Annotated in this window: 54 protein-coding genes, 2 pseudogenes and 1 riboswitch (2 of these 57 cut by a window edge); of the genes and pseudogenes, 25 read left to right on the top strand and 31 right to left on the bottom strand. The window is 59.6% G+C overall.

The window, feature by feature from the left end:
- The 3 genes from dbpA to yccS form a co-directional block, all read left to right on the top strand.
- On the top strand, window positions 1-451 hold the end of the coding sequence (dbpA, locus tag BM132_RS12970) for an ATP-dependent RNA helicase DbpA (protein WP_256244261.1). Its footprint begins 887 nt before the window's first position; 451 of the gene's 1,338 nt are visible here — the last part of the coding sequence; its start codon lies beyond the left edge, outside the window; its stop codon occupies window positions 449-451.
- Between the two features lie 143 nt (window positions 452-594).
- Entirely contained in the window at window positions 595-1,773 is a 1,179-nt protein-coding gene (locus BM132_RS12975) for a BaiN/RdsA family NAD(P)/FAD-dependent oxidoreductase (RefSeq protein WP_092455750.1), read from the top strand.
- A gap of 243 nt (window positions 1,774-2,016) precedes the next feature.
- Window positions 2,017-4,200, top strand: a complete 2,184-nt coding sequence (gene yccS / locus BM132_RS12980; protein WP_092455752.1) for a YccS family putative transporter — start codon at window positions 2,017-2,019, stop codon at window positions 4,198-4,200.
- A 141-nt stretch (window positions 4,201-4,341) separates the two neighbouring features.
- Here yccS and BM132_RS12985 read toward each other — a convergent pair whose 3' ends face one another.
- Window positions 4,342-5,079, bottom strand: coding sequence for a substrate-binding periplasmic protein (locus BM132_RS12985; protein WP_092401639.1), 738 nt, complete (start codon window positions 5,077-5,079; stop codon window positions 4,342-4,344).
- 261 nt (window positions 5,080-5,340) lie between these two features.
- Between BM132_RS12985 and BM132_RS12990 the strand changes: the two genes are divergently transcribed.
- Entirely contained in the window at window positions 5,341-5,793 is a 453-nt protein-coding gene (locus BM132_RS12990) for a GNAT family N-acetyltransferase (RefSeq protein WP_092455754.1), read from the top strand.
- 124 nt (window positions 5,794-5,917) lie between these two features.
- Here BM132_RS12990 and BM132_RS12995 read toward each other — a convergent pair whose 3' ends face one another.
- Genes BM132_RS12995 through BM132_RS13005 form a run of 3 tightly spaced genes read right to left on the bottom strand, consistent with a single transcriptional unit; the run spans window position 5,918 to window position 8,886 of the window.
- Window positions 5,918-6,214: a winged helix-turn-helix domain-containing protein gene (locus BM132_RS12995; RefSeq protein ID WP_092401633.1), complete on the bottom strand. Its 297-nt coding sequence runs from the start codon at window positions 6,212-6,214 to the stop codon at window positions 5,918-5,920.
- 4 nt (window positions 6,215-6,218) lie between these two features.
- The gene (locus BM132_RS13000) at window positions 6,219-6,722 is read right to left on the bottom strand and encodes a M48 metallopeptidase family protein (protein WP_092456035.1); all 504 of its coding nucleotides are present in this window, start codon (window positions 6,720-6,722) and stop codon (window positions 6,219-6,221) included.
- A 40-nt stretch (window positions 6,723-6,762) separates the two neighbouring features.
- On the bottom strand, window positions 6,763-8,886 hold the full coding sequence (locus tag BM132_RS13005) for a putative bifunctional diguanylate cyclase/phosphodiesterase (RefSeq protein WP_092455756.1): 2,124 nt from the start codon (window positions 8,884-8,886) through the stop codon (window positions 6,763-6,765).
- 323 nt (window positions 8,887-9,209) lie between these two features.
- Here BM132_RS13005 and BM132_RS13010 point away from each other — a divergent pair, with 323 nt between their 5' ends.
- Window positions 9,210-9,881 carry a polysaccharide lyase family 7 protein gene (locus BM132_RS13010; RefSeq protein WP_092455758.1) on the top strand — a complete coding sequence of 224 codons (672 nt, stop codon included), beginning with the start codon at window positions 9,210-9,212 and terminating at the stop codon, window positions 9,879-9,881.
- Window positions 9,882-10,174: 293 nt separating this feature from the next.
- Window positions 10,175-10,843: a polysaccharide lyase family 7 protein gene (locus tag BM132_RS13015; RefSeq protein WP_092401621.1), complete on the top strand. Its 669-nt coding sequence runs from the start codon at window positions 10,175-10,177 to the stop codon at window positions 10,841-10,843.
- Between the two features lie 459 nt (window positions 10,844-11,302).
- Here the strand turns inward: BM132_RS13015 and BM132_RS13025 are convergent, their stop codons facing one another.
- The 8 genes from BM132_RS13025 to tkt all read right to left on the bottom strand — a co-directional run bounded on the left by BM132_RS13025 (window position 11,303) and on the right by tkt (window position 19,337).
- Window positions 11,303-12,562 (bottom strand): type II toxin-antitoxin system HipA family toxin, encoded by a 1,260-nt coding sequence (locus BM132_RS13025; protein WP_092455761.1) that lies wholly within the window; start codon window positions 12,560-12,562, stop codon window positions 11,303-11,305.
- Window positions 12,555-12,806: a helix-turn-helix transcriptional regulator gene (locus tag BM132_RS13030; protein WP_092455763.1), complete on the bottom strand. Its 252-nt coding sequence runs from the start codon at window positions 12,804-12,806 to the stop codon at window positions 12,555-12,557. The genes BM132_RS13025 and BM132_RS13030 overlap by 8 nt, the downstream gene beginning before the upstream one ends.
- 149 nt (window positions 12,807-12,955) lie before the next feature.
- Complete coding sequence (gene fba, locus BM132_RS13035; RefSeq protein ID WP_003177554.1) at window positions 12,956-14,020, bottom strand: class II fructose-bisphosphate aldolase; 1,065 nt, start codon at window positions 14,018-14,020, stop codon at window positions 12,956-12,958.
- Window positions 14,021-14,265: 245 nt separating this feature from the next.
- A complete protein-coding gene (locus BM132_RS13040) occupies window positions 14,266-14,601 on the bottom strand; it encodes an MliC family protein (RefSeq protein WP_092455765.1) in 336 nt (111 codons plus the stop codon).
- Window positions 14,602-14,658: 57 nt separating this feature from the next.
- Window positions 14,659-14,883 carry a hypothetical protein gene (locus tag BM132_RS13045; protein WP_092455767.1) on the bottom strand — a complete coding sequence of 75 codons (225 nt, stop codon included), beginning with the start codon at window positions 14,881-14,883 and terminating at the stop codon, window positions 14,659-14,661.
- A gap of 31 nt (window positions 14,884-14,914) precedes the next feature.
- Complete coding sequence (locus BM132_RS13050; RefSeq protein WP_092401602.1) at window positions 14,915-16,078, bottom strand: phosphoglycerate kinase; 1,164 nt, start codon at window positions 16,076-16,078, stop codon at window positions 14,915-14,917.
- 25 nt (window positions 16,079-16,103) lie between these two features.
- Complete coding sequence (epd, locus tag BM132_RS13055; protein ID WP_092455769.1) at window positions 16,104-17,189, bottom strand: erythrose-4-phosphate dehydrogenase; 1,086 nt, start codon at window positions 17,187-17,189, stop codon at window positions 16,104-16,106.
- 150 nt (window positions 17,190-17,339) lie between these two features.
- Window positions 17,340-19,337 (bottom strand): transketolase, encoded by a 1,998-nt coding sequence (gene tkt / locus BM132_RS13060; protein WP_092455771.1) that lies wholly within the window; start codon window positions 19,335-19,337, stop codon window positions 17,340-17,342.
- Between the two features lie 257 nt (window positions 19,338-19,594).
- Between tkt and BM132_RS13065 the strand changes: the two genes are divergently transcribed.
- From BM132_RS13065 to BM132_RS13100, 7 genes and pseudogenes are all read left to right on the top strand, one after another.
- Entirely contained in the window at window positions 19,595-20,590 is a 996-nt protein-coding gene (locus BM132_RS13065) for an ArsR/SmtB family transcription factor (protein ID WP_092401593.1), read from the top strand.
- A gap of 19 nt (window positions 20,591-20,609) precedes the next feature.
- Entirely contained in the window at window positions 20,610-21,800 is a 1,191-nt protein-coding gene (metK, locus tag BM132_RS13070) for a methionine adenosyltransferase (protein ID WP_047230414.1), read from the top strand.
- Window positions 21,801-22,365: 565 nt separating this feature from the next.
- A complete protein-coding gene (gene pseG / locus BM132_RS13080) occupies window positions 22,366-23,463 on the top strand; it encodes a UDP-2,4-diacetamido-2,4,6-trideoxy-beta-L-altropyranose hydrolase (protein WP_092455776.1) in 1,098 nt (365 codons plus the stop codon).
- Window positions 23,464-23,571: 108 nt separating this feature from the next.
- Window positions 23,572-24,834 carry a UDP-4-amino-4,6-dideoxy-N-acetyl-beta-L-altrosamine N-acetyltransferase gene (pseH, locus tag BM132_RS13085; protein ID WP_092455778.1) on the top strand — a complete coding sequence of 421 codons (1,263 nt, stop codon included), beginning with the start codon at window positions 23,572-23,574 and terminating at the stop codon, window positions 24,832-24,834.
- A complete protein-coding gene (pseI, locus tag BM132_RS13090; RefSeq protein WP_076383379.1) occupies window positions 24,831-25,877 on the top strand; it encodes a pseudaminic acid synthase in 1,047 nt (348 codons plus the stop codon). The genes pseH and pseI overlap by 4 nt, the downstream gene beginning before the upstream one ends.
- Entirely contained in the window at window positions 25,870-26,541 is a 672-nt protein-coding gene (locus BM132_RS13095; protein WP_092455780.1) for a PIG-L deacetylase family protein, read from the top strand. The genes pseI and BM132_RS13095 overlap by 8 nt, the downstream gene beginning before the upstream one ends.
- 66 nt (window positions 26,542-26,607) lie before the next feature.
- Window positions 26,608-26,748: pseudogene (locus tag BM132_RS13100) on the top strand (methionine adenosyltransferase domain-containing protein); the annotation flags it as partial.
- A gap of 17 nt (window positions 26,749-26,765) precedes the next feature.
- Here BM132_RS13100 and BM132_RS13105 read toward each other — a convergent pair.
- Window positions 26,766-27,386 (bottom strand): LysE family translocator, encoded by a 621-nt coding sequence (locus BM132_RS13105; protein ID WP_092455782.1) that lies wholly within the window; start codon window positions 27,384-27,386, stop codon window positions 26,766-26,768.
- Window positions 27,387-27,593: 207 nt separating this feature from the next.
- Between BM132_RS13105 and ligB the strand changes: the two genes are divergently transcribed.
- Window positions 27,594-29,267 (top strand): NAD-dependent DNA ligase LigB, encoded by a 1,674-nt coding sequence (ligB, locus tag BM132_RS13110; protein WP_092455784.1) that lies wholly within the window; start codon window positions 27,594-27,596, stop codon window positions 29,265-29,267.
- An 88-nt stretch (window positions 29,268-29,355) separates the two neighbouring features.
- Window positions 29,356-29,751, top strand: a complete 396-nt coding sequence (locus BM132_RS13115; RefSeq protein WP_092455786.1) for a DUF1090 domain-containing protein — start codon at window positions 29,356-29,358, stop codon at window positions 29,749-29,751.
- 59 nt (window positions 29,752-29,810) lie between these two features.
- Here the strand turns inward: BM132_RS13115 and BM132_RS13120 are convergent, their stop codons facing one another.
- The gene (locus BM132_RS13120) at window positions 29,811-30,260 is read right to left on the bottom strand and encodes a c-type cytochrome (RefSeq protein ID WP_092401582.1); all 450 of its coding nucleotides are present in this window, start codon (window positions 30,258-30,260) and stop codon (window positions 29,811-29,813) included.
- Between the two features lie 123 nt (window positions 30,261-30,383).
- On the opposite strand from BM132_RS13120, the gene BM132_RS13125 reads away from it, so the two are divergent.
- The gene (locus BM132_RS13125) at window positions 30,384-31,568 is read left to right on the top strand and encodes a murein transglycosylase A (RefSeq protein ID WP_092455788.1); all 1,185 of its coding nucleotides are present in this window, start codon (window positions 30,384-30,386) and stop codon (window positions 31,566-31,568) included.
- Window positions 31,569-31,834: 266 nt separating this feature from the next.
- Here BM132_RS13125 and BM132_RS13130 read toward each other — a convergent pair whose 3' ends face one another.
- The 3 genes from BM132_RS13130 to BM132_RS13140 form a co-directional block, all read right to left on the bottom strand.
- Window positions 31,835-32,206 carry a DUF6124 family protein gene (locus BM132_RS13130; RefSeq protein WP_092455790.1) on the bottom strand — a complete coding sequence of 124 codons (372 nt, stop codon included), beginning with the start codon at window positions 32,204-32,206 and terminating at the stop codon, window positions 31,835-31,837.
- A 793-nt stretch (window positions 32,207-32,999) separates the two neighbouring features.
- Window positions 33,000-33,383 carry an MAPEG family protein gene (locus BM132_RS13135; RefSeq protein WP_092455791.1) on the bottom strand — a complete coding sequence of 128 codons (384 nt, stop codon included), beginning with the start codon at window positions 33,381-33,383 and terminating at the stop codon, window positions 33,000-33,002.
- Window positions 33,384-33,433: 50 nt separating this feature from the next.
- On the bottom strand, window positions 33,434-34,267 hold the full coding sequence (locus BM132_RS13140) for an EamA family transporter (RefSeq protein ID WP_092455793.1): 834 nt from the start codon (window positions 34,265-34,267) through the stop codon (window positions 33,434-33,436).
- Between the two features lie 197 nt (window positions 34,268-34,464).
- Here BM132_RS13140 and BM132_RS13145 point away from each other — a divergent pair, with 197 nt between their 5' ends.
- Window positions 34,465-35,634 (top strand): MFS transporter, encoded by a 1,170-nt coding sequence (locus tag BM132_RS13145; RefSeq protein WP_092455794.1) that lies wholly within the window; start codon window positions 34,465-34,467, stop codon window positions 35,632-35,634.
- Here the strand turns inward: BM132_RS13145 and BM132_RS13150 are convergent.
- Both BM132_RS13150 and BM132_RS13155 read right to left on the bottom strand, forming a co-directional pair.
- Window positions 35,585-36,466, bottom strand: a complete 882-nt coding sequence (locus tag BM132_RS13150) for a formate/nitrite transporter family protein (RefSeq protein WP_092401564.1) — start codon at window positions 36,464-36,466, stop codon at window positions 35,585-35,587. The genes BM132_RS13145 and BM132_RS13150 overlap by 50 nt on opposite strands.
- A 193-nt stretch (window positions 36,467-36,659) precedes the next feature.
- Window positions 36,660-37,064 carry an acyl-CoA thioesterase gene (locus BM132_RS13155; RefSeq protein WP_092401561.1) on the bottom strand — a complete coding sequence of 135 codons (405 nt, stop codon included), beginning with the start codon at window positions 37,062-37,064 and terminating at the stop codon, window positions 36,660-36,662.
- A 191-nt stretch (window positions 37,065-37,255) separates the two neighbouring features.
- A riboswitch (S-adenosyl-L-homocysteine riboswitch) is annotated at window positions 37,256-37,361 on the top strand.
- A 23-nt stretch (window positions 37,362-37,384) separates the two neighbouring features.
- Here BM132_RS13155 and ahcY point away from each other — a divergent pair.
- The 5 genes and pseudogenes from ahcY (at window position 37,385) to BM132_RS13180 (ending at window position 43,950) form a co-directional block, all read left to right on the top strand.
- Window positions 37,385-38,794: an adenosylhomocysteinase gene (ahcY, locus tag BM132_RS13160; protein WP_076383373.1), complete on the top strand. Its 1,410-nt coding sequence runs from the start codon at window positions 37,385-37,387 to the stop codon at window positions 38,792-38,794.
- 180 nt (window positions 38,795-38,974) lie between these two features.
- A complete protein-coding gene (gene metF, locus BM132_RS13165; RefSeq protein WP_047230426.1) occupies window positions 38,975-39,820 on the top strand; it encodes a methylenetetrahydrofolate reductase [NAD(P)H] in 846 nt (281 codons plus the stop codon).
- 83 nt (window positions 39,821-39,903) lie between these two features.
- Entirely contained in the window at window positions 39,904-40,986 is a 1,083-nt protein-coding gene (locus BM132_RS13170; RefSeq protein ID WP_092455796.1) for a hypothetical protein, read from the top strand.
- A 55-nt stretch (window positions 40,987-41,041) separates the two neighbouring features.
- Window positions 41,042-41,823 (top strand): annotated as a pseudogene (locus BM132_RS13175) (substrate-binding periplasmic protein).
- Window positions 41,824-42,084: 261 nt separating this feature from the next.
- The gene (locus BM132_RS13180; protein WP_092455800.1) at window positions 42,085-43,950 is read left to right on the top strand and encodes an RNA helicase RhlE2; all 1,866 of its coding nucleotides are present in this window, start codon (window positions 42,085-42,087) and stop codon (window positions 43,948-43,950) included.
- Between the two features lie 254 nt (window positions 43,951-44,204).
- Here the strand turns inward: BM132_RS13180 and BM132_RS13185 are convergent, their stop codons facing one another.
- The 3 genes from BM132_RS13185 to BM132_RS13195 all read right to left on the bottom strand — a co-directional run bounded on the left by BM132_RS13185 (window position 44,205) and on the right by BM132_RS13195 (window position 47,457).
- The gene (locus BM132_RS13185; protein WP_092401546.1) at window positions 44,205-44,801 is read right to left on the bottom strand and encodes a YceI family protein; all 597 of its coding nucleotides are present in this window, start codon (window positions 44,799-44,801) and stop codon (window positions 44,205-44,207) included.
- A gap of 32 nt (window positions 44,802-44,833) precedes the next feature.
- Window positions 44,834-45,385: a cytochrome b gene (locus BM132_RS13190; RefSeq protein WP_092455802.1), complete on the bottom strand. Its 552-nt coding sequence runs from the start codon at window positions 45,383-45,385 to the stop codon at window positions 44,834-44,836.
- A 323-nt stretch (window positions 45,386-45,708) separates the two neighbouring features.
- A complete protein-coding gene (locus tag BM132_RS13195; protein WP_092455804.1) occupies window positions 45,709-47,457 on the bottom strand; it encodes a flavin monoamine oxidase family protein in 1,749 nt (582 codons plus the stop codon).
- Between the two features lie 220 nt (window positions 47,458-47,677).
- Here BM132_RS13195 and BM132_RS13200 point away from each other — a divergent pair, with 220 nt between their 5' ends.
- A complete protein-coding gene (locus BM132_RS13200; protein WP_092455806.1) occupies window positions 47,678-49,084 on the top strand; it encodes an adenosylmethionine--8-amino-7-oxononanoate transaminase in 1,407 nt (468 codons plus the stop codon).
- A 186-nt stretch (window positions 49,085-49,270) separates the two neighbouring features.
- Entirely contained in the window at window positions 49,271-49,990 is a 720-nt protein-coding gene (locus BM132_RS13205; RefSeq protein WP_092455808.1) for a 16S rRNA (uracil(1498)-N(3))-methyltransferase, read from the top strand.
- A gap of 127 nt (window positions 49,991-50,117) precedes the next feature.
- Here BM132_RS13205 and BM132_RS13210 read toward each other — a convergent pair whose 3' ends face one another.
- Window positions 50,118-50,735 carry a PAQR family membrane homeostasis protein TrhA gene (locus BM132_RS13210; RefSeq protein WP_047226953.1) on the bottom strand — a complete coding sequence of 206 codons (618 nt, stop codon included), beginning with the start codon at window positions 50,733-50,735 and terminating at the stop codon, window positions 50,118-50,120.
- Between the two features lie 197 nt (window positions 50,736-50,932).
- On the opposite strand from BM132_RS13210, the gene BM132_RS13215 reads away from it, so the two are divergent.
- The gene (locus tag BM132_RS13215; RefSeq protein ID WP_092455810.1) at window positions 50,933-51,847 is read left to right on the top strand and encodes a LysR family transcriptional regulator; all 915 of its coding nucleotides are present in this window, start codon (window positions 50,933-50,935) and stop codon (window positions 51,845-51,847) included.
- A gap of 118 nt (window positions 51,848-51,965) precedes the next feature.
- Here the strand turns inward: BM132_RS13215 and madM are convergent, their stop codons facing one another.
- The 8 genes from madM to BM132_RS13255 form a co-directional block, all read right to left on the bottom strand.
- The gene (gene madM, locus BM132_RS13220) at window positions 51,966-52,730 is read right to left on the bottom strand and encodes a malonate transporter subunit MadM (protein ID WP_092456038.1); all 765 of its coding nucleotides are present in this window, start codon (window positions 52,728-52,730) and stop codon (window positions 51,966-51,968) included.
- A gap of 5 nt (window positions 52,731-52,735) precedes the next feature.
- Entirely contained in the window at window positions 52,736-53,128 is a 393-nt protein-coding gene (gene madL, locus BM132_RS13225) for a malonate transporter subunit MadL (protein WP_092455811.1), read from the bottom strand.
- A gap of 67 nt (window positions 53,129-53,195) precedes the next feature.
- Window positions 53,196-54,116, bottom strand: coding sequence for a malonate decarboxylase subunit epsilon (gene mdcH / locus BM132_RS13230; protein WP_092455813.1), 921 nt, complete (start codon window positions 54,114-54,116; stop codon window positions 53,196-53,198).
- Window positions 54,113-54,733, bottom strand: a complete 621-nt coding sequence (locus BM132_RS13235; protein ID WP_092456041.1) for a malonate decarboxylase holo-ACP synthase — start codon at window positions 54,731-54,733, stop codon at window positions 54,113-54,115. The genes mdcH and BM132_RS13235 overlap by 4 nt, the downstream gene beginning before the upstream one ends.
- The gene (mdcE, locus tag BM132_RS13240; protein ID WP_092455815.1) at window positions 54,730-55,533 is read right to left on the bottom strand and encodes a biotin-independent malonate decarboxylase subunit gamma; all 804 of its coding nucleotides are present in this window, start codon (window positions 55,531-55,533) and stop codon (window positions 54,730-54,732) included. The genes BM132_RS13235 and mdcE overlap by 4 nt, the downstream gene beginning before the upstream one ends.
- Window positions 55,530-56,381, bottom strand: a complete 852-nt coding sequence (locus BM132_RS13245) for a biotin-independent malonate decarboxylase subunit beta (RefSeq protein WP_092455818.1) — start codon at window positions 56,379-56,381, stop codon at window positions 55,530-55,532. The genes mdcE and BM132_RS13245 overlap by 4 nt, the downstream gene beginning before the upstream one ends.
- Window positions 56,374-56,673 (bottom strand): malonate decarboxylase subunit delta, encoded by a 300-nt coding sequence (locus BM132_RS13250; RefSeq protein ID WP_047226946.1) that lies wholly within the window; start codon window positions 56,671-56,673, stop codon window positions 56,374-56,376. The genes BM132_RS13245 and BM132_RS13250 overlap by 8 nt, the downstream gene beginning before the upstream one ends.
- A protein-coding gene (locus BM132_RS13255; protein WP_092401517.1) for a triphosphoribosyl-dephospho-CoA synthase crosses the window boundary here: on the bottom strand, window positions 56,673-56,922 show its 3' end. 626 nt of this gene lie beyond the right edge of the window; the window shows 250 of its 876 coding nt (coding positions 627-876); its start codon lies beyond the right edge, outside the window; the stop codon is at window positions 56,673-56,675. Before BM132_RS13255 ends, BM132_RS13250 begins: the two co-directional genes overlap by 1 nt.

The following is a 56,922-nucleotide window of genomic DNA, read 5'->3' on the forward strand; positions in this document are numbered from 1 at the left end:
ACTGGACATGGTGATCAACGTCGAACTGGCCCGTGACTCGGAAATTCACATTCACCGCGTCGGCCGTACCGGACGCGCGGGGGAAAAAGGCATCGCCATCAGCCTGGTGGCGCCGTCCGAAGCCCACCGCGCCCAAGCGATCGAGCAGTTGCAGAAGTCGCCACTGAGCTGGGACCAGCTGGACAACCTCAAGCCCCAGGGCGGCGGCCCGCTACTGCCGGCCATGAGCACCCTGTGCATTGGTGCCGGGCGCAAAGACAAAGTCCGCCCCGGCGACATCCTCGGCGCCCTCACCGGCGACGCCGGCATCCCCGGCGCCCAGGTCGGCAAGATCGCGATTTTCGACTTCCAGGCCTATGTTGCCGTGGAGCGCGGAATCGCCAAACAGGCCCTGCAACGCCTGAACGATGGCAAGATCAAGGGCCGCTCGTTGCGGGTGCGGATCCTGTAACTCCAACAGAAATCAAACTGTGGGAGCGAGCCTGCTCGCGATGACGGACTGTCAGACAACATCAATGTTGAATGTACCGGCCTCATCGCGAGCAGGCTCGCTCCCACAATGGGTTTTGTGGTGACATTTAGAGGGACACCGTTTTGCGCTCTACCGAAGTCGTGATCATTGGCGCTGGCGCCGCGGGGTTGATGTGCGCGCTGACCGCCGCAGGGCGCGGACGGCAGGTAATGTTGCTGGACCACGCCAACAAGGCCGGCAAGAAAATCCTCATGTCCGGCGGTGGACGCTGCAATTTCACCAACATGTACACCGAACCGGGCAATTTTCTCTCGCAGAACCCGCATTTTTGCAAGTCGGCCCTGGCCCGCTACACCCAGTGGGATTTCATCGCCCTGGTGGCCAAGCACGGCGTGCCGTATCACGAGAAAAAACTCGGCCAGTTGTTCTGTGATAACAAGTCCAGCGACATCCTTGGCCTGCTGCTGGACGAATGCGACCAGGCCGGCGTCAACCTGCACCTGGACACCTCGATCGAGCGCATCGAGAAAACCGAAAGCGGCTACCTGCTGCAAACTACCCTCGGGGCCATCACCTGCCAATCCTTGGTGATTGCAACGGGCGGGATGTCTATCCCGACGTTGGGCGCGACCGGTTTCGGTTATCAGGTGGCCAAACAGTTCGGCCACCAACTGCTGCCAACCCGTGCCGGGCTGGTGCCGTTCACCATCACCGACCAGCTCAAGGCGTTGTGCACCGAACTTTCGGGCACTTCAGTGGATTGCCTGGTGAGCTGCAACGAGCAGAGTTTTCGCGAGAACATCCTGTTTACCCACCGCGGCCTCAGCGGCCCGGCGATCCTGCAGATTTCCTCGTTCTGGGAACCGGGTGACACGGTGCAGATCAACCTGCTGCCCGACCATGACGTGCCGAGCTGGCTGCAACAGCAACAGGCCGAACGCCCCAACAGCGAACTGAAAACCCTGCTGGGCGAATTGTTCACCAAGAAGATGGCCACCCTGCTGGCCGACACCTGGTTCGTCTCCAAACCCATGAAGCAATACACCCACGCCGAACTGGCAGACATTGCCGAGAAACTGGCGAGCTGGAATGTCGTCCCGGCCGGCACCGAAGGCTACCGCACCGCCGAAGTGACCCTGGGCGGCGTCGATACCCGGGAAGTGTCCTCCAAGACCATGGAATCCCTGAAAAGCCCCGGGCTGTATTTCATTGGCGAAGTGCTGGACGTCACCGGACACCTGGGCGGCTTCAACTTCCAATGGGCCTGGGCGTCGGGTTATGCGGCTGCGCAATACATCTGATTGAAGGGATACATAGAATCCAATGGGGATGATGATTCTGTGGGAGCGAGCCTGCTCGCGATGGCGGACTGTCAGACAACACCAATGTTGAATGTACCGGCCTCATCGCGAGCAGGCTCGCTCCCACAGGGGTTTACTGGAGCATCCCGGAACACTTTTTGCTGCCGGATGTGATCGCCGCCATTGCGTCGGCGTCATTACTGCCTCAATTTAGCGTCATTGCCCGTCAGGCCCGTGCACTTCATGTCATCGACCTCGTTTAGTCAGTCTCTGCGTCGCCTTTGGGCGTTGGATAAATTCAGTTATAGCGTGCGGGTGTTCATCGCCCTGACCGGCAGCATGGCGCTGTGTTGGTATCTGGATAAGATGGCGCTGCTGATCCCGCTGTTCCTGGGCATCATCGCCAGCGCCCTGGCCGAGACCGATGACAGCTGGCAGGGCCGCCTCAACGCGCTGGCCGTGACCCTGGTGTGCTTCACGATCGCGGCGCTGTCGGTGGAATTGCTGTTCCCTTATCCGGTCCTGTTCATCGTTGCCCTGGCGCTGGCGAGCTTCGCCCTGACCATGCTCGGTGCGTTGGGCGAGCGCTATGGCGCCATTGCCTACGGCACATTGATTCTCTCGGTCTACACCATGATCGGCGTGGACCAGCGCGGTGGCGCGGTCACCGATTTCTGGCACGAACCTTTGCTGCTGGTGGCCGGTGCAGCTTGGTACGGCCTGCTCTCGGTGCTGTGGCAGGCGCTGTTTTCCAACCAGCCGGTGCAGCAAAGCCTGGCGCGGCTGTTCCGCGAGCTGGGACGCTACCTGAAACTCAAATCATCGCTGTTCGAGCCAATCCGCCAACTGGATGTCGAAGCCCGACGCCTGGAACTGGCCCAGCAGAACGGCCGGGTGGTCGCCGCGCTTAACGCGGCGAAGGAAATCATCCTGCACCGCGTCGGCAACGGGCGACCAGGCTCGAAGGTCAGCCGTTACCTGAAGCTGTACTTCCTCGCCCAGGATATCCACGAGCGCGCCAGCTCTTCCCACTACCCCTACAACGCGCTGGCCGAGGCGTTCTTTCACAGCGACGTGCTGTTCCGCTGCCAACGCCTGCTGCGCCAGCAAGGTAAAGCCTGCCAAGCGTTGGCCGAGTCGATCCAACTGCGCCAGCCATTCGTCTATGACGCCAGCTTCGCCGAGGCCTTGAATGACCTGCACGCCTCCCTCGAACACCTGCGGATCCAGAGCAACCCGGCCTGGCGCGGGTTGCTGCGTTCACTGCGGGCCTTGTCGGCGAACCTTGGCACCATGGACCGCCTGCTCAGCGACGCGAGCAACCCCGACGCCCTGGCCGACGCCACCGATAGCAGCCTGCTGGATCGCTCACCGCGCAACCTGAAGGACGTCTGGGTCCGCTTGCGCACACAGCTCACGCCCACCTCGCTGCTGTTCCGGCATGCCCTGCGCCTGCCCCTGGCGCTGAGTGTGGGTTATGCCATGGTGCATCTGATCCACCCGTCCCAGGGCTACTGGATCATTCTCACCACGCTGTTCGTGTGCCAACCCAACTACGGCGCCACCCGGCGCAAGCTCGGCCAACGGATCATCGGCACCGCCATCGGCCTGACGGTGGCCTGGGCGCTGTTCGATCTGTTCCCCAACCCGCTGGTGCAATCGTGTTTCGCCATCGCCGCCGGGGTGGTGTTCTTTACCAATCGCACGACCCGCTACACCCTGGCGACCGCCGCGATCACGATCATGGTGCTGTTCTGTTTCAACCAGGTGGGCGACGGCTATGGACTGCTGCTGCCCCGACTGTTCGATACGCTGCTCGGCAGCCTGATCGCCGGCCTTGCGGTATTCCTGTTCCTGCCGGACTGGCAAGGCCGCCGGTTGAACAAGGTGCTGGCCAACACGCTGACCTGCAACAGCATTTACCTGCGCCAGATCATGCAGCAATACGCTGCCGGCAAAAGCGATGACCTGGCCTATCGCCTGGCCCGACGCAACGCCCACAACGCCGACGCCGCATTGTCCACCACCCTGGCAAACATGCTGATGGAACCGGGGCATTTCCGTAAGGAAGCCGATGTCGGGTTCCGCTTTCTAGTGCTGTCCCACACCCTGCTCAGCTACTTGTCAGGCCTGGGCGCCCATCGGGACACCCAGTTGCCTGCAGACGTGCGCGAACACCTGATAGACGGCGCGGGGGTGAAACTGGCCGCGAGCATCGACGAAATCGCCCAGGGCCTGGCGAGCAAACAACCGATAGCGGTCCAAAGCGACGAGGAAGAAGCCTTGGCCAATGAGCTTGAGCAGATGCCCGATGAAATCGACGAGGGCCAGCGGCTGGTGCAGACCCAACTGGGGTTGATCTGCCGTCAGTTGGGGCCGCTGCGCACATTGGCAGCCCATCTGGTCAAGGACACCAGCGAGGCTTGAGCAATGTGGTGCTCACACCACCGCCATCGCGAGCGGGCTCGCTCCCACAATGAACCTCAGCCGTACAAATTCAAGTGTGCGCTATAGATCAACTGTGGGAGCGAGCCTGCTCGCGATAGCGTCAGTCCAGGCACCGCAAGATCACATCCCGTGCGCCTTCAATAACCGCGCATAACTACCATCGGCCTTCATCGCCGCAATCTCCCGATCGAATCCCGCGACAATCTGCTCGTGCTGCGGGTTCTTCAGGCTGACCAGGATGTGCAGGCTGTTTTCACTCAGTGGCTTGGGCATGAACTCCACGGCGTTGCGCACCTTGGCCGATTCACGAGCCAGGTAATAACGGGCGACGAACTCATCTTCCAGGGTCAGCTTCACCCGACCGGCAGCGAGCATGCGCACGGCCATTGCAAAGTTATGCACAGGGACTTTCTGCAATTGCCGATCCTCATCGAACGCCTTGGCGTAGGCGTATCCGCGGACCACGGCGATGGGATAGGCATACAGCTGCTGCAGGTTCTCGTACTGGATGGGTGCGTCCTTGCGCTTGATGAAGCGCACGCGGTTGAGCAGGTACTCAGCCGAGAAACGGCCCACATGGGTACGTTCTTCGCTGTACCAGGCGTTGATCAGCACGTCATAGCGCCCCTCGCCGATGCCCAGCATCGCCCGGGCCCAAGGCACCTGCTCAAAGTCACTGGCATAACCGGCCCGCGCCAGGGCGGTACTGACGATATCGGTCGCCAGGCCCCCATTGACCAGCGTGGTGTCGGTAAAGGGTGGCCAGCCATCTGCCACCAGACGCAACTTTTGCGCGCAGGCGTTGTGGCTCAGCAACAGCAACCCGACCAAAGCAAGAGCTCGATGCAATCGCGGCATGCCAAACATCCTTGACGGGTTCAAAGCCCGGTTTGTTTTTAGCCGAATCTCAAGAGATGTCGTCAGACATCCGGTCCTAACATTAGCTCAGTGGAACCGCTGCGCAGCGCTGGATTGAAGATTACACAAAGAAGGCCACACCGCGACAATTCGATGATGGCATTTTGGCCTTTGTCACAGATTTTTACAGTTGTGCAAGAAAGAGACTTCCGCAGCCAGCCCGCTTAATATCGGCATCAGGTTCTTCAGGAAATTCAAAAAATGGATATCGACTGGGTCTGCAAACATCACAGTGACCTGAGCAAGGAACAGCTGTACGCCATCCTCAAATTGCGCGCCGAAGTCTTCGTCGTCGAGCAGAACTGCCCCTACCTGGACGTCGACGGCCTGGACCTGGAGGGCGATACCTGCCACCTGATGGCCTGGCAGGACAATCATCTGGTGGCTTACCTTCGCTTGCTCGATCCGCACTCGCAAAACAGTGACGTGGTCATCGGGCGCGTGGTCATCGCCCCCCAGGCACGGGGACAGGGGATGGGTCATAAGCTGATGGAACAGGGCCTCAAGCAGGCCGAGAAGCACTGGCCCGGTACATCGATCTCACTGTCGGCACAGGCACATCTGCAGGGGTATTACTCTCGGTATGGGTTTGGAGTGGTGGGTATCGAGTATATGGAAGACGGGATTCCACACATTGGCATGCATCGGCCCTGAAAACGCATCGCGAGCAGGCTCGCTCCCACATTGATCTGCAGTGGACATTTGATTTTATGCACGACTGGGGTCCACTGTGGGAGCGAGCCTGCTCGCGATAGCGCCAACCCAGACACCGCCGATGTCAGGGATACTCCAACACCGCTTTAATCCGCTGCAAATTCCCCTCGATCCACCGCCGATCAATCGCCCCCCAATCACGGATCCGATAATGCCCGGCATGGTTACGGGCGCCCTCTAGCTGCTCGAATTCACACACGATATCCAGGTCCGCCAGCGCTGCCACGGTGTCCTGGGCGGTGCGTCGCGGCATGCCGGTGACCTCGGTGAGCGCGGGAATGTTGCTGGCCACGCCGCTATCAATCAGGTACGCCACATACAAGCGACGATAGAAGCTGCTTTTGGTCTTGCTGACGTCCATTCGGTCATTCCTTGGAGGGTTGCAGATCGCGCCATGTCAGGTACACCCGCAAGTCGAATTCCAACTGGTGATACCCCGGCTGCATGTGCTCGCAGAGTTGGTAGAACGCTTTGTTGTGGTCCGACTCCTTGAAGTGGGCCAGTTCGTGCACCACGATCATTTTCAAAAACTCAGGTGCCGCGTCCTTGAACAGCGAAGCAATACGAATTTCTTTCTTGGCCTTGAGCTTACCGCCCTGCACGCGTGAAATCGCAGTGTGCAGGCCGAGTGCGCGGTGGGTCAGGTCCAGGCGATTGTCGAACAGCACCTTGTCGATAGCGGGCGCGTTACGCAGGTATTGTTGCTTGAGGTCCAGCGCATAACCGTACAGGGCCTTGTCGCTCTGGACCGAGTGCCGGTCGGGATAGCGCTGCTGCAAGTAGTCGCCCAGCCGATCCTGGGCAATCAGTTGCTGCACTTGGGCTTGCAGGGCGGCGGGGTAAGCCTGGAGGTATTTGAGCGCGATCATCGGCGGCAACACAGTCACAAAAGGCGCCAGTGTAGCGAATTCAGACCTGTATCGCGCTCCAGTCAAATGGCCGGGCAAAGGCATCGGTGTCTTCGGCCATCAAGGGCCGCGCTACCAGGAACCCCTGCACATACTCGCAGCCGTGGGCCTTGAGCCAGTGATATTGCTCAGGCGTCTCTACGCCCTCGGCGATCACCCGCAAACCCAATTGCTTGCACAAATCGATGACCGACGCCGCCAGTGCCGCATCCCGGGGTGAGCCTGGCAAACGGGCGATCAGGTGTCGATCAAGCTTGAGGGTGTCGAGTTCCAGATCCCGCAGATGCGCCAGCGAGCAAGGCCCGGACCCGAAATCATCAAGCGCCACCCGCACCCCCAGGTTATGCAGCAGCCGCAGTTGTTTATGGGTTTCGTCGGGGTTGCGCATCAGTGCATCTTCAGTCACCTCGACCTCAAGTTGCCGGGGTTTGAGGGCATGTCGCTCCAGGACCTGGCGCAGTTCGGTCACCAGGTTAGGCAAACCGAACTGGGTGCTGCTCAGGCTCACCCCCAGTACCAGATCATCCGCGAACAAGCGCTCCCAGACTTTACGCTGGGCCGCGCTGCGATGATAAATCCAGCTCCCCAGCCGACTGATCAATCGGGCCTCTTCCAACAATGGCAAGAACAAGCCCGGCGGTACATCCCCCACGCTGGGGTGCTGCCAGCGCAACAGCGCCTCGAACCCGCGAATCCGTCCGTCGGCGACAGCTACCTGAGGCTGGTAGACCATATTGAAATCACGGTTTTCGATGGCCGAGCGCACACTCTCCTCAAGCATCAGCCGCGAACGAGCTCGACCGTTCATTTCGTGATCATAAAAACGGTATTGCTGACGGCCAGCGCGCTTGGCCTCGTACATGGCGATGTCGGACGCGCGCAGCAGACCGTCGAGATTGGCGCCGCAGTCGGGGTACGTCGCGATGCCGATGCTGGCCCCCAGCGTTACGTCCATACCCTCGATCTGTTGGCAGATAGACACCCGTTCGATAAGTTTCTCGGCAATCTTGGCCGCTTGCTCGGGTACTTCCAGATCCAGCAGGGCCGTGAACTCATCACCGCCAAGACGGGCCAGAATGTCGAACGGGCGCAGGCACGCCTTCAGTTGTTCCGAAACCCAGCGCAGCACGCGGTCACCGGCATCATGGCCCAACGAATCATTGACCCGTTTGAAGCCATCCAGGTCCAGGTACAACAGCACCCAGTTGCTTTCCAGTCGCTCGCTGCGCATCAGCAGGTTTTCGGCTGTCTGATAAAACCCCCTGCGGTTGAGCAGACCGGTCAGTGGGTCAGTGACGGCCTGGTATTCGAGTTGCTGGTGCAAGTGACGCACCACCGACATGTCCTGAAGCGTTACCACCATTGCCTTCTGCTCCGCAGGCAGAGGCGCACAAGACAAGGCCACCGACACCTGCTGGCCGGGCGCGGTGCGCAGGACCGCATCGTGCAGGCGCCAGGTCTGCCCCCGGCAGTAGGCGACATGGATATCGGAGCCGATCCACTCGGGAATATGGGGTTTTTGCAGGAAATCCAGGAGCGGCATTCCCTGCAACTGCTCGGCGGTGGCATTAAGCAGCCGGCAGGTAGACGGATTGGCGAAGCGAATACACCCGCTTTCATCCACCACGAGGATGCCTTCGGCGGCGTTATCCAGCACCGAGGCGTTGAAAGCCCTGGCCGCTTCCAGATCCTGGCTCAGGCGCTGCAAGGCCCGGCGATTGCGCTGGTGTTCAAGCAGGGCATGAACCTTGGGTTTGAGAATCTGCGGATCGAATGGTTTGAACAGGTAATCCACGGCACCGCTGGCATAGCCCTTGATCACCGCATCCTGGGATTGCTCGTTGGCGGTCAGGAAAATGATCGGGGTCAGCCGTGTGCGCTGGCTGCCGCGCATCAGACGCGCCACCTCAAAACCGTCCATGTCGGGCATCTGCACATCCAGCAGGACGAGGTCGATGTCATGTTCGAGTAGAAGGTTAAGGGCCTCGACACCCGAGGATGCGGTCATCACCTTCCAATCCTGACGCTGCAACAACGCTCGCATGCTGAGCAGGTTTTCAGGGTAATCATCAACTATCAAAAGGACGGAACTGTCTTCGCCAAGCGGTGGTTGCACGCATTCCATGCTGCTTCTCTTATCGGGCGTCACGTCCGTCCTGACGTAGCAAGGCGGACAAATACTGTGTCCTCACTCTAGACCGTGATTCTGAAAAGCAGTAGGTGTCATCGCGCCATCATCCAGACAAAGCCCAAAATAGCCGACTAACGGTCACCCTCCCCGGGCACAAAACCTGCAATGACACCTTCGACGGACAATTGACGTCAATCATCCGCCGGACGGTCATCCATAAAGATCCATCCTGCGTGAACAACCCGTCCAGAACGCGCGGAGCAGAGCCTCGCGTGATGGCGTTCAGCACTTTTACTTTCGTTACGCAGGATCCGACCATGATCGATCTCACCACCTGGAATCTGAGCATTCCTGAAGGCAGCCCCACCATCACCATCGAAACACCCCGGTTGGCGCAGGGCTTCAAGGATCAATATTTCCACTCCGACACTGGCACGTTGTTCTTCTGGGCCCCCGTGACCGGCGCCAAGACCGCCAACGCCATTTATCCACGCAGCGAACTGCGGGAAACCTACAGCGATGGAACCCTGCGCAACTGGCTTTACTCAGCGGCGGACAACAAACTGCGCGCCACGCTTGCCGTCAGTCAGGTGCCCAGCACGGGCAAGATCGTGATCGGCCAGATTCACGCCAAAGACAGCACACGCCCTATGGTGAAGCTGGAATATCAATACAAGGCCTACAGCTCAACCGGAAACATTGTCGCCAAAGTCCGCCTGCGCCCCGATGACGAATCGGGCCAAGTCATCACCATCGCCACGGGCGTGAAGCTTGATCGCAGGTTTTCCTACCAGATTCACCTCAGCCCCAAGGGCGCACTGGGCATCAGCGCCGCGGGTTACAACTGGAGAACTACGGTAAGCCCGGACTGGAAGGACAAACCGTTGTATTTCAAAGCCGGCGTCTACGTGCAGGACAACACCGGCTACACCACTGAAGGTGGAAAAGTGACGTTCAGCGTGCTGGAAATTCATCACGCCGCCCTATAAGCGTTTCCCCTCGCGTACCGCAGCATGGACGCTGCTCCCTTCGAACGTGACCCGCATCGATCCCGATGCCATAGCGCCATCGTTCAAAAAAAATTCGAATTGCCCGACTAACGGTCATCGTCCTCGGGCACCAAAGCGGCAAACCTCACTCTGACGGACAGTTGACGCCAACCCTCCGCCGGACGGACATAAAAAATCCGTTCCGCGCGCTTCTCGGGGCACGTCATAAAAGCGCTGGCTAGAGCCTCCGGCTGGATCTTGCAACATATTCATTCCGTAGAAAGGGCCCGCATATGGTCGATCTTGCAACCTGGAACTTGAGCATCCCCGAGGGAAGCCCGCCGAAAACCATTGAAACGCCTCGGCTGTTGGATGGCTTCCAAAATAAGTACTTCAATTCCGAAGGCAGCACAGTGTATTTCTGGTCACCGGTGACCGGCACCAAGACTGAAAACGCGGTCTACCCACGCAGCGAATTGCGAGAGACCTACAAAGACGGGACCTTGCGCAACTGGCTGTATCCCGATGCCGACAATAAATTGAGCGCGACCCTGGTCGTCAACCAGGTACCCAGCACCGGCAAGATTGTGATTGGTCAAATTCATGCCAAGGACAGCAGCAAACCCATGGTGAAGCTGGAATACCAGTACAAGGACGACAGCAAGACCGGCAACATCGTCGCCAAGGTCCGCATGCGCCCCGATGACGACGAGGGTCGAGTCATCACCGTGGCCACGGGGGTGAAACTTGCTCAGTCCTTCAGTTACCGGCTCCACCTGGACCGTACGGGTGACCTGGGCATCACCGCGGCGGGTCGTAGCTGGTACACCACCATGAGCGCCAGATGGAAGGTCAAGCCGCTGTATTTCAAGGCTGGCGTGTATGTGCAGGACAACACGGGCTACACCAGCGAAGGTGGGAAAGTGACGTTCAGTAAGTTGGATATCGATCACAACACCTGATCACTGTGCTTCAGGCACCACAGCGGCAACGGAATGCTGCTCGCCTGGCCATCTGTAAATTTCGTAGGAATTCGCCCACCGTGGCGAGGGAGCTTGCTCCCGCTGGACTGCGAAGCAGTCCCCTCTTTTCGTCAGACCCAGCGCATACCCAAGTTTTGCAGCGGCCGCGCCCCCGAGCGGGAGCAAGCTCCCTCGCCACAGGGGGCCGGTGCGTCCTACAGGTGGATTTTGGCCTCGAAAATCTCCTCTATAGTTCGGGTTCGTCTGCTGGCTTTGGTCAGCGGGCCCGGGTTTCGCAGCCCACTGACAAAACAGTCAATGACACCGAACACATCGGCGACATCCTGGACCCCGTCAACCACGCTGGCCGAACACAGGCATTGTGGAGTGGGCATCCCGGCATGGATGCCGGGATAGCCGCGCAGTGTCCCGAACACTTCATAACGAACAATACTCGCTTCACGCCAATGGCTTGCGCCTGAATCGAGGTGCAACCGAGTCATAAAGAGCGGCAAGCCTTCCGCCATCCCACTCCGCCCGCATGCCCTTTAGCAGCTCCCCATCGATACGATGCTCATTGATCGCCAGTGCCTGGTCCATAGCATCGGCGATTCGCTCAATAATCAGCGCGGGTTTATCTACGCCACAATGCTTGCGACCGAACTCGATCAGTTGCTGCCGATCAGGATAAGTCTTCACCTTGTTCATCTTGATCGCCAAGGTCCGATCCACCAACGAGCGGCCAGACTTGGGGTTGTAGTGTTCATACACCGTTGTAGTGGTGACATCAAAAACCGGTGCCAACCGCACGGTTTCCAGTGCGTCGGGATGCGTATAAATAACCCCGAAGTTTTTCAGGTGGGCATCCCCATTACGCACCATGACCGAGAGGCACACCGAAGAAAAAAAGCGCTCCAGTTCGCGAACCGGCTCAGCATGCCGGCATACCTGATTCACTACTGCCGCAAGGGTCTCGTAACTTTGGGAATATTTGTAGTTGTCATGGGGGTCTTTGTACAAGCCAAGGAGCACTGCCATGTCTTCAAATCCCAGGCGCCCGGAGGGGGTCAGGTCGAACCGCTCCATTACAAACAACTCACCGTTTTCCGACAACCAGAATGGTGGAGTTTCCAACCCGGCCAAACGAGCTGCTTCCAGACACAGGAATTCATTCTGCGCCAGGTGGGCATACTCCTCAGCGCCAGACTTCACGATCAGATCGGAGCTGAGCATGGTTTTTCGATCGCCCGTCAGCTTATCCAAGTCAGGCACCAGTACCTTGGGTTGGACGCCCGAAATACCAGACTCAAAATAAGTATCAACAAGGAAGTCAAAAACACTTTGTGAAGTATCCGCCGACAGAATGTCCTGCAACCCGACCTGAGCCCGCACAGTCGTCAAGGCCTCGACAGGGTTGACGTAACTGAGTCGACCGATCTGATTACCCCCTATCACCGATAGCAGCCGCATGTCGTCGACCTGCATGTGTCTGGCCATACGACGCTTGATCTGGTCGGCCAGAAACCCCTCGGGCACGTTCATATCAAAGATGGGGTGAAGGACGTTGCTGACTGAAGGCGTAGGGTCATAGGGCATGACCAACGAAACCTCCCGAGGCGCCTCGGCGCTCGCATAGGCGAACGAAAACTGCGAACCTTTGGACAAGTCGCCGCTATAACCTTGCGGTGTCATGACATTGAGCAGCTTGACCTTACTCATCATGCTCTACCAGATCAGCGAGGGATTTGAGGTCAATCCGCTTGTCGACGATTTCCAGCGCCATCCCCAACGCCGATACGACTCGAAACAGGGTGTACACGGCCACGTTTTCACCGGCCTCTAGATCGATGATCGTTTTGCGGCTGCAGTTGGCTTTCTCAGCGAGCTGCCGTTGGGTATAACCCTTCGCACGGCGTAGTGCACGCATCCTCTCGCCAAGAACTGAAGGATTTAGAATCAGCACAATGTCACCTATATAGGACTTTTTAGTTTTAAAATCTAATTATGTCCTTTATAGCGGACATTTCAAGCGCGTTGCGCCTGCCAATCTCCACGGTCAATTCCACGCACAAAAAAACCCGCATCGCTGCGGGTTTTTTTGACGCTTGAGCCTTAGTTCACCTTAGCGTTCAACTCACCCTTCAAATACCGCTGATACATCGCTTCCAACGAAATCGGCTTGATCTTCGAAGCATTCCCCGCCGTACCAAACGCCTCATAACGCGCAATGCACACATCACGCATGGCGGTCACAGTGGCACCGAAGAACTTACGCGGATCAAACTCACTCGGATTAGTCGCCATCAAACGACGCATAGCACCGGTAGAGGCCAGGCGCAGGTCGGTGTCGATGTTGACCTTGCGCACGCCGTACTTGATGCCTTCAACGATTTCTTCAACCGGCACGCCGTAGGTTTCTTTGATGTCGCCGCCGTACTGGTTGATGATCGCCAGCCACTCTTGCGGAACCGAGGAAGAACCGTGCATCACCAGGTGAGTGTTGGGAATGCGCTTGTGGATTTCCTTGATGCGGTCAATGGCCAGCACGTCGCCGGTAGGCGGCTTGGTGAACTTGTAGGCGCCGTGGCTGGTGCCGATGGCGATGGCCAGGGCGTCGACCTGGGTCTTCTTGACGAAGTCCGCGGCTTCTTCCGGGTCGGTCAGCATCTGACTGTGATCCAGCACGCCCTCGGCGCCGATGCCGTCTTCTTCGCCGGCCATGCCAGTTTCCAGCGAGCCCAGGCAACCGAGTTCGCCTTCCACCGAGACGCCGCAGGCATGGGCCATGGCGACGGTCTGCTGAGTGACGCGCACGTTGTATTCGTAGTCAGTCGGAGTCTTGCCGTCTTCGCCCAGGGAGCCGTCCATCATGACCGAGCTGAAGCCCAGCTGGATGGAGCGCTGGCAGACGTCAGGGCTGGTGCCGTGGTCCTGGTGCATGCACACCGGGATGTGCGGGAATTCTTCGATGGCAGCCAGGATCAGGTGACGCAGGAACGGCGCGCCGGCGTATTTGCGGGCGCCGGCCGAAGCCTGGACGATCACCGGGGAGTCAGTCTTGTCAGCGGCTTCCATGATGGCGCGCATCTGCTCAAGGTTGTTGACGTTAAAGGCTGGAACGCCGTAGCCGAACTCGGCTGCGTGGTCCAGCATCTGACGCATGCTGATAAGTGCCATTAGTGTGTCTCTCCCGGTCGAGGGTCGTTAATCGTGCCAGCCTGCCGGAGCGGCGGCGGCTATTCAAGTCATTGCAGGTCGGGGGGTGGGTCCGGCCTGTGTGTTCGGTGAAACAAAATCTCGAAACTGTAGAGGACCCTGTGGGAGCGAGCCTGCTCGCGATGAAGGCCTGACAGTCAACATCACTGGTGCCTAATACATCGCTATCGCGAGCAGGCTCGCTCCCACATTGGATCTCTGTTGAATCAGTCAGCCTTACAACCCCGGCCAATCAAGTCATTGGTGGCGACCCAGTACACCAGGCCTTCCTCACCTTTGACGTGAAACGCCAGCATGTCGTCGCTGTACAGCGTACCCGATGCGCCCGGCTCTTCCTTCAGGTGATAGACCAGCTCGGCACCGCCGAGGCGAACGTCGACTTCCTTGCGGGTGTCATCGGTATAGCGCCACAGTACCTTGGCCTGGCTGTCACAGGTCCAGGTTGTCCAGCCCTCTACTACAGGCTCGGACGAACGAAACCGATCCAGCTGTGCACAACCGGCCAGCATTGCCAGCGCCACAACGGCGATAAAGCCTTTCATCCGTGTTCCTCGACTGACAGCGCAGGCCGCCAGCCATGAGTTAATGAGTCAGACCCGTCAAGGGCAACCATGTTCCTTGGCCGGGACCTGCGTCTCGTATTTATCCAGGCCGTCCGGCCCGGAACGCTTATTGAGCACCGGGTTGGTTTCGGCCTGCCACTCGGCCTGGTAGCAACCGGTTTTCGGCTCGCTGGGATTAATCGCTTCCGGTGCGGCTTGCGGGTGGCTCCCGCAAGCCGCCAGGGATGCGGTCAGCAACAAAAGCGCCAACGTCTTGACCATCACAACACTCCTTTGCCTGGTCAACAAAACCTCAGGCCTTGGCCCGGCTTTCCAGGACTTCCACGGCTGGCAGTACTTTGCCTTCGACGAATTCGAGGAACGCACCGCCGCCGGTAGAAATGTAGGAGATCTGCTCGGCCACGCCATATTTATCGATGGCCGCCAGGGTGTCGCCGCCGCCAGCGATGGAGAAAGCGTCACTCTCGGCGATGGCCTGGGCGAGCACTTTGGTGCCGTTGCCAAACTGGTCGAACTCGAACACCCCGACCGGACCGTTCCACAGGATAGTCTTGGAGGATTTCAACAGTTCGGCGAAATTGGCTGCAGTTTGCGGGCCGATGTCGAGGATCATGTCGTCCTCGGCGACGTCAGCGATCAGCTTGACGGTGGCGGTGGCGCTTTCGGCGAACTCCTTGGCCACCACCACGTCCACCGGCAACGGCACGCTGACCTTGGCGGCGATTTCCCGGGCGGTGTCCAGCAGGTCCGGCTCGTACAGGGATTTGCCGACCGGGTGACCGGCCGCAGCAAGGAAGGTGTTGGCAATGCCGCCGCCGACGATCAACTGGTTGCACACCTGGCTCAGGCTGTTAAGCACGTCGAGCTTGGTGGAGACCTTGGAGCCGGCAACAATGGCAGCCATCGGCTGGGCCGGGGAGCCCAGGGCCTTGCCCAGTGCGTCCAGTTCGGCAGCCAGCAGCGGGCCAGCAGCGGCCACTTTGGCGAACTTCGCCACGCCATGGGTCGACCCTTCGGCGCGGTGAGCGGTGCCGAACGCGTCCATCACAAACACGTCGCACAGGGCCGCATACTGCTTGGCCAGTTCGTCAGCGTTCTTTTTCTCGCCTTTATTAAAACGCACGTTTTCAAACAGCACGACATCGCCGGCCTTCACGTCCACACCGCCCAGGTAGTCAGCCACCAGCGGTACGTCACGGCCCAGGGCTTTGCTCAGGTAAGCGGCGACCGGCTTGAGGCTGTTTTCGGCCGAGTATTCGCCTTCGGTCGGACGACCCAAATGCGAGCAAACCATCACGGCCGCACCTTTTTCCAGGGCCAACTTGATGGTCGGCAGCGAAGCCAGGATGCGCGCGTCGCTGGTGACAACACCGTCCTTGACGGGAACGTTGAGGTCTTCGCGGATCAGTACGCGCTTACCTTGCAGATCGAGGTCGGACATCTTCAACACGGTCATGGGTCGCAATTCCTGGGTAACTGTTTTAGTGAGCAGGTTTTTTTGAATCAGGTAACTGAGAAACAGAAAGCGAAGTCGCGGCTTGCAGATAATGTTCAGCGACATCCAGCATTCGGTTGGCAAAACCCCATTCATTGTCGAACCAGGCCAGGATGTTCACGAGCCGCGGCCCGGAAACCCGGGTCTGGCTGGCATCGACAATGGCCGAATGGGGGTCATGATTAAAATCACAACTGGCGTGAGGCAACTCGGTGTAGGCCAGCAGGCCTTTGAGCGGGCCGCTGGTGGCGGCTTCGCGCAGAATCCGGTTGACCTCGGTGGCGTCGGTATCGCTCACGGTCTGCATCGTAATGTCGAGGCAGGACACGTTGACGGTCGGCACCCGCACGGCTTTGGCCTGAATTCGCCCCGCAAGTTCCGGCAGCAGCCGCTCAATGCCGCGCGCCAGACCAGTGGACACCGGAATCACCGACTGGAACGCCGAACGGGTCCGACGTAGGTCTTCATGGTGATAGGCGTCGATCACAGGTTGATCGTTCATCGCCGAGTGGATGGTGGTGATCGACACGTACTCCAGGCCAATGGCCTGGTCCAGCAGGCGCAACAGCGGCACGCCGCAGTTGGTGGTGCAGGACGCGTTGGACACCAGCAGCTCATCGCCAGCCAGGCAGTCCTGGTTTACGCCGTAGACGATGGTGGCGTCCACATCCGCTTCGCTGGCCATCGGCTGGGAGAACAACACCCGCGGCGCGCCGGCCGCGATGAAGCGCTGGCCATCTTCACGGGTGTTGTAGGCGCCGGAGCATTCAAGCACCAGGTCGACACCCAAGGACGCCCAATCGATACCTTCGGGGGTGGCACTGCGCAGGACTTTCACGCAATCGCCATTAATGTGCAGACAATCGCCCTCGACCCGCACCTCGCCCGGAAAACGGCCGTGGGTGGAGTCAAAGCGTGTCAGGTATTCAATGCTGGCCATGTCGGCCAGATCGTTGATCGCCACAATCTCGAACCCGGCCTTGGCCCCTCGCTCGAACAACGCACGCAAGACGCAACGACCAATCCGGCCGTAGCCGTTGAGTGCAACTTTGTAGGGACGCGGTTGGGGCATGGGGGTTCTCGATTACCGTGGTGAGTCCTTCAGTCCAGTATTGCCTGAACCATCGCCTTCGCGAGCAAGCCCGCTCCCACATGGGATTGCGTTCCAATGTGGGAGCGGGCTTGCTCGCGAAGGCGGCAGCTCAAACGACGCGACTTCGGATCAGTCTTCCAACAGCTCTTCAGCCTGACCCAGGATGTTTTCCAGGGTAAAGCCGAACTCCTCGAACAACGCCGGCGCAGGCGCCGATTCGCCGTAGGTGGTCATGCCGATCACGCGACCTTCCAGGCCGACGTACTTGTACCAGTAATCGGCGTGAGCGGCTTCGATGGCGATCCGGGCGCTGACTTGCAACGGCAATACCGCTTGCTTGTAGCCGGCGTCCTGGGCGTCGAACACGCTGGTGCACGGCATGGACACCACGCGTACGTTGCGGCCCTGGGCAGTCAGTTTGTCGTAGGCCTGAACGGCCAGGCCGACTTCGGAGCCGGTGGCGATCAGGATCAACTCAGGTTCGCCAATGCAGTCCTTGAGCACATAGCCGCCGCGGGTGATGTCGCCGATCTGGTCGGCATCGCGGTTCTGGTGCTGCAGGTTCTGGCGGGAGAAGATCAGCGCCGATGGACCGTCGTTACGCTCGATGGCGTATTTCCAGGCCACTGCCGATTCCACGGCGTCACATGGGCGCCAGGTGTCCAGGTTCGGCGTGCAGCGCAGGCTTGCCAGTTGCTCGATCGGCTGGTGAGTCGGGCCGTCTTCGCCCAGGCCGATGGAGTCGTGGGTGAACACATACAGCACGCGCTTCTTCATCAGGGCCGACATGCGCACTGCGTTGCGGGCGTATTCCATGAACATCAGGAAGGTAGCGCCGTAAGGCACCAGGCCGCCGTGCAGAGCCACGCCGTTCATGATCGCGCTCATGCCGAACTCGCGAACGCCGTAATACATGTAGTTGCCGCTGGCATCTTCGGCGCTGACGCCTTTGCAGCCCTTCCACAAGGTCAGGTTGGAACCGGCCAGGTCGGCCGAACCGCCGAGCAGCTCCGGCAGCAGCGGGCCAAAAGCGTTGAGGGTGTTCTGGCTGGCCTTGCGGCTGGCAATGGTTTCGCCTTTGGCGGCGACTTCAGCGATATAAGCCGAGGCTTTTTCAGCGAAGTCGGCAGGCAGCTCGCCGCTGAGGCGACGGACCAGTTCATTGGCCAGCTCAGGGAACTCGGCGGAGTAGGCGGCAAAGCGCTGGTCCCACTCGGCTTCGGCAGCGCGGCCTTTTTCCTTGGCGTCCCACTCGGCATAAATGTCTGCCGGGATTTCGAACGGACCATGTTCCCACTTCAACGCAGCGCGGGTCAGGGCGATTTCCTCGGCACCCAGTGGCGCGCCGTGACAGTCTTCCTTGCCTTGTTTGTTGGGCGAACCGAAACCGATGGTGGTCTTGCAGCAGATCAGGGTCGGCTGGGCGCTCTTGCGCGCCGTCTCGATGGCGGTCTTGATCTCTTCCGGGTCATGGCCGTCGACATTGCGGATGACCAGCCAGTTGTAGGCTTCGAAGCGCTTGGGGGTGTCGTCGGTGAACCAGCCTTCGACTTCGCCGTCGATGGAGATGCCGTTGTCATCGTAGAAAGCGATCAGCTTGTTCAGGCCCAAGGTGCCGGCCAGGGAGGCGACTTCATGGGAAATACCTTCCATCATGCAGCCATCACCCAGGAACACGTAGGTGTGGTGATCGACAACGTTGTGGCCGGGGCGATTGAACTGCGCTGCCAGGACTTTTTCCGCCAGGGCAAAGCCCACGGCGTTGGCCAGACCCTGGCCCAGTGGACCGGTGGTGGTTTCCACGCCTGGGGTGTAGCCGTATTCCGGGTGGCCAGGGGTGCGGCTATGCAACTGGCGGAAATTCTTCAGGTCATCGATCGACAGGTCATAACCGGTCAGGTGCAGCAACGAATAGATCAACATCGAGCCGTGGCCGTTGGACAACACGAAGCGGTCACGGTCGGCGAACGAGGGGTTGCTCGGGTTGTGCTTGAGGTAGTCGCGCCAAAGCACCTCGGCGATATCCGCCATCCCCATAGGGGCACCGGGATGGCCGCTGTTGGCTTTTTGCACGGCATCCATGCTGAGTGCACGGATGGCATTGGCACGCTCACGACGGCTGGGCATCGCTGATCTCCTGGGTTTTGAATGGTGGAACCGAAAAAAGGCGAGCATTTTCCCTCACCCACCCGCCCCGGGGCAATGACAGATAGTCATCCAGAGGCTTTTTTCCGGTGGATAAAGTCGCATTCGCCAGGTGAAACCTTTCCGCTGAAGGTTTGTAGAGTCACGCACGCCTTGGGAAGTGCCATTTATCGAGCAATATCAAAACTTTTTGATATTGACCTTGCGGTGATCCATACCCCTCACTAGACTGCCGCCCTATGAACTTACGCGTGCCTTCCATTCGCCATGATGATTGCGATGAGCTGGCGGCCCTTTGCAAGGCCGGCGGCGATCCGTTGCGGCTCAATGTATTGCGCGCCTTGGCCAACGATTCGTTCGGCGTACTGGAACTGGCGCAGATCTTCGGCATCGGTCAATCCGGCATGAGCCACCACCTCAAGGTCCTGGCCCAGGCCGACCTGGTGGCGACCCGTCGTGAAGGCAATGCGATTTTTTACCGCCGCGCCCTGCCCCATACCGATCTGCTGGGCGGCAAGCTGCATGCCGCGTTGCTCGAAGAGGTGGATGAGCTGGACCTGCCGACAGACGTGCAGGCCCGCATCGCCCAGGTACACGGGCAGCGAGCCGCCGCCAGCCAGGATTTTTTCGCCCGGGTGGCCGAGAAGTTTCGCGCCCAGCAGGACCTGATTGCCGGGTTGCCGCAGTACCGTGAAAGCGTCGTGGCGCTGCTCGACAAACTGGGCTTCGAGCCCACCGCCACGGCCATTGAAGTCGGCCCTGGCGACGGTGCGTTTCTGCCGGAGCTGGCCCGGCGTTTCAGCCAAGTGACGGCGCTGGACAACAGCCCGGCCATGCTCGAGCTGGCACGCCAGGTGTGCGAACGTGAAACACTGGCTAATGTCAGCCTGCAACTGGCCGATGCCTTGAATGGTGTGAGCCTGCAGGCCGATTGCGTTGTATTGAACATGGTGCTTCACCATTTCGCCGCGCCGGCCGATGCGCTCAAGCACATGGCCGATTTGCTGCAACCGGGCGGTAGCCTGTTAGTGACAGAGTTATGCAGCCACAACCAGAGTTGGGCCAAGGAGGCCTGCGGTGATCTCTGGCTGGGGTTTGAACAGGACGATCTGGCCCGTTGGGCCACCGCTGCGGGCCTCGTGCCCGGGGAAAGCCTCTATGTGGGCTTACGTAATGGTTTCCAGATCCAGGTCCGCCATTTTCAGCGACCGGCTGGCGACACTCACCATCGGTAACTTGTAGGAAAACATCGAGATGAGCGAATACTCCCTTTTCACCTCCGAGTCCGTGTCTGAAGGGCATCCGGACAAAATCGCCGACCAGATTTCTGATGCGGTGCTGGACGCCATCATTGCTGAAGACAAGTTCGCCCGCGTGGCGTGCGAAACTCTGGTGAAAACGGGCGTGGCGATCATCGCTGGCGAAGTCACCACTTCAGCCTGGGTCGACCTGGAACAGATCGTCCGTGACGTCATCCTGGGCATTGGCTACAACAGCTCCGACGTCGGCTTCGATGGCGCGACCTGCGGCGTGATGAACATCATCGGCAAGCAGTCCCCCGACATCAACCAGGGTGTTGACCGCGCCAAGCCTGAAGACCAGGGTGCCGGCGACCAGGGCCTGATGTTCGGCTACGCCAGCAACGAGACCGACGTGCTGATGCCAGCACCGATCACCTTCTCGCACCAGTTGGTTCAACGCCAGGCTGAAGCCCGTAAATCCGGCCTGCTGCCTTGGCTGCGCCCGGATGCCAAGTCCCAGGTGACGTGCCGTTACGAAGGCGGCAAGGTTGTCGGTATCGATGCCGTCGTACTGTCGACCCAGCACAACCCTGAAGTGTCCTACAAAGACCTGCGCGAAGGCGTAATGGAGCTGATCGTCAAGCACGTACTGCCTGCCGAGCTGCTGTCCAAGGACACTCAGTTCCACATCAACCCGACCGGCCAGTTCATCATCGGTGGCCCGGTGGGCGACTGCGGCCTGACCGGTCGCAAGATCATCGTCGACAGCTACGGCGGCATGGCCCGTCACGGCGGTGGCGCGTTCTCCGGCAAGGATCCATCCAAGGTCGACCGTTCGGCGGCCTATGCCGGTCGTTATGTGGCCAAGAACATCGTGGCCGCCGGTCTGGCCGAGCGCTGCGAGATCCAGGTTTCCTACGCCATCGGCGTTGCTCAGCCTACCTCGATCTCGCTGAACACCTTCGGCACCGGCAAGATCGGCGATGACAAGATCATCAAGCTGGTTCGTGAAGTGTTCGACCTGCGTCCGTACGCCATCACCACCATGCTCGACCTGCTGCACCCGATGTACCAGGACACTGCTGCCTACGGCCACTTCGGTCGCACGCCGCAAACCAAGACGGTCGGTGACGACACCTTCACCACGTTCACCTGGGAAAAAACCGACCGCGCCGACGCCCTGCGCGCCGCTGCCGGCCTGTAAAAACTGCAGGCATGAAAAGCCCCTGGCGACTGGGTCGTCAGGGGCTTTTTCATACCTTGAAGATCACCCTGGCGAGGGAGCTTCATTGGAGCTACGCCCCGCGCCATCAGCAAAACGGCGTAGCACTGGCAAGCAGCCAGCGACGATCAGGCCAATATCTTCCACTCGATGGACCCCACCAGCTATGGTGTTGATTTTCCGCTCGAGAACCAAGCATGGGCGGCTGACTTCATGCACTTTTGCAAAGGTAAGATGATGGTCAGCATTACCGATTATCCGAACATCCGATGGGTGTTCAATGACGCCACTTCGAAACGCTGGACATTCCGCTACAGCAACACCAATCAGCGCGGCGCGAGGTTGAGGTCAGTGGAGGACTGGTGACTAAGGACCGGAAATCAGCAGCACTAGGCGGATTGTTCGGGGGTCATGTACAGTACGGCTATATGAAGCCACCACCTATAAATGTTTGGTCGACAATTGCAGAACAGGTTGCATGTGAACTCAAGCAAATAATTGAAGAGTATTGCAACGTCATTGAGCCTACCAACTTGAAGATAATTTCTTGAATATTGTATTTCGGACTGACGCCTCTCTGCAAATAGGCACCGGCCATGTCATGCGCTGCTTGACTTTGGCCGATGCGCTGAGCACACGGGGAGCAGAGTGTCATTTCATCTGTCGCGAACATCCCGGCCACTTGATCGAGTTTATCCGCAGTAAGGGCTATGGTGTATCTGTATTACCAGTTTCTGCATTCGAGTCTGAGCGTGCGCCTGCATCTGTCGAGCCACAGCTCGCACATGCTGATTGGCTTGGTGTCCGTTGGCAACAGGATGCTGACGAGTGTGCCGCCATATTGACAAAGAAGCAGACGAATTGGTTGATCGTCGACCACTACGCACTCGACAGCCGATGGGAGTCAGCTCTAAAAAACAATTATTCTAAGCTCATGGTGATCGATGATCTTGCCGATAGGTCGCATGTCTGTCACTTACTGCTAGATCAGACTTATAGTCGTGCAGCTGCTGATTACTTACCGTGGGTGCCTGAGGACTGCATTTTACTATGTGGCTCTCGTTATGCCTTGCTACGGCCAGAGTTTGCACAAATCCGCTCATACAGTTTGCAACGTCGTGCTAATTCGCACCTGCGGCAGCTGCTGATTACCATGGGAGGGGTCGACAGGCACAATGCAACTGGCAAGGTGCTGGAGAAGCTGAAATCATGCGAGCTGCCAGCAGATTGCCGCATCGTTGTAGTGATGGGAGCAACAGCTCCTTGGTTGAGCGATGTGCAACGGTGTGCCGAGCAGCTACCTTGGACCGTAGAGATCAAGGTTGATGTCCGCGATATGGCGCAGCTAATGGCCGACAGCGATTTTGCCATCGGGGCTGCGGGGGCGACATCCTGGGAGCGCTGCTGCCTCGGACTGCCCACTATCATGCTAGTATTAGCCGACAATCAGAGAACCATAGCTCAGGCCCTGGATGCCGTAGGCGCTGCGTTTCTAAGTGATTTATTAACTCTTGATGTTCGCCCGCTGATAACTATGCAACAAATTGAGCCTGCCACGCTTTCCGCAATGAGCGCCTCGGCCGCCTCAATCACAGATGGCTTGGGAGTGTTGCAGGTAGTAGACATTTTAATTTGCAAGATTTGAAAGTGCTGATTTCTTGAGAGTAATATGCATGAGCACACGCAAAAATTGGTTTCAAGGCGATGATACAAGCCAGCTTTACCACACTATTTTGTCCTCCAGGTGAAGATAATGTCACTTCGTTTATTGGTTGAATCTGACCTGGCGATGGTTCGAGCATGGCGTAACGCGCCAGAAGTACGTAAAAGCATGTACTCCACCCACGAAATAAGTGAAACGGAGCACCGTGCCTGGTTTGAACGGATTAGAAATGACTCAACCTCACGCTGGTACGTACATCACTCATGTGATGGTATAGCCGATGGCGTGGTGTACTTCACACAATATGACGTAAAGAGAAGAAGCGCTTTTTGGGGATTTTACGCTGCTCCGGACGCAGCAGCCGGTACAGGTACGAAATTAGGCTTTGATGCGCTCAATGAGGCATTCAACACTTTAGGCCTTCACAAACTAAATGCCGAAGTATTAATCACAAACAAGAAAAGCCTTGCACTTCATACGAAGATTGGATTTGTACATGAAGGCATCTTTCGAGATTCTCACTTCGATGGCAATTGCTACATAGATGTCGTTCGACTTGGCATACTCGCCTCTGAGTGGCCCGCCCACAAAATTGAAATTCAACGGCGCATGGATAGTTTTAAACCATCAACATCCAACCAGACAAAAGCAACGAGCACTGACTGCTACATTGTTGCCAGCGCTAAACCTTGGCACAAGGTCAATTTTGAGATACTCAAATCTGAAAGTCCAGCAAAATGGATCTGGGTATCAACCGCAGAAGAACTGGCTGAAGCGACCACTTTAGATACACCGCGTTATATTTTCTTTCTGCATTGGAACTGGCTGGTACCCGACGAAATCTGGTCACGATTTGAGTGCGTATGCTTTCATATGACAGATGTACCATATGGTCGCGGTGGCAGCCCTTTGCAAAATCTAATTGCCAACGGTCATAAAGAAACAAAACTGACGGCCCTTCGCATGATCGAGACCATGGATGCTGGCCCGGTTTATATAAAGCAGCCCCTCTCTCTGGCTGGACGCGCCGAAGAAATTTACAAGCGTGCAGGTGATCTCAGCTTTGAAATTATACGCTGGATGACTCAAGCGGCACCGGCACCAACGCCGCAAGAAGGGGAAGTGACCATTTTCAAACGTCGAAAGCCGGCGCAAAGTGAACTTCCTCAGAAAGGTACTTTAGGAAAACTTTACGACCACATTCGAATGCTTGATGCCCCTACCTACCCCTTGGGCTTTGTCCAGCATGGAGAGTTTGTCCTTGAGTTTTATCATGCTCGGCTCGATAGTGACCAGCTAAAGGCTCAAGTCACTATTCATAAGCGCACCTCTACAGATCAGGAGTCACTATGAGTTTTGTTATCGATGGCCGGAAAATCGGCCACAACGAACCGCCCTATATAATTGCTGAGCTTTCGGCCAACCATAATGGAAACTTGGAGCGAGCGCTGGAGACTATTGATGCTGCTCAACGTTGTGGTGCGCACGCTATAAAGCTTCAAACTTACTCAGCCGACACCATGACTATCGACTGCGATCGTCCGGAATTCATGATCAAAGGTGGTTTGTGGGACGGTTACAAACTCCACGATCTCTATAAATGGGCACAAACACCTTTTGAGTGGCACCCCGTTATTTTCGAGCACGCCCGCAAGCGTGGAATCACTATATTTTCTACTCCCTTTGATGAGTCCGCTGTTGACCTCCTGGAAAGTTTGAACGCGCCAGCATACAAGATCGCATCCTTTGAAGTAACAGATCTTCCACTGATACGTTACGTAGCCGCTACAGGAAAACCCATTATCATGTCAACTGGCATGGCCAATGAAAGAGAGATTGAAGAGGCTGTTGAAGCTGCCAGAAGCGCAGGGGCGAGAGATCTCGTTCTGTTGCACTGCATCAGCAGTTATCCAGCCCCCATGAACCAAGCTAACTTGCGTCAAATGGCAGAATTGGAACGTCGGTTCGAGACCATACCAGGCCTATCCGATCACACCATGGGCACCACAGCATCCGTAGCGGCTGTAGCATTGGGAGCCTGCCTTATTGAAAAGCACTTCACATTGAGCCGAGCAGACAAAGGACCTGACAGTGAATTCTCGCTAGAACCGGAAGAACTAAAACGGTTGTGTAGCGATGCTTACGACGCGTGGTCGGCGTTGGGAAAAACGGGTTACCAACGCCAACAAGCTGAAGAAGGTAACAAAATTTTCCGACGTTCAGTTTATTTTGTTAATGACGTTGCTGCGGGAGCACCTGTCTCTGCTAGCGACATTCGCCGTATCCGCCCCGGCTTGGGCTTGGCTCCAAAATATTTTGACGACATCGTTGGCAAGAAACTCAAAGTCGCCGTTTCCCGGGGCACCCCAACGTCATGGGATTTGTTCGATGAATAAACGCATCCTCGTAGTAGCTGCACACACAGACGATGAAGCCCTGGGGTGTGGCGGAACCATTGCTCGACATGTCGCGGAAGGTGATACGGTTCATGCTGTTTTCTTAGCGGATGGGGTGAGTTCACGTTCGGATTTAGGTACTGATGAACTTAAAACTCGTGAAGCTGCAGCAGAAATCGCTCACGCTCGACTGGGGATTTCCGGTGTTACTTATCTGGGACTGCCTGATAACAGGCTCGACAGCATGGGACTGCTCGATATCGTACAGCCATTAGAATGCGTTATTAGGGACGTTGCGCCAGAGATTGTTTATACCCATCACTCTGGCGATCTAAATATCGACCATCGCATAACACACCAAGCAGTAATGACCGCCTGCCGCCCCATGCCAGGTAGTAGTGTCCGAGAAATTTATACATTCGAGGTAATGTCCAGCACCGAGTGGGCAAGCCCGGACAACAATCCTTTCTTACCCTCTTGCTTTGTCGATATTAGTGATTACTTGGCAACAAAGTTAGAGGCGCTGGAAGCCTATGAACTGGAGATGCGTGCTGCACCTCACTCACGCAGTATGGAACACCTTGAATACCTTGCTCGTCACCGCGGACAGTCAGTGGGTGTGGCGGCCGCGGAGGCGTTCATGGTCATGAGACTACTTAAATAACTTGCGGAATCAAAGGTTCATTTAATTAATCTGCGTTTTTAAGCTGTCGACGGGGGCGATTCAAGCGAGATTCAGGTTTCTTACGCCATCGGCGTTGCCCAGCCTACCTCGATCTCGCTGAACACCTTCGGCACCGGCGAGATCGGCGATGACAAGATCATCAAGCTGGTTCGTGAAGTGTCCGACCTGCGTCCGTACGCCATCACCACAAGGTAGCATCGAACTCAGGACCGTCGCGCCACCAGCAAGAACGAAGCCGCACTGGCCAGCAGCCCCGCACACAGCCGATTGAACAGACGCTTGCCGCTCGGCCGGGCAAACAGCCGCCGCGCGTAAATCCCCATGTAGCAATACAACCCGATGGCGATGCACTCCAGCGCCAGGAACAGGCCGCCCAGCACGGCGAACTGCTGGGTGACAGTGCTGGCGCGGTCGACAAACTGCGGCAGAAAGGCGGTGAACAACAGGATTGCTTTCGGGTTGCCGATCGCCACCAGAAACTCCTGGCGCGCCAGGCGAGTTACGCTCATCGAAGTGACCGCCGTTTCAGCGCCGGCTTCTGGCTGCGCCCGCCACAATTGCACGGCGAGATAGAACAGATAAGCGGCCCCCACGAACTTGATCCCCAGGAACAACAGTTCCGAGGTATGCAGCACAGCGGTCAACCCCACCGCTGCCAGGGTAATCATGAGTGCAAACGCCAGCAACCGGCCAATGCCACCGCTGCACGCCCGGACGAAGCCATAACGCGAGGCGTTGCTGATGGACAGCAGGTTATTCGGCCCCGGTGCCATGTTCAGCGCGAAGCAGGCCGGGATGAAAACAGCGAGGGTCGTCAGGTCCATAGGGATGCACGCCTGGCAGAGCGGATCGAGCCCCCATTCTGCACTCGCCCCTGATGGGTTCAAGGCACAGTTGCACAACCAAATCACCCTGCACTGTACCGCCACGACTTCGCCATCGGCCCCTGCAAAATCCGGTAACGCTCCCAGCCTCGCAGCTTCTGAGACAGTGACTAGCCTTCAAGCACACCACCAAGCAAGGATGCTTCGATGCTGCCGTTATCACGCCTATTGGCCTGTTTTGTATTCATCTGCTCCCCTGTCATCGCCGCGCCTTGTCCCGACTGGCCCCTCGGACGCGCCCAGGCAGAAATCACCGCCCTGCAACAGCGAATCGACTCATGGGATGACAGCTATCACCGTCTCGGCCGATCACTGGTAGCCGATGAGCTCTACGATCAATCCCGCATCCAGCTGGGCCATTGGCGCGACTGCTTTGATCTTGTGGCACCCAGTTTCCCCCTGCGCACGGCGGGCGGGAAAGTGCCACACCCGGTTGCACACACCGGCCTGGACAAACTCAAGGATGCCGACGCGGTCAAGGCATGGCTGCAAGGTCGAGAAGACCTCTGGGTCCAACCGAAAGTCGATGGCGTGGCCGTGACCTTGATCTATCGCGGAGGGCGCCTGCATCAGGCGATCAGCCGCGGTGATGGTGTCCAGGGGCAAGACTGGACCTGGGCTGCGCACAAAATCAACGCCATCCCGCAACGGTTGCATCAGCCATTGGACCTGGTCATTCAGGGTGAGCTGTACTGGCGGCTGATTGCTCATGTCCAGGCCAGCAACGGCAGTCTCAATGCCCGGGCGACCGTGGCGGGGCTGATGGCGCGCACGAATTTGACCGCGCAGGAGGGGGCGGACATCAGTCTGTTTGTCTGGGACTGGCCTGAAGGGCCGGCCACGCTGCCCGAACGGGAGGCGACCCTCAAAGCGCTTGGTTTTGCCGACACCACCGGCTACAGCCAACCCGTCCAGGCGTTGGCCGACGTCAAGCACTGGCGCGACCACTGGTATCGCACGCCACTGCCCTTTGCCAGCGATGGCGTCGTCCTGCGCCAAAGCCGCCGCCCACCTGCTGACCGCTGGCGGGCCCGGGCGCCGTTCTGGAGCGTGGCCTGGAAATACCCCTATGCCCAGGCCCTGGCCGAGGTGCGCCACGTGCGCTTCAAGATCGGTCGTACCGGGCGCATCACGCCCGTACTGGAACTTGAACCTGCGATGCTCGACGACCGACGAATCCGCCGCGTGAGCGTCAGCTCCCTCAAACGCTGGGAGCAAATGGACATCCGTCCTGGCGACCGGGTCGCCATCAGCCTGGCCGGGCTGACCATTCCACGCCTGGACAGCGTCGTGCTGCGCGGTGTCGAGCGCCAGGACGTGAACGCCCCAGCGGCAGCCGATTATCACTTTTTAAGTTGCTGGCAGCCGACACCCGGCTGCGAAAGCCAGTTTCTGGCGCGCCTGGGCTGGCTCAGCGGCAAGCATGGATTAGCCCTGCCCCATGTTGGCCCGGGCACCTGGGAAAAACTCCTGGCGGCCGGTCGACTCAATGGTTTGCTGGATTGGATGACCCTTGATGCCGACGAGCTTGCTAACATTGCTGGCTTCGGCGAACGCAGCAGCGCCCGCTTGCTCGACAGCCTGTACAGCGCCCGGCAACGTCCTTTTGGGCAGTGGCTCAAGGCCCTTGGCCTGCCACCCACCGGCGAGGTCCGGCTGGAGGGGCCATGGCAGGTGCTTGCCGAGCGCGACATCGAACATTGGCATGCCGAAGCCGGTATCGGCCCGGGACGCGCTGCGCAACTGAGGGCTTTTTTTCGCGACCCACAGGTGCTGGCGTTGAGTGAAGTACTAAAGGGTGCCGGGGTCGACGGTTTTTAATCCAGGTCCCACAGTTGAACCCAAGGGGTAAACGTGCGCTCCAACAGCGCATCTATACCAACCGTTCGCGAGTTTTCACGGAGTTGCTATGAATTTTCTGTCCCCTATCGCACTGCTGACGCTATGCAGCGCCATGTCCGCCCCCCTGATGGCAGCCGAGCAAACACCGGAGCTCACCGGCTGTGCAGCCAAGCGCCAGGGCATCATCAATCAAATCGAGCTGGCCAAGTCCCGCGACAACAAAGACCAGCAAGCCGGCCTGGAAACAGCATTAAGCCAGGTCACCACCCATTGCACCGATGCGTCCCTGCGCAAGGAACGTGAAAACAAGGTCCTTGAAGCCAAGCACGAAGTCAGCCAGCGTCAGGCCGATCTGGACAAAGCCATGAAAAAAGGCGACGCGCAGCGGATCAACAAACGCAAGGACAAGCTGGCGGCTTCTCGCAAAGAGTTGCAGGAAGCGGTGGACGAGTTGGATAAGTAGGCGGCAAGTTTTAAGCAGCAAGCCTAAACCCGACACTTGCAGCTTGCAGCTGCTCCTACTCAATAATCCCGAAACTCTTTATGGCAGGCGCTGCACGCATCCTCTACCTTCTGCACCGCAGGTCCCAGGTTGCTTGCCCTGTAGGGCTGGACCTTGCTGACGCTTACCAACTCACCGGTGGCCGCTTCAAGGCTGCGGGCCAGTTCCTGGAAACGCGCCTGTTTTTGCCAAACCTCATCCCGGGCACTGGTGTGGTCTTCTTCACGCACTTGCGGGAAATGTTTCCACGGCTCGCGGGACAGTTGATCAAGTTGCACCGCGCCCTCGGCAAAGCGCGGGCCGTCGAACGGGATACGACCGCGCAGCATGCCACCGAGCTCTTCGTTGGTCTTGAGCATCTGCTTGAAGATCGCTTTGCGTTGGCCCAGCGGAGAATTGGGATCGACACCGCCACAGGCGGACAACATCAGGCAGGCCAGCACGGCCATGGAAAATCGTTTTACAAACATCTTGGCCTCGGAGCAGGAAACGGCGGTTAGTATCCTCGGGTCATCGGCAAAGACCAATAGCCCTATTATCAATACGGGTTGTCTGGACGCCTGGAGCGTTCGCACGACCGGCAAGGAAAACTCATGCACAGTTTCAAGACCTGGCACAAAGGCCTGGCGTTGACCCTACCGCTTATCGCGCTGTTGGCCGGTTGCAACCGCGGTGACAAAGCCGAGGAGCCCCAGACCCACGCCGTCGCTACTTATGTCAGCGCACCGTGGGAAGCCTTGCCATCGGTGTCCGATGAAGACCTGCTGGCGGGCTTTGGCTCCTGGCGCAGCGCCTGCACCCGGCTCAAGGCCGACGCGGTGTGGGGCGCCACCTGCGCGGCGGCGGCCAATGTGCCGCTGACCGCCGTGGATGTGCGCAACTTTCTGAAGCAGAACCTGGATGTCTACGGCCTGCGCTCGGGTGACAACAGCCCCAACGGTCTGATTACCGGTTACTACGAACCGGTCTACCCCGGCAGCCTCACCCAGACTGCCAGCGCCAACATCCCGGTGTACGGGGTGCCAGAGGACATGATCATCGTCTCGCTGGAGAGTATCTACCCCGAGCTCAAGGGCAAGCGCCTGCGCGGTCGCCTCGAAGGCCGAGTGCTCAAGCCCTACGACGACGCGGCCACCATCGAAACCAACGGGGTGAAGGCACCGGTGATCGCCTGGCTGACAGACCCGATGAACCTGCAATTCCTGCAGATCCAGGGCTCGGGCCGGATTCGACTTGATGACGGCCGCCAGTTGCGCATCGGCTATGCCGACCAGAACGGCCACCCCTACCGGCCCATCGGGCGCTGGCTGGTCGAACAGGGCGAACTGAAGAAAGAAGAGGTGACCATGGGCACCATCAGTGCCTGGGCAAAAGCCAACCCGAACCGGATTCCCGAGTTACTGGGCAGCAACCCCAGCTACGTGTTTTTCACCCGCAACCCGGACAGCAACGAGGGGCCACGGGGCTCCCTGAATGTGCCGCTGACCGCCGGCTACAGCGTGGCGGTGGATCGCAAGGTGATTCCCCTGGGAAGCCTGTTGTGGTTATCCACCACCCGCCCTGACGGCAGTGCATTGAACCGGCCGGTCGCGGCCCAGGACACCGGCGGCGCAATTGCCGGCGAAGTACGGGCAGACCTGTTCTGGGGCACCGGTGAAGCAGCGGGAAACCTGGCTGGGGATATGAAGCAACAGGGACAGATCTGGATGCTGTGGCCCAAGGGCATGGCATTGCCGCAGGTGCCACAGGTGGCGAATGCGGTCAGCGCCAATCCTTGAGAAATGGATTGATGGTACTGGGCCCATCGCGAGCAGGCTCGCACAGGGGGATGGGGTAAGCCGTCACGCAGTTCTTATGTGGGAGCGGGCTTGCTCGCGAAAGCGGTGGGTCAGTTTGCGATGATGTTGGATGTGCCGACGCCTTCGCGAGCAAGCCCGCTCCTACAATTGGATTTGTGTCAGGGCGCAATTTTCCATTCGCCAACAGATCTCTTGTGGGAGTTCAGCCTGCTCGCGACGGCCATCTTCAATCCGCTAAAGGCCTGTCAGTTCGACGCTTGAACCTCAAGCCGATCCATTGCCCGCTCCACCAACAAATGCACCCCGTCGGCCATCCGGCTAATCGCCAGGATCACGCTGCGGCGCGAGCCGTCGACGTCATCAGCCAGGTCGGCGGCGATGGCGCTGATGGACAGCAGGTCTTCGGAGGCGTTGGCCAGTAGGGTTTCGGTGTCGATGTTCGGGGCGACCATGAAAAGTTGTGCCGTTGATGCTTGGCCGGGTGCTTCGTCGGTGGGTTTGGGATTGAGGTAATAGTCGAGGGCGCGCGCGGCGGATTCGTCGAGTTTTTTGGATTTCGAGGATTTGCCGAAGATGTTGCTAGGGTTTTCTGGCGGATTCGGAGTTACTTTGAACATTAGAGATTTCCTAAACAGTTAAGTGGAAACCGTCACCGTTCGCTTGCACGCGAATGGGGGTGGCGGCCGTACGCAGGTGTGCAAGACCGGGCCTGTTTAGGACACCCAGCAGATCCGAGGATCTCCTGCGTGCAGCCGCCATAAAGCCAGTGGGCAGAAGAAGCCCCTGAGCGATGTAGCGTCGCATCCTAAACAGTTTCTTCGGACTTGCACGTCCGTGTCACCGTTTTTTCAGTGACAAACCCAGACTAGCCACGAGCCCGAAGCCGGACAAGTTCACCAACACCGCTACAACTTGAAGGAAATCTCCTAGGACCTTACTTTTAGAGGGGGTGTATATCCGTTTCTGCGGTAACGGCTGCTTATGGTTCCGCTCTTACAGCGGGTCACTTTTGGAAAAGCGCCAAAAGTAACCAAAAACGCTTTGCCCCACCACTCGGTGCCTCGCTAGGGCTCGGCATGCCCTCACTCCGGCATTGCTCCGGGGGCACGCCGCGAAGGGCCATCCATGGCCCAGCGCGGCTACCTCGGCATCCATGCCGAGGTGCCCCCTACGCAATGCCTGCGTTCGGCCAGCGTGGTTAACGGGGCGACCAGATCAAGATCCAAAGCAAAGCAAAGCAAGAGCGCGACACGTCCAGCATCTATGTAGCTGAGTCACCGCTATCGCGAGCAGGCTCGCTCCCACATTGGATCTAGTCGTACACAAAACATGTGTCCACTGGAGATCAACTGTGGGAGCGAGCCTGCTCGCGATAGGGCCAGCACAGACAACGGAATTCAACCGCCAGGCTCAGACCGAAACGAAGAAGAAACTCAACACCAACCCTACCCCCACGAACCACACCAGCGAACGCAAGATCGCCCAGTCCGCCAGGTAGCAGATGATGTACAGCAGACGACTGGTGATAAACAGCACCGCCAGCACGTTGATGGTCACAAGCTCGGCATTGCCGGCCAGGTGCGCGACGATCACGGCAGCGGCGAAAAACGGGGCGATTTCAAAGCTGTTCAGTTGCGCGGCGTATGCACGCCGGGGGGCCCCTTCGAGCGAGTCCAGAAAGTCCCGAGGGTCGTGGTTATCCCGCAACCGGTATTTACCACCGGCCTTGGCGATCGCAATGCACAGGTAAGACAGGAGAAAGGCAATCAAAATGCACCACAGGGCAACCGTCATGAAGCAGTTCCTTCTTTGAGTGTTATAGAAATCGAAAATCGGGGTGCTGGTCAGAGTTTCATCACCAGCATGCCAATCAGCACCAGAGCGCAGGCTAAGAGCCGCGGCCGGCCAAAAGGTTCTTTCAGGTAACGCATGCCAAACAGCACCACCAGGATCACGCTGATCTCCCGCAGCGCCGCCGCTTCGGCGATCGAGCCCAGTTGCATGGCCCACAGCACCAAAGCGTAGCTCAACAGTACGCAAAATCCGACCGCCAACCCCAGCCGCCACTGTTCACGCCAGAACAAGATGAACGCAGGTCGTTTGCGCACCAGCGCCAGCAACGGAAATGGCCAGGCACTGAGCAGCGTCACCCAGACCAGGTAATCCAGTGGCTCGGGCCAGCGTCGCAGGGCATGGCCGTCGATAAAGGTGTAGCAGCCGATGCACAGGCCGATCAGCGCCACCACCGGCAACATCGACCAGGGCAACCGCTCGCCACCACCGCCCTGCCACAACAGGCAAAGCATGCCGAACGGGATCAGCAAGATGCCGATGGTCTGCTGGGTCGTCAGCACTTCCCCGGCGAAGATCAACGTCAAAGCCAGCACCACCAATGGCGACAGACCACGCATCAGCGGATAGACCAGCCCCAGGTCACCCACCCGATACGCCTGGATCAACAGATAGCGGTACAACAATTCGAATGCCGCCGACGCCAGGATCCACGGCCAGATCTCCAGCGGTGGCAACGCCACGAAGCCCAGCGCCAGGACCACAAACAGCAACGCGACGCTGTCCATGCACGCCACCACCAGCAAACGCTCGCCACTGAACTTGATCAGCGTATTCCATGCCGCATGCAACAGCGCGGCGACCAATACCAAGGCCGTTGCCAGCACAGCACGCTCCTTATTGCGTCCAGAGAATTGATTCGCCATCCATCAGCGGCCGTTTATACTGCAAACGACCACGCCGCACTCAGTTGCGCATAAACCAATTCCAATAATTTTTGCTGCTGCCCCGCTTCATCCGAACCGGCGCATCGGCATGCGTATGCCTGATCAGAGCGTCAAGACTACAGACAGAGACCTTGCGCATGCCACTCGCCTTGCTTGCTTTGGCCGTCGCCGCTTTTGGCATCGGCACCACCGAATTCGTCATCATGGGGCTGTTGCCCGATGTCGCCCGTGATCTGGCCGTGAGCATTCCCCAGGCCGGGCTGCTCATTACCGGGTATGCCCTGGGCGTGGTGTTCGGCGCGCCGATCCTGGCCATCGGCACCGCCAACATGCCGCGCAAGGCCACGCTGCTGGGCATGACGCTGATGTTCATTGTCGGCAACGTGCTCTGCGCCCTGGCGCCGAACTACGCCACGCTGATGGCCGCCCGGGTCATCACCGCACTGTGCCACGGGGCATTCTTTGGTATCGGCTCGGTGGTTGCAGCCGGACTGGTGGCGCCGAACAAACGGGCCCAGGCCATTGCAATGATGTTCACAGGGCTGACCCTGGCCAATGTGCTAGGCGTACCGCTGGGCACGGCGCTGGGGCAGTACGCCGGCTGGCGCTCGACCTTCTGGGCGGTATCGGTCATCGGGATCATTGCCGCCCTTGCCCAATGGGTCTGGCTGCCCCGGGAAATCCCCATGGAGAAGGCCAATCTGGCCAGCGAGTTCAAGGTGCTGGGCAAGGCCAACGTGCTGCTGGCCCTGGGCATGAGCGTACTGGCCTCCACCAGCCTGTTCAGCGTGTTCACCTACATCGCGCCGATCCTGCAGGACATCACGGGTGTCAGCCCCCACGGCATCACGCTCATGCTGCTGCTGTTCGGTGTAGGCCTGACAGCGGGCAGTTTCCTCGGCGGACGGCTGGCGGACCGGCGCCTGCTGCCTTCGCTGGTAGCCATGGCCCTGGCGGTGGTGCTGGTGCTGGCCGCGTTCAGCCAGACCAGCCGGTCGGTGGTTCCAGCGGCTATTACCCTGGTCCTATGGGGTGTGTTCGCCTTTGCACTGTGTCCGATCCTGCAATTGCTGATCATCGACCAGGCCCAAGAAGCGCCGAACCTGGGCTCGACCCTGAACCAGAGCGCGTTCAACCTTGGCAACGCGGCTGGCGCCTGGATTGGCGGCCTGGTGGTGGCCAGCGGCGCCGATCTGGCCGACCTGCCATGGACCGGTGCTCTGGTGAGCGGGCTGACCGTGTTGACGGCACTGTATTTTATTTATCGTCAGCGTCGTCAGGACGCCCTGGTGGGTGCGGCCGACTAGGCTGGCCGGTCTCGCTCCGCACCTGGGCATGACTCAGCAGCGCAAAGATGAAACTGCCACCAATGATATTCCCTGCCAGGGTCGGCGCGGCGAACACCATCCAGAAGTCCTCCCACGACAGCTGGCCGGCGAACACCAGATAGGACACTTCGGCAGAGCCGACGACAATGTGGGTGAAATCGCCAAGCGCCATCAGGTAAGTGATGAGGATGATGATCCACATCTTGGCGCTCTCCATGGAAGGAATCATCCAGACCATGGTGGCGATCATCCAGCCTGAAATGATGCCCTTGGCGAACATCTGGCCGGTGTCGTTTTCCATGACCTTGCGACCGATCTCCAGAAAAGCCATATCGGTGCGCCGGTCGAAAATCGGCAGATGCAGCATCACATAGGCCACCAGCAAGGTTCCGCACAGGTTGCCCACCAGCACCACGCCCCAGAGCCGGAACAGACGGCCGAAGTTACCCAAGGTGGGTTTGCTCATGATGGGCAGCACAGCGGTCAAGGTGTTTTCGGTAAACAGTTGCTGGCGGGCAAGAATCACCGCGAGAAAACCGGCGCAGTAGCCGAAGCTGGCGATCACCTTGAAGGCCTCGCCCTCAGGCAAGCGGGAATTGAGCAGCCCCATCGCCATCAGCGACAGGCCCATGGTCAACCCGGCGGCCAGGGCCGACCACCAAAGCGCGGCGACACTGCGCTCCAGTTCCTGATTGCCCTGGGTACGGATAATTTCATGCAGTACCGCGGCCCGCGGTGGCTGATTGCGGTCGACTTCGTGTTTTTCCTGCGCCGAAAGATCAGGGGTCTTGCCGTCTTTGCGAGTGTCCATGGAGCTCCTGAACCGGTAGCGTGATGTACCTACGACACGCAGCGTGCGGCGCTGTTCAGTAGCGGGCCTTTGTTCACGCAAACTTTGGAATCGCCATCGCGAGCAGGCTCGTTCCCACAAAGGATTGGCGGTAGACACCAACCGCAAGTCCATGCGGGAGCGAGCCTGCTCGCGATTGGAGACACAGCCGAGCTCACGCGCCGGCAATATCGTCCTGGAACTGATCCTTGACGTACTTGATCTCGGTCCGGCCGTGCGGCGCCGGCAGGCCATCTTCCCCAAGATTGACGAAGACCATCTTCTCCACGGTCAGGATGCTTTTACGGGTGATCTTGTTGCGCACTTCGCAGGTCAGGGTGATGGAGGTGCGGCCGAATTCGGTGGCGGTGATGCCCAGCTCGATGATGTCGCCCTGGCGCGAAGCGCTGACGAAGTTGATTTCGGAGATGTATTTGGTCACCACACGCTGGTTGCCGAGCTGAACAATGGCATAGATCGCCGCTTCTTCGTCGATCCAGCGCAACAGACTGCCGCCAAACAGTGTGCCGTTGGGGTTGAGGTCTTCGGGCTTGACCCACTTGCGGGTGTGGAAATTCATGTTCACTCCTGAGCGTCTGGCCGATGGATGCCGGCATCATGGCAGACCGGGCAGCGTGGCTCTATGTCGAGGCTCTAATAACGCTCATCGGCAATTTTGATTTGCCGACAGAAACCCTTTGGAAGATCCGATTAGCCCGCTATAATCGCCACCGCTTTACCTCGGTCCACGCTTTGGACCGTTCCCGCCACCTGTCCGAGGGGCGCTGCAGCAGGTTCGACCTGTCAGGCTCGGATGGGGCGTTGTTTGTACGGGGCACCCCGACGGACACTAAACGCACAACGGCGCCCATTCGCATACATTACGAATGGAGGCTCTTCATGAGCGCTGTTATCACGCCTGCAGATTTTACCGATTACAAAGTCGCCGACATGTCCCTGGCTGCCTGGGGTCGTCGCGAAATCATCATCGCCGAATCCGAAATGCCAGCTCTGATGGGTCTGCGTCGTAAATACGCCGGCGAGCAACCGCTCAAGGGCGCGAAGATCCTCGGCTGCATCCACATGACCATTCAGACCGCCGTGCTGATCGAAACCCTGGTTGCCCTGGGTGCCGAAGTACGCTGGTCGTCCTGCAACATCTTCTCGACCCAGGACCAGGCCGCTGCCGCCATTGCCGCTGCCGGTATCCCGGTATTTGCCTGGAAGGGCGAGACCGAAGAGGAATACGAATGGTGCCTGGAGCAGACCATCCTCAAGGATGGCCAGCCATGGGCCACCAACATGATTCTTGACGACGGCGGCGACCTGACCGAACTGCTGCACAAGAAATACCCAGCCGTACTGGACAACGTCCACGGCGTGACCGAAGAGACCACCACCGGCGTACACCGCCTGCTGGACATGCTGGCCAAGGGCGAACTGAAGATCCCGGCCATCAACGTCAACGACTCGGTGACCAAGAGCAAGAACGACAACAAGTACGGCTGCCGTCACAGCCTCAACGACGCCATCAAGCGCGGCACCGACCACCTGTTGTCGGGCAAGCAGGCGTTGGTGATCGGCTACGGTGACGTGGGCAAGGGCTCGGCCCAGTCGCTGCGCCAGGAAGGCATGATCGTCAAGGTGTCCGAAGTCGATCCGATCTGCGCCATGCAGGCCTGCATGGACGGCTTCGAGCTGGTTTCGCCGTTCATCGACGGTAACAACGATGGCACCGAAGCAAGCATCGACAAAGCGCTGCTGGGCAAGATCGACTTGATCGTGACCACCACCGGTAACGTCAATGTCTGCGACGCGAACATGCTCAAGGCCCTGAAAAAGCGCGCTGTGGTCTGCAACATCGGCCACTTCGACAATGAAATCGACACCGCTTTCATGCGCAAGAACTGGGCATGGGAAGAAGTGAAGCCACAGGTCCACAAGGTGCATCGCACCGGCGCCGGCAGCTTCGACCCACAGAACGATGACTACCTGATCCTCCTGGCCGAAGGCCGCCTGGTGAACCTGGGCAACGCCACCGGCCACCCAAGCCGCATCATGGACGGCTCGTTTGCCAACCAGGTCCTGGCGCAGATTTTCCTGTTCGGCCAGAAATACGCCGACCTGTCGCCGGCCCAGAAAGCCGAGCGCCTGACCGTGGAAGTGCTGCCCAAGAAACTCGACGAAGAAGTGGCCCTGGAAATGGTCCGCGGTTTCGGCGGCGTGGTCACCAAACTGACCAAGCAACAGGCTGACTACATCGGCGTGACCGTCGAAGGCCCGTTCAAGCCGCACGCTTATCGCTACTGATCGGCGCTGCTTCCTTGGTGGAGCGGACCTGTGGGAGCGAGCCTGCTCGCGATGCAGACACCTTGATCTGACTGTCAGACCGAGGTGATGCCAATCGCGAGCAGGCTCGCTCCCACATGAGTCCACTCCCGCAAGGGCTATGCAAGCCTCACCGGCCTACGAGTTTCCAAGGATATGACCATGTCCCAAGACCGTCGCTACAGCTTCGAGTTCTTCCCGACGAAGACCGATGCTGGGCATGAAAAACTGATCGCCACTGCCCGTCAGTTGGCGAGCTACAACCCCGACTTCTTCTCCTGCACCTACGGTGCTGGCGGTTCGACCCGTGACCGCACGATCAACACCGTGCTGCAACTCGAAAGCGAAGTCAAAATCCCCGCCGCCCCGCACCTGTCCTGCGTGGGTGACAGCAAAGCCGATCTGCGCAGCCTGTTGAGCCAGTACAAGGCGGCCGGCATCACCCGTATCGTGGCCCTGCGCGGTGACCTGCCCTCGGGTATGGGCATGGCGAGCGGTGAACTGCGCCATGCCAACGACCTGGTTGAATTCATTCGTGAAGAAACCGGTGAGCACTTCCATATCGAAGTGGCAGCCTACCCAGAGATGCACCCCCAGGCACGCAACTTCGAAGACGACCTGCTCAACTTCGTACGCAAAGCCAACGCCGGCGCCAACAGCGCGATCACCCAGTACTTCTTCAACGCCGACAGCTACTTCTACTTTGTCGACCGCGTACGCAAGATGGGGGTCGACATTCCTGTCGTGCCGGGGATCATGCCGATCACCAACTACAGCAAACTCGCGCGTTTTTCCGACGCTTGCGGGGCAGAAATCCCACGCTGGATCCGCAAGCAGCTGGAAGCCTACGGCGACGACACATCCAGCATCCAAAGCTTCGGAGAGCAAGTCATCACACAAATGTGTGAGCGTTTGTTACAAGGCGGGGCGCCGGGGTTGCATTTCTATACCCTGAATCAGGCCGAGCCCAGCCTCGCCGTATGGAATAACCTCAAACTGCCGCGTTAATGTCTTAATTGGGCGGTACAAAGAGGCCTTGGCGAAAACCCAAGGCCTTTTTTCTACCTGAAATATCTGGAGGGATGCAGTAGATGCCTATTGGTCAAAGGTTAACGACCCCACAACTCATTTATCTGGTCTATGGGGCCGAGACCTATCATCAAGAAGCCGTGTTCAGCATTGCCAGCGCCTTGGCCGGACTGCGCGAGAGCCCGGGTGAGGCACTGGACATCCAAGTATTTACCGACAATCCCATGCCCTACGCTGGACTCCCGGTACGCGTACGCCACCTCGACAACGAAACCCGTCAAACCTGGATCGAGCCGCACGGCTATCACTTTCGCGCAAAGCATGTCGTCATGCAAAAGGTGCTTGAGGAAGTCGAGCTGGCACTGCTGATCGACACCGACACCTTCTTCCACTGCTCTCCTCTGGAGCTGTTTCGGCGCATTCAGCCCGGCACGTTGCTCTGCAACGCGGTAGATCTGAACTATGGCGCCAACAAGGATGCAGTACTTTACGTAACGCTGGCGCAAGCCCTGCAACGACGGCAACTGGCGGATGACAATATGCCGCTGCTGAACTCAGGCGTGATCGGTCTTCATTGGAGCGACGCATCAGTTCTGGATCGCTCGATAGCCCTGATGGACGAGTTTTATCCCATGGCGAACGGCGCCTACACGCTGGAAGAGTTCTGCCTTTCGGTTGCGGCCTATCGCTCGGTGCATGTGCGCGAATGTCCCGACCTGATTCACCATTACTGGAGCCGCAAACAGCTGTTTCGCGCCAAAACCAAGGCCTGGCTCGACAAACATCATGCCGCGCCCATGTGCCAATTGGCCCTGGATGAAACCCGTCAAGTCACCGCAACGTTACCCCGACCGCCCACATTGCGCCGTCTGGCTTATAAAATGATTACCGTGGCGCTACCCAGCCATAAACGGCAATTCATGCGCGAAATTCTCTACGGTTGCTACCGTCACACCAACCCGTTCGACCAGGCCTGCGCCCCGGTCTGGTGGGAAAAGGCCAGGGAGAACGTTGAAGAACGCCTGAAAGAGCCATTGAAAGACCATGAACTCAAACGATGGCTCAACCACCCACTGATTCGCTGGGTGCTGGGCGAACGCCGCGAAGCCATCTATCGGCATCTAATGCAGGCAAAAGGCAATTAAGCCGCGGGCCAGAGGGCTCTAGCTATTTGATGAGCTCTCGTCGTAACCTCAGGCCATGCCCTTCATCACCCGGTTACTGACCACCTTTGCCCTCCTGTACCTGAGCATGGATGCCCGGGCCGAGAAGTTGCGCATTGTCACCGAGCCCTGGGCGCCTTATGTCTACGAAGAGAACGGCCAGGTCCTGGGACTCGACTACGAAACCACCGCCATTGTGTTCAAGCGCCTGGGCATTGATGTGCAATGGCAACTGCTGCCTTGGAAGCGCTGCCTGGCGATGCTTGAGCAGGGCCTGGCGGACGGTGCGCTGGACATTTTCCACAGCAACGAACGCGACGCCATGCTGCTTTACCCCAGCGAACCGCTGTCGGACGTGGAGTTCGTGATGTTCTACGCCAACGCCCGTCCCCATCCGTTTCGTACCCTTGACGACTTGGGCGGCCTGACCGTGGGCACGTCGCCCGGTTATCTGTACAGCCAGGCCTTCAGAGAATCGCCCCTGTTCAAACGTGAGACGGCACCCACCCATGAAGCCAACTTCGGCAAGTTGCAACTGGGCCGGATTGACCTGCTCATCACCGACCGTCGGGTGGGTCGGCACGTACTCAAGCAAATGCAACTGGGCGACCAGATCACCGAAAACCCCGTGGTTGTGAGCCGTCAAAGCCAATACCTGGCGGTGCGGCGCAACGCCGGGATGGATCTGCTGGTGCAGCGCTTCAGCGCCGAACTCAAGCGCTTCAAGCGCGAACCGGCCTATGCCGAGCTGATCGCCCGCTATGGTGCCGTTCCGTCTGCCAGGACCGAACCGTCCAGCCCGGTGCAGCGTTGAAATAAACCGTTGAGCAGCAGGAAAGCGGCGCGCGGCGTTTGCTCTGTTATACTCCGGCCTTCCCGCCAGGCTCACGCCCGGACGCCCGGTCTTGCAAAAGGCATCCCGACACCGCTACAGCGCAGCTTCCAGCCCGCGCGAGCCCTGTCCGGACCTGCCTTCCAGACTCGGCAGGACCGGACGGGATGACGTCTTTTTGTTGAACGTCATTCGCGCCCGGCAAGACTATCCCATTGGGCCAGGCCCTCACTAAAACAGGATTACTCATGTCCTTTGCTTCCCTCGGTCTCTCCGAGGCTTTAGTCCGCGCCATCGAGGCTGCCGGCTACACCCAGCCTACCCCGGTGCAACAGCGGGCCATCCCCGCCGTGTTGCAAGGTCGCGACCTGATGGTCGCGGCGCAGACAGGCACTGGTAAAACCGGTGGTTTTGCCCTCCCGATTCTGGAGCGGCTTTTCCCCAACGGTCATCCAGACAAATCCCAGCGTCACGGCCCGCGCCAACCGCGCGTCCTGGTCCTGACCCCAACCCGCGAACTGGCGGCCCAGGTACACGAGAGCTTCAAGATCTATGCTCGCGACCTGAAATTCGTCAGTGCCTGCATTTTCGGCGGCGTTGGCATGAACCCTCAGGTCCAGGCCATGGCCCGTGGCGTCGACGTGCTGGTGGCCTGTCCGGGTCGCTTGCTCGACCTGGCCGGCCAGGGCAGCGTCGATCTGTCCCACGTGGAAATCCTCGTGCTGGACGAAGCCGACCGCATGCTCGACATGGGCTTCGTCCATGACGTGAAGAAAGTGCTGGCCCGCCTGCCCGCCAAGCGTCAGAACCTGCTGTTCTCGGCGACGTTCTCCAAGGACATCACCGACCTGGCCGGCAAGCTGCTGCACAACCCGGAACGCATTGAAGTCACACCGCCAAACACCACGGTCGAGCGCATCGAACAACGTGTGTTTCGCCTGGCGGCCAGCCACAAGCGTGCCCTGTTGGCGCACCTGATTACCGCCGGCGCCTGGGAACAGGTTCTGGTGTTCACCCGCACCAAGCACGGCGCCAACCGCCTGGCCGAGTACCTGGACAAGCACGGCCTGCCGGCCGTGGCGATCCACGGTAACAAGAGCCAGAACGCCCGCACCAAGGCCCTGGCTGACTTCAAGGCCGGTGAAGTGCGCATTCTGGTTGCCACCGACATCGCCGCCCGCGGCCTGGACATCGACCAGTTGCCCCATGTGGTCAACTTCGAGTTGCCGAACGTCGATGAAGACTACGTACACCGTATCGGCCGTACTGGCCGGGCCGGCCGTTCGGGCGAAGCGATCTCGCTGGTCGCGCCGGACGAAGAGAAACTGCTCAAAAGCATCGAGCGCATGACCAAGCAGAAAATCGCCGATGGCGACCTGATGGGCTTCGATGCCAGCACCATCGAGGCCGAGAAGCCTGAAGTGCGTGAACGTCCGGACGTGCGCAACCCACGCAATGCCCGTGGTCCTCGCGGTGACGGTCCAAATGGCGGCGGCGGTGGTGGTGGCGGCGGCCGTAAAGACAAAGGCAAGGACAAGGGCAAGGAAAAATCGGCCAGCACCGGTCGCGGCGAACGCCCGGCCCGCGAGCACAAGCCTCGCGAAGGTACCCCGGCCCGTGAACAGCAGCGCCCGGCACCACGTGCCGCTGCCGATCGCGCACCGGACGAGTTCCTGGACGACGATATCGATAACTTCGGCAACCGCGTCGATTACGTGCCGCAGCAAAAACCAGCCCAGGGTCGCGGACGTCGTCCGGGCGCTCCGGCACAGGGTGCGGGCGCAGGTGCTCCCCGCGGCCAGTCCCAGGGGCGTCAGAACGGCCCGCGCAACAGCAACGGCTCGTCCACCGGCACCCCACCGGCCAAGCGCAGCGGCCCGCGCAACGGCGCGCCTCGTGACGGTCAGGCCCGCCGCGAAGACTCCCGCCCTCGCCGCCCAGCGCGTGACGATCAGCCTCGTCAGGAACCCGCCGTGCAAGCCCCTCGTGGTAACCAGCCGAAGATCATGCACAAGGAATCGAAGATCGATCGATTCCCGACGCCTGAACAGCTGGATCAACTGCCAAGCCGTCCACGGGGCGAGAAGCCGGCACTGCTGACCCGCAATCGCTGAGTTTCTCCAGCCCGTAAAAAATGCCCCTGATCTCGCGATCAGGGGCATTTTTTTGAACGCTATAAATCTGAATGTGGGAGCGGGCTTGCTCGCGAAGACGGTGCATCAGCCAGCATCGAATTGACTGACCCACCGCCTTCGCGAGCAAGCCCGCTCCCACAAGAGTTCTGTGTTGGCTGTTCGGGCTGAGACATTGGCAATAAAAAACGCCCCTGATTCCAGGATCAGGGGCGTTTTTTTGTCAGGCGCGAATGTTACTTCGCTTGAACACCTTCAAACGTAACGTACAGCTCGACCACGTCGGACGCTGGGCCCAGGTCTTTCTGCTTGCCGAAATCGGAACGCTTGATGCTGGTGGTCCCTTCGAAGCCGGCACGGTAGCCGCCCCATGGGTCCTTGCCTTCACCCAGGAAGGTGGCCTTGACCACGACAGGCTTGGTCACGCCCAGCAGGGTCAGGTCACCGGCCACGTCGGCAGTTTCCTTGCCATCAGCGTTCTTGCCAGTGGACTTGACGCTGGTGGACACGAAGGTGGCCTTGGCGAATTTGCTCGCGTTCAGGAAGTCAGCACTGGCGATGTGCTTGTCGCGCTCGGCGTGGTTGGTGAACACGCTGGCGGTGTTCACGTTGAACTCGATCTTGCTGTCTTCAGGCTTGGCGGCGTCGAAACTGAACTTGCCGTCGATGTCCTTGAAGGTACCGGTGATGTAGCTATAACCCAAGTGGCTGATCTTGAAGTCGACAAAGGCGTGCTGGCCTTCCTTGTCGACCACATAGTCGGCAGCCATGGCCTGACCGGCCGACAGCAGGGCAGAACCGATTGCCAGGGCGGCGAGCGTTTTTTTCAACATGCTTTCTATTCCTTTGGAGTCGAGGTTGAACATCAGGCTTGGCGTCCCAGCATGCGCTTGAGGGTCGCGTCACGGTCGATAAAGTGGTGTTTCAATGCTGCCAACGCATGAAGGCCGGAAAAAATTACCAGCGCCCATGCCAGGTAGAAGTGGATCTGGCCGGCGACGTCTGCCTGATCGGGCAGTCCGGACACCAGCGCGGGTACTTCAAACAGTCCAAACACCGGAATCCCGACACCGTCTGCGGTGGAAATCAGGTAACCGGCAATCATCACGGCGAACAACCCGAGATACAGCGCACTATGACCGAGCTTGGCGCTGACACGGGTGAGGCGCCCATAGGTTTCCAGGGTCGGGGGCGGCGGGCTGACAAAACGCCAGATCACCCGCAACACCATGGCCGCCAGCAACACCAGGCCGATGCTCTTGTGCAGGTCCGGTGCGTCTTTACGCCAGGTGTCGTAGTAGTCCAGACCGACCATCCACAGCCCCAGCGCGAACAGCCCGTACACCACCAGAGCAATGCCCCAGTGCAAAACGATGCTGACCCAGCCATAGCGAGAAGAGGAGTTGCGTAGCTGCATTGCTCATATCCTGTGAAAACTGCGACCAAGACTAGCGAGTTATCTATCGATTTAAAGCGGAAATTTTTGCTTTGAAATATCGAGAAATACGATGAAGAGTTTGGGTTGGATGGGTTAAGGAAAGATTAAAGCCAATACGATGCGTTATATCAGGGTGTCAGGGATTGACCAGCTGTGGGAAAGGGCCCTTTCGCGAGCAAGCCCGCTCCCACATTTTGATCGACGTACGCATAACCCTGTGGGAGCGGGCTTGCTCGCGAATGCGATCTGCCAGGCAAAAAAAAGCGCGGCTGACTCACCGCGCTTTTTCCTGTCGCCGCGCCTTACTGCGCCTGGGTCTGCGTCGCAGCGGGCTTGGCCGCCGGTTTCTTCACCGGCGCGGCTTTCTTCACCGGCGTGTTCTTAGCTGGTGCCTTGGCCACCGGCTTTTTGGCCGCTGGTTTGGCGGTTGCCTTCTTCGCCGGCTCAACCTTGGCCGGGGCGACCGGTGCAGGCGCTTGAACGGGTGCAGGCGCTGGCACCGGGGCGGGGACGGGAGCAGGCGCGGGAGCAGGCGCAACCGGCGCGGCGGCCTTGACCGGCTCCTTATCCGAGTCGCCCCCAAACAGGTTGGAGAAGAAATTACCCTTCTTCGCCGCCACCGCACCGGCCGCTGCTGCCGCTGCCACCGGCACGACCTTGGCCGGTTCAAACGATTTGCCTGCCGCCAGGTCTTGAACCTGGCTGGCCGCCCGCTGACCGCTACGCAACGCGCCCTCCAGGGTGCCCGGATACAAGGTATCGGTGTGTTCGCCGGCAAAGGCTACGCGCTGCAACGGCATTTCCCACAGGCGCCAGTACTTGCTGATCTGGCCCGGCCCAAAGGCCAGGTACGCGCCGCCCATGGACGGGTCGGTGCTGTAGCGGCGAATTTCATAACCGGTGAAGGCACCCCGAGCCTGCGGATAAAACGCGTGCAAGCGAATCAGCACCTGATCGGCCATCTGCTTGTCACCAAAGGCCTGCATCACCCGGGCGTTGTCGCCGGACAAGTTAACGACCACATTGGCGCCGCCCTTCATGGCCGGCTCGATCCACATCATGCCCAGGCCGGTGTTGCTGTAGATCTCACCCGACATGCGCGCCTTGCTGTCCCAGACCGGGGTCTTGAACTTGAGCATGATCTGGTCGCGCCAGCCGTAGTTGGTGCCCTTGATCGCGCCCTGATGCCGGGCGTCCAGGGCCGGGGTCAGCTGGATTTTGTTCAGGGCTCGCAACGGCACGGCCAGCACCACGTAGTCAGCTTGATAGCCGACGCTGCCAACCTTGACGGTGACGCCGTCCTTGTCTTGGGAGATGGCCGAGACGGGGGAGCTGGTCTTGATGGTTTTCAGTTGCTTGACGAAGGCCTGGGCCAACACAGGGCTGCCACCCAGCAGGCGCGCAGCGCGCAGGTCACGGTCGGACACACCACGGTAGACCCGGGTCTGCTGGGCAAAATACAGCAACGACAGCCGCGACGGTTCGTCATAGCGGGTGCGGATCTGCTGGTTCACCAACTGCCGCGCGGTGGCCGGCAATTGCAGACGGTCGAGCCAGTTGGAGACGCTGATCTGGTCCAGAGCGTGCAACGTGTTGTTGGCCGACGGATTCTGTGGGTCTTCAATGGAACGCGCCAGGTCGTCCAGGGTGGTTTCGTAGCGTTTGAGGGCTTCGGCCGTGGCCGGTTGCTTGGTCGCCAGATCAGCGGCGGTGAGGTAGGTGCCGTCGATCAGATAGCTGGGGGTGCGCACGAACTCCGGGGCCGGTGTGGTGCTCAGCTTGAAGGTCGAGATGTACTTGTTCAGTACCGGCTGAGTTTTTTCGTTGCCGATCCATTCACTGGTGGCCATACCCGAACGACCGCCCAGGCTTGGCTTGGCTTCCAGCAGGGTTACCTGCCAGCCTTTGTTCTGCAGCTCGTAGGCCGCCGTGAGTCCGGCCAGGCCGCCGCCGATGACGATCACCGTCGGTTGCTTGTCCTTGGCCAGCGCACAAACGCTGAACAGCCCCATCACCACCAGCGCACAGGCGCGCAGCCAACCAGCAGACATTCAGCGAACTCCGGATTAAAACGCAGGAATCAGTTTGAGCCAGACAGGCTCTAGAGAACGGCGAAGAATACGTCAGCCATCAAAACGCCGCCAGCGACGTCTATCGACTCGTGCAAAGTAGCCGGGACGACACAATGGGTTGTCCCCAGGGCCGCCATTGCATAGGCTTGCGCGATTGTTTTGCCCGCGCCCGCCGCGAGCCGCCTCGAGGAGACTGAACATGGGCCTGAATAACCAGTGGATGCAACGCGACCTAGCGGTGCTGTGGCATCCCTGCACCCAGATGAAAGACCACGAAAAGCTGCCGCTGATCCCCATCAAGCGCGGTGAAGGCGTGTGGCTGGAAGACTTCGAAGGCAAGCGCTACCTCGATGCCGTCAGTTCCTGGTGGGTCAACGTGTTCGGCCATGCCAACCCGCGGATCAATCAGCGCATCAAGGACCAGGTCGATCAACTGGAACATGTGATCCTCGCCGGCTTCAGTCACCAGCCGGTGATCGAGCTGTCCGAGCGCCTGGTGAAGATGACGCCTGAAGGTCTGACCCGGTGTTTCTACGCCGATAACGGCTCGTCCTGCATCGAAGTGGCGATGAAGATGAGCTTTCATTACTGGATCAATCGCGGCCAGCCGGCCAAAAAACGTTTCGTTACCCTGAGCAACAGCTACCACGGCGAAACCATCGCAGCGATGTCGGTCGGTGATGTGCCGCTGTTCACCGAAACCTACAAGGCGTTGTTGCTGGACACGATCAAAGTGCCGAGCCCCGATTGCTACCACCGCCCCGACGGCATGGGCTGGGAAGAGCATTCGCGCAACCTGTTTGCCGCGATGGAACAGACCTTGGCCGAACACCACGATACCGTGGCCGCCGTAATCGTCGAGCCGCTGATCCAGGGCGCCGGTGGCATGCGCATGTATCACCCGGTGTACCTGAAGCTGCTGCGCGAGGCGTGTGACCGCTATGGCGTGCACCTGATCCACGACGAAATCGCCGTCGGCTTCGGCCGCACCGGCACGATGTTCGCCTGTGAACAGGCCGGTATTACCCCGGACTTCCTCTGCCTGTCCAAGGCCCTGACCGGCGGCTATCTGCCACTGGCGGCGTGCGTGACCACCGATGAGGTCTACAGCGCGTTCTACGACGACTACCCGACCCTGCGCGCCTTCCTGCATTCCCACAGCTACACGGGCAACCCGTTGGCCTGCGCGGCGGCCCTGGCGACGCTGGATATCTTCGAAGAAGACCACGTCATCGAAAACAACAAGGCCCTGGCCCAGCGCATGGCCAGCGCCACCGCGCACCTGGCCGATCACCCGAACGTGGCCGAAGTGCGCCAGACCGGCATGGTCCTGGCCATCGAGATGGTCAAGGACAAGGCGAGCAAGACCGCTTACCCCTGGCAGGAACGTCGCGGCCTGGCGGTGTTCCAGCATGCCCTGGAACGCGGCGCGTTGCTGCGACCGCTGGGCAGCGTGGTGTATTTCCTGCCGCCGTATGTCATCACCCCCGAGCAAATCGACTTCCTGGCTGAAGTGGCCAGCGAGGGCATCGACATCGCCACCCGGGACCAGGTCAGCGTGGCGGTGCCGAAGGACTTTCATCCGGGGTTCCGGGATCCGGGTTAAAACCTCGGTGTTCTTGTTGGAATACTGTTGTGGTGAGGGGATTTATCCCCGCTGGGCTGCGAAGCAGCCCCAAATGCTTACAACGCGATTTGCCTGAAGTATCGGAATGTCCGGTTTTAGGGCTGCTTCGCAGCCCAGCGGGGATAAATCCCCTCACCACAGGTTTAACTTTTTCAGAGATTTGAAATGAGACTGTCCCGCTTCTTCATCGATGCCCCCCTCAGCCTCGGCGCTCACGAACTGCCCGAAGCCCAGGCCCACTACATCGGTCGGGTGCTGCGCATGGCCGAGGGCGATGCGGTGCAGGTGTTCGACGGCTCTGGCCAGGAATTTCGCGGCACCCTGGCCGAAGTCGGCAAGAAACGCGTGCTTGTACAGTTGGACGAACAATTCGCCGGGCAGGTTGAATCGCCCCTGCGCATCCACCTCGGCCAGGGTCTGTCCAGAGGCGAGCGCATGGACTGGGCGATTCAGAAAGCCACGGAACTGGGTGTCAGTGAGATCACACCGATTTTCAGCGAGCGCTGCGAAGTGCGCCTCAAGGACGAACGCGCCGACAAACGCCTGCTGCACTGGCGTCAGGTGGCGATCAGCGCTTGCGAGCAGTGCGGGCGCTCCACTGTACCGGTGATTCACCCGCCGCTGCTGCTGGCCGACTGGCTGAAGCAAACCGAAGCCGAGCTAAAACTGGTGCTGCACCCGGTGGCCGAGCCGCTGGTCAGCCATGCCAGACCGTCGAGCCTGGCCTTCCTGATCGGCCCCGAGGGCGGTTTGTCGGAGACCGAAGTCCAGCAGGCCCAGACCGCCGGCTACCACGCCGCCCGCCTCGGCCCCCGCGTGCTGCGCACTGAAACCGCACCGGTGGTGGCACTGGCCGTGGCACAGCAGCTGTGGGGGGATTTCTAAAGTCGAATGAGAAGCCGGGTGGGAGCGAGCCTGCTCGCGATAGCGGTGTGTCAGCCAATGAATATGCCAACTGAACCACCGCTATCGCGAGCAGGCTCGCTCCCACAGGACCAGCGGTGGTTATGAGCTAGAGCACATAGAACAAGATCGCGACAAAGTGCAGCAAGCTGCCGGCGATCACGAACAAATGCCAGATGCCATGGGCGTGCCGCAACCGATGGTCCAGCGCGAAAAAGACAATGCCCACGGTGTACAGCACACCACCCGAAGCCAGCCAGGCAAAGCCGGCGCTGCCCAAGGCGGCCAATAACGGTTTGACCGCCACCAGCACGATCCAGCCCATCACCGCGTAGATCACGATCGACAGGATGCGCGCTTCAGAGCGCGGCTTGATCTCCTGCAAGATCCCGATCAACGCCAGCCCCCAGACAATCCCAAACAAGGTCCAGCCCCACGGCCCGCGCAGGGTGACCAGGCAGAACGGCGTGTAGCTGCCAGCAATCAGCAGATAGATCGAAAAGTGATCGACCTTCTGCATGATTGCTTTCTTGCGCCCGCGCACGCTGTGGTAAACCGTCGAAGCGCTGTACAGCACCAGTAAGGTGAAGCCATAGATGGCCACGCTGACGATCTTCCACGCATCGCCCGTCATCCCGGCAATTACCAGCAACCACACCGCTCCGATAAAAGCCGCCACCGCCCCGACCAGGTGGGTCCAGGCGTTGAGTCGCTCTCCGTGATACATCCAGTCCCGCCTCACATTCCCAAACAGATGCCAAGGCTCAGGCCTGGCGCTTGAAAGTGCAATGTTTTGCTCTCTGTGAGGGTAAGGTTTGCCCGCGATGAAGATAACGTGTTTTCTGCAAAAACGAGTCGCCTGTTTCGCGAGCAAGCTTTGCTCCCACAGGGCACAATCGGGCGATACGAATAAGAGTCCACCCCATGCTGATCGACGAAGAATTGACCCTGAAAAAACTCGAGGTGTTCCTGGCGTTCATGCGCACCGGCAATCTTGCGCGGGCGGCGGCCGAGTTGCAGACCAGCAACGTCAGCGTGCACCGGGCCATTCACTCGCTGGAAAGCGCCTTGCGTTGCCCGTTGTTCAAGCACGAGGGCCGCAACCTCACGCCCCTGGAAAGCGCTTACGTGCTGGAAGAACGCACACAGAAGCTGATTCAGGACGTGGTCGAAAGCGTGCGCCTGACCCGTGAAGCCGCCGGGTTTTCCGCGGAGCGTTTCAAGCTTGGCTCACTGTATTCGTTGACGGTAAAAACCGTACCGCAGTTGATCATGGGCCTGAAGATCCGCCGCAGCGAACTGAACATCGACCTGATCCTGGGCTCGAACATCGACCTGCTGTACAAGCTCAAGAACATGGAGGTGGACGCCATCCTGATCTCCCTGGACGACAGCGTGAACGATCCGGACTGCGAGCATATCGAGCTGTTCTCAGACGACATTTTTCTCGCCACGCCCGCCGATTCCGCCTTCGCCCAACGCAGTGAAGTGGACCTGGCCGACGTGTGCAACGAAACCTTCATCACCCTGACCCAGGGCTTCGCCACTCATCAGGATGGTAATCGGGTGTTCAAGCAGGCGGGGTTCGAGCCGAAGGTGGCGATGCAGGTCAACGATATCTTCACCCTGCTGAGCATGGTCAGCTCCGGGGTCGGTTATGCATTGCTGCCGGGACGGATCGCGGCGGTGTATGAAAACCGGGTGAAACTGATCCCATTGCAGGAAAAGTATCGGCTGCAGCAGCACATTGGCGTGGTATTCCTGAAGGCCAAGGAGCGCGATCCGAATTTGCTCGCGCTTTTGGCTGAGTGCCGGATGTATGCCAATCGCCAGGCTTGAGACCGAGTCGCCTTCATCGCGAGCAGGCTCGCTCCCACACGGGATTGTGAACACCGATCCAATGTGGGAGCGAGCCTGCTCGCGATGAGGACAGCCCGCTCAGCGAAGATTCAAAGCCTTACCCCAACAACCCCCGCATGATCAGATACAACAGCGAAGGCCCGAGCAAACACCCGAGCGCGGTATAGAACGCCGCCGTCAGGCAACCATACGGCACCAGTTTTGGATCGGTGGCCGCCAGGCCGCCGGCCACGCCGCTGGAAGTGCCCATCAACCCGCCAAAGATCACCGCACTGCGCGGATTGTTAAGGCCAATCAAAGGTGCCACGAACGGCGTCGCCACCATCACCAGGATGGCCTTGATCAAACCGGCGGCGATGGACAGCGCCATCACCTCGGAACTGGCGCCAATCGCCGCACCAGTCACCGGCCCGACGATGTAGGTCACTGCCCCGGCGCCGATGGTGGTCAGGCTCACCGCATCGGTGTAACCGAAGGCCATCGCCACGCCGACACCGGCGATAAACGAGGTGGCCACCCCGACGAACAGGGCCAGCACCCCGACGTAACCCGCGCGTTTGAGTTCCTCGACACTCACCCCAAACGCCGTGGCGACAATGGCAAAGTCCCGCAGCATGGCGCCGCCCAGCAGGCCGATACCCGAGAGCAGCGGAATGTCGACTACACCCTTCTGCCCACCGGTCATCGCACCGCCGATATACGACAGCACCAACCCCAGAAGAATCGCAATGGCCGAACCGTGCAGGCGACCCTTGGTGAACGTATCGCTGATCCAGTACGACACCCACATGGTGATGCCGACAATCGCAAAGCCACTGAGCAGACCGTAGCCGGTGATCACTTTCATCATTGATTCGTACATGGCAATCACCCGACTGTCTTGGCGGAAACATCGGTTTCAGGCCCTTTGTTGCCGATGCGTACCAGCACCGGCACCATCGCAAAGGCAATCACCACCGCCAGGGTCCCAGCCAGAATCGCCATTGGTCCGCCCTTGAGCGCACCATAGACGTTTTGCTGAGCGGCCATCGCGACCACGATAGGAATGTAGATCGCACTCCAGAATTGCACGCCTTCCTCGGATTTACCCTTGAACAGGCCACGTTTGTTCAGGTAACTGCCCAGGCCGATCAGCAGCAGCATCGCAATGCCGACACCGCCGACGTTGGCCGGCACACCGATCAGTTTGCCCAGCAGCTCACCGATGAGAATACCCGCCAGGGTACAAAAGGCCAGAAACGCCACACCGTAAATAATCATTGTTGTAGTCCTCAAAGTGCATCGTCGAAGTTGTTGTTTTTGTGCTTCGCCAGCTTGAGTCGGTGGTTTAGGGTCGGCGGCGTCCCTCCTCTCTGAGCAGCGTCTGCAAGGTGTCCAGGCGCGCACCGTCGAAAGCGATGACTGTGCCCTGCTCGAACACCCGACGCGCCAGTCCCGTCAGAACCGCACCGGGCGGCAGTTCGATCTGTAACCGCACGCCTCGCTCGTAGGCGCTTTGCACCGTGCCGCGCCAATCCACCACACGGCACATGTTGAAAGCCAGGTCCTCACGCAAGGCGTCAGTGTTCACCACGGGCCGGGCACGACTGCCGCTCAGATAACCCAAAGCGGGCGCTTTCAACGGCACCTCGGCAAACGCCTGGGCCAGTGCCCGGGCCGGGGCCTCCAGCAACGGACAGTGGGACGGGACGCTCACCGCCAGCCGACACGCTTTCGCAGCGCCCTGGCTGCGTGCCTTCTGGGCGACGATGCCCATGGCCTCGTCACTGCCAGCAATGACCACCTGGTTATCGGCGTTGATGTTGGCCAGGTAAACCGGCGTCATGGCGCTGTGCACCTGTGCGAGCAAAACCTCCACTGTCGCCAGCTCGAGGCCGATGATCGCCGTCATGCCGAAGCCTCGCGGATACGCCTGCTGCATCAGTTCGCCCCGCAGGCTGACCAGCCGCAATGCATCATCGAACCCCAGTGCACCGGCCACCACCGCCGCCGGGTACGCGCCGATGGACAGGCCCGCAACGTAATCCGGCGCAGGTGCCTGTTCCAGCAATTGTCGGGCTGCCGCGACACCCGCGATCAACAGACACAGTTGCACGGCTCGGGTCGATTGCAACGCCTCGGTGCTGTCCAGCTGTCGTACGTTTTCGCCCAACACTTCACCGGCCTGTTCCAGCAGTTGCGGCGACACGCCCTGAAGCATGCCCGCCCGCTGCGCACCCTGGCCGGGGAATACCAAAAGGCTGCTCACGCCACTTGCTCCAGCGACGGTTGCCACGGATCGATCACCAGACGTGCCTGACGATTATCTTTGAGCAACACCCGTCGCGCCGAGCCGGCCCACTCGCGCAGGGCAACAGCGCCGAAGGGGGTTTGCAGTTGCATATCCACGGCGCACGTCGAACCGTCCAGTTGCGCCAACAAATCCCGGGCCTCAATACGATCCAGCGGCTGCGGTGTGCGCAGGATCAAATCCAGGTCACTGCGCGCATGCAGCGCCTCGATGCCACTGGCCAGTTCAAATCCGGCGCTGCCGCTGACACCCCAGACCCAGCCGCTGGCATCCAGCATCGGCCGCAATTGCGCGAGCGCCTGCAACGCCGGCACGTCACGGCGCAATGCGACATGGCAAAGCTCCTCGGGGCGCACCCGGCGCTGGATCGCAGCCACCGACATCGACGTGGCGTAACGCTGTTCCCGCGAGACTCCCCGCACCCCCACGGCAATGTGTCCCGGCGCGGTGATCGCCCGCCGCACCACCACCGGTTGCCCAAGGCTGAGGGAGTCAATGACCCACGCCGGCGCATCCGCAGGCAACGGCTGTGGAGTCATCCCCCACAGCAGGTCGTGGGCCAGAAAGGTGCTCACCACTGCGCTCTCAACAATTGGCGAACAGTGCTGGAAGCCGCACGATGCGTCGCCCCGAGGCGGCTGCTCAAGTCCCGAGGCGCGTCTGCCACTTCGTTGATCGCCTGTTGCAGACAATCTCTGACCCGTGCCAGATCCGCCGCGTTTGGCTGCTCGATCTGCTCCACCGACAGGGTTTCCCACAGCAAACCGAGGCTGGCGAAACTGTCGATGTCATAGGCCATCGGCGGCACGCTGGCGGCCAGGGCTTCAAGCTCTTCGACGCTGCGCAGGGTCACCCGCGCCGCCGAGGCCTTGCCCATGGCGTGGACCATCACGCCCGGGTCGCGCAAAGCGATCAACCGGTTGGCCTGATAACCGTGGGCCAGGAACGCCCCGGACATGGCCTTGCCCACCAGCAAACCGATCACCGGATGCCCGGCCAGCCGCGCTCGGGCATAACTGTCCGCCGCACCGGCCAAGGCCTGATGAATACCCAGGCCTTCTTCACGACGACCATAGGCCTGGCTCGGCACATCGACGATGGCAATCAGCGCGCGCTTGTGGGGGGCATCGCGGTCGGCATCGATAGCCTCGTCCACGGCTTTGGCCAGGCCCCAACCTTCGAGCAAACCGACTTCGCCGTTGCGAGCACGGGGAAAGCGACTGTCGGGATCCGCCACCACCGCCAGCAGGCGCACGTTTTGCTCGCCCAGGGTGACGTCAGCAACTTTCAACGAAGCAGGCAAGCCTTCCAATGGTTTGGCGTTGCCACTCAAGGCCTCGAACCAGCGCAAGCCTCTCAACGAATACGAATTCATGGGCGTTCTCCCTGATACAACTGGCGAACCGCGGCCGGTTCGATTTGCACTTCAGTGTCCAGTCGGGCCAAACGTTGCAGGAACACCTCGGCCTGACCGCTTCGATGCTGGGCGGGTACGCCCAAGTGCAACAACTGGCTGACGTGCTCGCGGATCTGCGTCACGTCATCGGCCACATAGCGGTCCACCAACCCGGTGGCGAAGCGTTGCTCACCGCCGGTCAGGCTCCAGATGAACGGCCGATCACGGGAATCGTACTCGTCGATCCCGGCCTCCTGCTCGATCACTTGCGGACCGTTCAGGCCCAGCCGCGCTTCCTGGGTCACCAGCAGATAGCTGCACAGTCCGGCGGCGATGGACATGCCGCCAAAACAACCGACGCTGCCGGCCACCACACCGATGACGGGCTGGTACTGGCGCAAGTCGACAATCGCCGAATGAATCTCGGCAATCGCCGCCAGCCCGAGATTGGCTTCCTGCAAACGCACGCCGCCGGTTTCCAACAGCAATACGGCGCGGGTCGGGATGCCTTTGCGGTTGTCCTCGGCGGCCAGCTCCAGCGCACCGGCGATCTTCGCCCCGCCGACTTCACCCAGGCTGCCGCCCTGGAACGCGCCTTCGATGGCCGCGATCACCACTGGCAAGCCATCGAGCAAGCCTTTGGCGATCACCACGCCGTCGTCGCTTTGCGGCACCACGCCCTGGCGCAGCAGCCAGGGCGACATGATTCGCTGGAAGGGGTCGAGCAGTTCACGGAACGAGCCGTCATCGAGCAGGGCTTTGGCCCGTTGCCGGGCACCCAGCTCGACGAAGCTGTGTTTGTTGAGCAACGCTGCGCTGTCAGTCATGGCCGATCTCCTCGAAGCCTTGTTCCAGGCGCAACCGCACCACACCAGGGGTGGCACCGAAATCATGGATGTCGATCGCCAGGGCCGGCGGCATCTGGCCGTCGAACATGCGGGCGAACAGATGTTGCCAGCGTTGTTCACTGCCGTTGACCGAGGTCTGCACCTGAATGGTCAACTTGCCCGCCAGGCCCGGCTCGATCAGCACTTCCAGGTCACCCGAGCCGACGCAGCCCACCAGCGCCCGGCCCCGTGGCGGCTGCCCGGCGGGAAATTCAAAGGATAAGGTTTGCATCAGCACACTCCTGGGAAGAGGCCATCGCCGCGCTCGATTCGGTCGAGGAACAGGCAGGCGGCGAGCAAATCGGCAGCGCCACCGGGCGAGGCGTTCATGGCAATCAATTGTTGGTCCAGCGCATGCAACTGGCGACGACCGCCCAGGCTGGCGCTGCCACCGGCGTCGAGCACCGCTCTGGCGCCGTGCTGCATGGCCTGCAGACCGGGCTCACCGGCGCGGTAGAGCACGCAGGTGTCGGCCAACGTT

The sequence above is a fragment of the Pseudomonas sp. NFACC45 genome, assembly GCF_900113505.1.
Classification (GTDB): Bacteria; Pseudomonadota; Gammaproteobacteria; order Pseudomonadales; family Pseudomonadaceae; genus Aquipseudomonas; species Aquipseudomonas tehranensis.

Coding starts and splice junctions, on each gene's coding strand:
- yccS (WP_092455752.1), top strand. CDS start 2,017: ATGTCATCGACCTCGTTTAGTCAGTCTCTGCGTCGCCTTTGGGCGTTG.
- BM132_RS12985 (WP_092401639.1), bottom strand. CDS start 5,079: ATGCCGCGATTGCATCGAGCTCTTGCTTTGGTCGGGTTGCTGTTGCTG.
- BM132_RS12990 (WP_092455754.1), top strand. CDS start 5,341: ATGGATATCGACTGGGTCTGCAAACATCACAGTGACCTGAGCAAGGAA.
- BM132_RS12995 (WP_092401633.1), bottom strand. CDS start 6,214: ATGGACGTCAGCAAGACCAAAAGCAGCTTCTATCGTCGCTTGTATGTG.
- BM132_RS13000 (WP_092456035.1), bottom strand. CDS start 6,722: ATGATCGCGCTCAAATACCTCCAGGCTTACCCCGCCGCCCTGCAAGCC.
- BM132_RS13005 (WP_092455756.1), bottom strand. CDS start 8,886: ATGGAATGCGTGCAACCACCGCTTGGCGAAGACAGTTCCGTCCTTTTG.
- BM132_RS13010 (WP_092455758.1), top strand. CDS start 9,210: ATGATCGATCTCACCACCTGGAATCTGAGCATTCCTGAAGGCAGCCCC.
- BM132_RS13015 (WP_092401621.1), top strand. CDS start 10,175: ATGGTCGATCTTGCAACCTGGAACTTGAGCATCCCCGAGGGAAGCCCG.
- BM132_RS13025 (WP_092455761.1), bottom strand. CDS start 12,562: ATGAGTAAGGTCAAGCTGCTCAATGTCATGACACCGCAAGGTTATAGC.
- fba (WP_003177554.1), bottom strand. CDS start 14,020: ATGGCACTTATCAGCATGCGTCAGATGCTGGACCACGCAGCCGAGTTC.
- BM132_RS13040 (WP_092455765.1), bottom strand. CDS start 14,601: ATGAAAGGCTTTATCGCCGTTGTGGCGCTGGCAATGCTGGCCGGTTGT.
- BM132_RS13045 (WP_092455767.1), bottom strand. CDS start 14,883: ATGGTCAAGACGTTGGCGCTTTTGTTGCTGACCGCATCCCTGGCGGCT.
- BM132_RS13050 (WP_092401602.1), bottom strand. CDS start 16,078: ATGACCGTGTTGAAGATGTCCGACCTCGATCTGCAAGGTAAGCGCGTA.
- epd (WP_092455769.1), bottom strand. CDS start 17,189: ATGCCCCAACCGCGTCCCTACAAAGTTGCACTCAACGGCTACGGCCGG.
- tkt (WP_092455771.1), bottom strand. CDS start 19,337: ATGCCCAGCCGTCGTGAGCGTGCCAATGCCATCCGTGCACTCAGCATG.
- BM132_RS13065 (WP_092401593.1), top strand. CDS start 19,595: ATGAACTTACGCGTGCCTTCCATTCGCCATGATGATTGCGATGAGCTG.
- metK (WP_047230414.1), top strand. CDS start 20,610: ATGAGCGAATACTCCCTTTTCACCTCCGAGTCCGTGTCTGAAGGGCAT.
- pseH (WP_092455778.1), top strand. CDS start 23,572: ATGTCACTTCGTTTATTGGTTGAATCTGACCTGGCGATGGTTCGAGCA.
- pseI (WP_076383379.1), top strand. CDS start 24,831: ATGAGTTTTGTTATCGATGGCCGGAAAATCGGCCACAACGAACCGCCC.
- BM132_RS13095 (WP_092455780.1), top strand. CDS start 25,870: ATGAATAAACGCATCCTCGTAGTAGCTGCACACACAGACGATGAAGCC.
- BM132_RS13105 (WP_092455782.1), bottom strand. CDS start 27,386: ATGGACCTGACGACCCTCGCTGTTTTCATCCCGGCCTGCTTCGCGCTG.
- ligB (WP_092455784.1), top strand. CDS start 27,594: ATGCTGCCGTTATCACGCCTATTGGCCTGTTTTGTATTCATCTGCTCC.
- BM132_RS13115 (WP_092455786.1), top strand. CDS start 29,356: ATGAATTTTCTGTCCCCTATCGCACTGCTGACGCTATGCAGCGCCATG.
- BM132_RS13120 (WP_092401582.1), bottom strand. CDS start 30,260: ATGTTTGTAAAACGATTTTCCATGGCCGTGCTGGCCTGCCTGATGTTG.
- BM132_RS13125 (WP_092455788.1), top strand. CDS start 30,384: ATGCACAGTTTCAAGACCTGGCACAAAGGCCTGGCGTTGACCCTACCG.
- BM132_RS13130 (WP_092455790.1), bottom strand. CDS start 32,206: ATGTTCAAAGTAACTCCGAATCCGCCAGAAAACCCTAGCAACATCTTC.
- BM132_RS13135 (WP_092455791.1), bottom strand. CDS start 33,383: ATGACGGTTGCCCTGTGGTGCATTTTGATTGCCTTTCTCCTGTCTTAC.
- BM132_RS13145 (WP_092455794.1), top strand. CDS start 34,465: ATGCCACTCGCCTTGCTTGCTTTGGCCGTCGCCGCTTTTGGCATCGGC.
- BM132_RS13150 (WP_092401564.1), bottom strand. CDS start 36,466: ATGGACACTCGCAAAGACGGCAAGACCCCTGATCTTTCGGCGCAGGAA.
- BM132_RS13155 (WP_092401561.1), bottom strand. CDS start 37,064: ATGAATTTCCACACCCGCAAGTGGGTCAAGCCCGAAGACCTCAACCCC.
- ahcY (WP_076383373.1), top strand. CDS start 37,385: ATGAGCGCTGTTATCACGCCTGCAGATTTTACCGATTACAAAGTCGCC.
- metF (WP_047230426.1), top strand. CDS start 38,975: ATGTCCCAAGACCGTCGCTACAGCTTCGAGTTCTTCCCGACGAAGACC.
- BM132_RS13170 (WP_092455796.1), top strand. CDS start 39,904: ATGCCTATTGGTCAAAGGTTAACGACCCCACAACTCATTTATCTGGTC.
- BM132_RS13180 (WP_092455800.1), top strand. CDS start 42,085: ATGTCCTTTGCTTCCCTCGGTCTCTCCGAGGCTTTAGTCCGCGCCATC.
- BM132_RS13185 (WP_092401546.1), bottom strand. CDS start 44,801: ATGTTGAAAAAAACGCTCGCCGCCCTGGCAATCGGTTCTGCCCTGCTG.
- BM132_RS13190 (WP_092455802.1), bottom strand. CDS start 45,385: ATGCAGCTACGCAACTCCTCTTCTCGCTATGGCTGGGTCAGCATCGTT.
- BM132_RS13195 (WP_092455804.1), bottom strand. CDS start 47,457: ATGTCTGCTGGTTGGCTGCGCGCCTGTGCGCTGGTGGTGATGGGGCTG.
- BM132_RS13200 (WP_092455806.1), top strand. CDS start 47,678: ATGGGCCTGAATAACCAGTGGATGCAACGCGACCTAGCGGTGCTGTGG.
- BM132_RS13205 (WP_092455808.1), top strand. CDS start 49,271: ATGAGACTGTCCCGCTTCTTCATCGATGCCCCCCTCAGCCTCGGCGCT.
- BM132_RS13210 (WP_047226953.1), bottom strand. CDS start 50,735: ATGTATCACGGAGAGCGACTCAACGCCTGGACCCACCTGGTCGGGGCG.
- BM132_RS13215 (WP_092455810.1), top strand. CDS start 50,933: ATGCTGATCGACGAAGAATTGACCCTGAAAAAACTCGAGGTGTTCCTG.
- madM (WP_092456038.1), bottom strand. CDS start 52,730: ATGTACGAATCAATGATGAAAGTGATCACCGGCTACGGTCTGCTCAGT.
- madL (WP_092455811.1), bottom strand. CDS start 53,128: ATGATTATTTACGGTGTGGCGTTTCTGGCCTTTTGTACCCTGGCGGGT.
- mdcE (WP_092455815.1), bottom strand. CDS start 55,533: ATGAATTCGTATTCGTTGAGAGGCTTGCGCTGGTTCGAGGCCTTGAGT.
- BM132_RS13245 (WP_092455818.1), bottom strand. CDS start 56,381: ATGACTGACAGCGCAGCGTTGCTCAACAAACACAGCTTCGTCGAGCTG.
- BM132_RS13250 (WP_047226946.1), bottom strand. CDS start 56,673: ATGCAAACCTTATCCTTTGAATTTCCCGCCGGGCAGCCGCCACGGGGC.